At 65.5% G+C, this 54,585-nt stretch carries 57 protein-coding genes, 1 tRNA gene and 1 pseudogene (2 of these 59 only partly in view); 41 read left to right on the forward strand and 18 right to left on the reverse strand.

Annotated features, from left to right (window positions below; translation table 11 throughout):
- From mgtE to DCM80_RS25095, 4 genes are all read left to right on the forward strand, one after another.
- Positions 1-1,192, forward strand: partial view of a magnesium transporter gene (gene mgtE / locus DCM80_RS25080; protein WP_028135870.1) — the 3' portion only. The gene continues 230 nt to the left of window position 1, outside the view; only the last 1,192 of its 1,422 coding nucleotides appear in the window; the start codon falls outside the window, past its left edge; it ends in the stop codon at positions 1,190-1,192.
- A 229-nt stretch (positions 1,193-1,421) separates the two neighbouring features.
- On the forward strand, positions 1,422-1,739 hold the full coding sequence (locus DCM80_RS25085; RefSeq protein ID WP_257180675.1) for a DNA-binding transcriptional regulator: 318 nt from the start codon (positions 1,422-1,424) through the stop codon (positions 1,737-1,739).
- A gap of 162 nt (positions 1,740-1,901) precedes the next feature.
- Positions 1,902-2,720 (forward strand): aldo/keto reductase, encoded by an 819-nt coding sequence (locus tag DCM80_RS25090; protein WP_257178568.1) that lies wholly within the window; start codon positions 1,902-1,904, stop codon positions 2,718-2,720.
- 49 nt (positions 2,721-2,769) lie between these two features.
- Positions 2,770-3,657 carry a hypothetical protein gene (locus tag DCM80_RS25095; protein ID WP_257194187.1) on the forward strand — a complete coding sequence of 296 codons (888 nt, stop codon included), beginning with the start codon at positions 2,770-2,772 and terminating at the stop codon, positions 3,655-3,657.
- A gap of 529 nt (positions 3,658-4,186) precedes the next feature.
- Here DCM80_RS25095 and DCM80_RS25100 read toward each other — a convergent pair.
- The gene (locus DCM80_RS25100; RefSeq protein ID WP_257194188.1) at positions 4,187-5,200 is read right to left on the reverse strand and encodes a zinc-binding alcohol dehydrogenase family protein; all 1,014 of its coding nucleotides are present in this window, start codon (positions 5,198-5,200) and stop codon (positions 4,187-4,189) included.
- A gap of 120 nt (positions 5,201-5,320) precedes the next feature.
- Here DCM80_RS25100 and DCM80_RS25105 point away from each other — a divergent pair, with 120 nt between their 5' ends.
- Complete coding sequence (locus tag DCM80_RS25105) at positions 5,321-5,698, forward strand: helix-turn-helix domain-containing protein (RefSeq protein WP_257180530.1); 378 nt, start codon at positions 5,321-5,323, stop codon at positions 5,696-5,698.
- A 167-nt stretch (positions 5,699-5,865) separates the two neighbouring features.
- Here the strand turns inward: DCM80_RS25105 and DCM80_RS25110 are convergent, their stop codons facing one another.
- On the reverse strand, positions 5,866-7,479 hold the full coding sequence (locus DCM80_RS25110; protein WP_257194189.1) for an OprO/OprP family phosphate-selective porin: 1,614 nt from the start codon (positions 7,477-7,479) through the stop codon (positions 5,866-5,868).
- 313 nt (positions 7,480-7,792) lie between these two features.
- Here DCM80_RS25110 and DCM80_RS25115 point away from each other — a divergent pair, with 313 nt between their 5' ends.
- The 10 genes from DCM80_RS25115 to blaOXA all read left to right on the forward strand — a co-directional run bounded on the left by DCM80_RS25115 (position 7,793) and on the right by blaOXA (position 16,437).
- Entirely contained in the window at positions 7,793-9,199 is a 1,407-nt protein-coding gene (locus tag DCM80_RS25115) for a DegQ family serine endoprotease (protein WP_257194190.1), read from the forward strand.
- Positions 9,196-10,530, forward strand: coding sequence for a replication-associated recombination protein A (locus DCM80_RS25120; RefSeq protein ID WP_028137003.1), 1,335 nt, complete (start codon positions 9,196-9,198; stop codon positions 10,528-10,530). Before DCM80_RS25115 ends, DCM80_RS25120 begins: the two co-directional genes overlap by 4 nt.
- A 57-nt stretch (positions 10,531-10,587) precedes the next feature.
- Positions 10,588-10,872 (forward strand): type II toxin-antitoxin system RelE/ParE family toxin, encoded by a 285-nt coding sequence (locus tag DCM80_RS25125; protein WP_257194191.1) that lies wholly within the window; start codon positions 10,588-10,590, stop codon positions 10,870-10,872.
- 9 nt (positions 10,873-10,881) lie between these two features.
- Positions 10,882-11,199, forward strand: coding sequence for a HigA family addiction module antitoxin (locus DCM80_RS25130; protein WP_257194192.1), 318 nt, complete (start codon positions 10,882-10,884; stop codon positions 11,197-11,199).
- Positions 11,196-12,434: an RluA family pseudouridine synthase gene (locus DCM80_RS25135; RefSeq protein WP_257194193.1), complete on the forward strand. Its 1,239-nt coding sequence runs from the start codon at positions 11,196-11,198 to the stop codon at positions 12,432-12,434. The genes DCM80_RS25130 and DCM80_RS25135 overlap by 4 nt, the downstream gene beginning before the upstream one ends.
- A 31-nt stretch (positions 12,435-12,465) precedes the next feature.
- Positions 12,466-12,774: a hypothetical protein gene (locus tag DCM80_RS25140; RefSeq protein WP_257194195.1), complete on the forward strand. Its 309-nt coding sequence runs from the start codon at positions 12,466-12,468 to the stop codon at positions 12,772-12,774.
- Positions 12,775-12,847: 73 nt separating this feature from the next.
- Positions 12,848-13,642, forward strand: a complete 795-nt coding sequence (locus DCM80_RS25145) for an ATP12 family chaperone protein (protein WP_257194196.1) — start codon at positions 12,848-12,850, stop codon at positions 13,640-13,642.
- Between the two features lie 68 nt (positions 13,643-13,710).
- The gene (locus DCM80_RS25150; RefSeq protein WP_257194197.1) at positions 13,711-15,291 is read left to right on the forward strand and encodes a flagellar hook-length control protein FliK; all 1,581 of its coding nucleotides are present in this window, start codon (positions 13,711-13,713) and stop codon (positions 15,289-15,291) included.
- The gene (locus tag DCM80_RS25155; protein ID WP_028136997.1) at positions 15,288-15,551 is read left to right on the forward strand and encodes an EscU/YscU/HrcU family type III secretion system export apparatus switch protein; all 264 of its coding nucleotides are present in this window, start codon (positions 15,288-15,290) and stop codon (positions 15,549-15,551) included. The genes DCM80_RS25150 and DCM80_RS25155 overlap by 4 nt, the downstream gene beginning before the upstream one ends.
- 58 nt (positions 15,552-15,609) lie before the next feature.
- Complete coding sequence (gene blaOXA / locus DCM80_RS25160; protein ID WP_257194198.1) at positions 15,610-16,437, forward strand: class D beta-lactamase; 828 nt, start codon at positions 15,610-15,612, stop codon at positions 16,435-16,437.
- 134 nt (positions 16,438-16,571) lie between these two features.
- Here blaOXA and DCM80_RS25165 read toward each other — a convergent pair.
- Both DCM80_RS25165 and DCM80_RS25170 read right to left on the reverse strand, forming a co-directional pair.
- Positions 16,572-16,745, reverse strand: a pseudogene (locus DCM80_RS25165) (carboxymethylenebutenolidase); the annotation flags it as partial.
- Positions 16,746-16,835: 90 nt separating this feature from the next.
- Complete coding sequence (locus DCM80_RS25170; protein ID WP_257194199.1) at positions 16,836-17,429, reverse strand: hypothetical protein; 594 nt, start codon at positions 17,427-17,429, stop codon at positions 16,836-16,838.
- Between the two features lie 376 nt (positions 17,430-17,805).
- On the opposite strand from DCM80_RS25170, the gene DCM80_RS25175 reads away from it, so the two are divergent.
- From DCM80_RS25175 to DCM80_RS25185, 3 genes are all read left to right on the forward strand, one after another.
- Entirely contained in the window at positions 17,806-19,338 is a 1,533-nt protein-coding gene (locus tag DCM80_RS25175; RefSeq protein WP_257194200.1) for an acyl-CoA carboxylase subunit beta, read from the forward strand.
- 221 nt (positions 19,339-19,559) lie between these two features.
- Positions 19,560-20,321, forward strand: a complete 762-nt coding sequence (locus tag DCM80_RS25180; RefSeq protein WP_257194201.1) for a hypothetical protein — start codon at positions 19,560-19,562, stop codon at positions 20,319-20,321.
- Between the two features lie 94 nt (positions 20,322-20,415).
- A complete protein-coding gene (locus DCM80_RS25185) occupies positions 20,416-20,763 on the forward strand; it encodes a hypothetical protein (RefSeq protein WP_257194202.1) in 348 nt (115 codons plus the stop codon).
- Between the two features lie 108 nt (positions 20,764-20,871).
- Here the strand turns inward: DCM80_RS25185 and DCM80_RS25190 are convergent, their stop codons facing one another.
- Positions 20,872-21,024 (reverse strand): hypothetical protein, encoded by a 153-nt coding sequence (locus DCM80_RS25190; protein WP_257180518.1) that lies wholly within the window; start codon positions 21,022-21,024, stop codon positions 20,872-20,874.
- A 74-nt stretch (positions 21,025-21,098) separates the two neighbouring features.
- Positions 21,099-21,752: a glutathione S-transferase family protein gene (locus DCM80_RS25195; RefSeq protein WP_257194203.1), complete on the reverse strand. Its 654-nt coding sequence runs from the start codon at positions 21,750-21,752 to the stop codon at positions 21,099-21,101.
- 131 nt (positions 21,753-21,883) lie between these two features.
- Between DCM80_RS25195 and DCM80_RS25200 the strand changes: the two genes are divergently transcribed.
- Together DCM80_RS25200 and DCM80_RS25205 are read left to right on the forward strand one after the other, a co-directional pair.
- Positions 21,884-22,198, forward strand: a complete 315-nt coding sequence (locus DCM80_RS25200; protein ID WP_257194204.1) for a hypothetical protein — start codon at positions 21,884-21,886, stop codon at positions 22,196-22,198.
- A 204-nt stretch (positions 22,199-22,402) separates the two neighbouring features.
- Positions 22,403-22,690, forward strand: coding sequence for a twin-arginine translocation signal domain-containing protein (locus DCM80_RS25205; protein ID WP_257194205.1), 288 nt, complete (start codon positions 22,403-22,405; stop codon positions 22,688-22,690).
- A gap of 154 nt (positions 22,691-22,844) precedes the next feature.
- Here the strand turns inward: DCM80_RS25205 and DCM80_RS25210 are convergent, their stop codons facing one another.
- Both DCM80_RS25210 and DCM80_RS25215 read right to left on the reverse strand, forming a co-directional pair.
- The gene (locus DCM80_RS25210) at positions 22,845-23,093 is read right to left on the reverse strand and encodes a GCG_CRPN prefix-to-repeats domain-containing protein (RefSeq protein ID WP_257194206.1); all 249 of its coding nucleotides are present in this window, start codon (positions 23,091-23,093) and stop codon (positions 22,845-22,847) included.
- 470 nt (positions 23,094-23,563) lie between these two features.
- Complete coding sequence (locus tag DCM80_RS25215) at positions 23,564-24,262, reverse strand: winged helix-turn-helix domain-containing protein (protein ID WP_257194207.1); 699 nt, start codon at positions 24,260-24,262, stop codon at positions 23,564-23,566.
- 71 nt (positions 24,263-24,333) lie between these two features.
- Between DCM80_RS25215 and DCM80_RS25220 the strand changes: the two genes are divergently transcribed.
- Genes DCM80_RS25220 through DCM80_RS25230 form a run of 3 tightly spaced genes read left to right on the forward strand, consistent with a single transcriptional unit; the run spans position 24,334 to position 25,877 of the window.
- A complete protein-coding gene (locus DCM80_RS25220; protein WP_131867649.1) occupies positions 24,334-24,642 on the forward strand; it encodes an NIPSNAP family protein in 309 nt (102 codons plus the stop codon).
- 23 nt (positions 24,643-24,665) lie between these two features.
- Complete coding sequence (locus DCM80_RS25225; protein WP_028136985.1) at positions 24,666-25,016, forward strand: antibiotic biosynthesis monooxygenase; 351 nt, start codon at positions 24,666-24,668, stop codon at positions 25,014-25,016.
- Between the two features lie 51 nt (positions 25,017-25,067).
- A complete protein-coding gene (locus DCM80_RS25230; protein ID WP_257194208.1) occupies positions 25,068-25,877 on the forward strand; it encodes an oxaloacetate decarboxylase in 810 nt (269 codons plus the stop codon).
- A gap of 187 nt (positions 25,878-26,064) precedes the next feature.
- On the opposite strand, the gene DCM80_RS25235 is transcribed toward DCM80_RS25230, so the two are convergent.
- Positions 26,065-26,454 carry a hypothetical protein gene (locus DCM80_RS25235; RefSeq protein ID WP_257194209.1) on the reverse strand — a complete coding sequence of 130 codons (390 nt, stop codon included), beginning with the start codon at positions 26,452-26,454 and terminating at the stop codon, positions 26,065-26,067.
- Positions 26,455-26,619: 165 nt separating this feature from the next.
- Between DCM80_RS25235 and DCM80_RS25240 the strand changes: the two genes are divergently transcribed.
- Positions 26,620-27,264 carry a trimeric intracellular cation channel family protein gene (locus DCM80_RS25240; RefSeq protein ID WP_257194210.1) on the forward strand — a complete coding sequence of 215 codons (645 nt, stop codon included), beginning with the start codon at positions 26,620-26,622 and terminating at the stop codon, positions 27,262-27,264.
- A gap of 55 nt (positions 27,265-27,319) precedes the next feature.
- On the opposite strand, the gene DCM80_RS25245 is transcribed toward DCM80_RS25240, so the two are convergent.
- Positions 27,320-28,555 (reverse strand): cytochrome c, encoded by a 1,236-nt coding sequence (locus DCM80_RS25245; RefSeq protein ID WP_257194211.1) that lies wholly within the window; start codon positions 28,553-28,555, stop codon positions 27,320-27,322.
- 282 nt (positions 28,556-28,837) lie between these two features.
- On the opposite strand from DCM80_RS25245, the gene DCM80_RS25250 reads away from it, so the two are divergent.
- The 9 genes from DCM80_RS25250 (at position 28,838) to DCM80_RS25290 (ending at position 42,611) form a co-directional block, all read left to right on the forward strand.
- Positions 28,838-32,329: an indolepyruvate ferredoxin oxidoreductase family protein gene (locus tag DCM80_RS25250; protein WP_257194212.1), complete on the forward strand. Its 3,492-nt coding sequence runs from the start codon at positions 28,838-28,840 to the stop codon at positions 32,327-32,329.
- Positions 32,330-33,237: 908 nt separating this feature from the next.
- Positions 33,238-34,395, forward strand: coding sequence for a thiolase domain-containing protein (locus DCM80_RS25255; RefSeq protein WP_257194213.1), 1,158 nt, complete (start codon positions 33,238-33,240; stop codon positions 34,393-34,395).
- Positions 34,395-34,784, forward strand: coding sequence for a Zn-ribbon domain-containing OB-fold protein (locus tag DCM80_RS25260; protein ID WP_018322310.1), 390 nt, complete (start codon positions 34,395-34,397; stop codon positions 34,782-34,784). The genes DCM80_RS25255 and DCM80_RS25260 overlap by 1 nt, the downstream gene beginning before the upstream one ends.
- A gap of 222 nt (positions 34,785-35,006) precedes the next feature.
- Positions 35,007-35,867 carry a MaoC family dehydratase gene (locus tag DCM80_RS25265; protein ID WP_257194214.1) on the forward strand — a complete coding sequence of 287 codons (861 nt, stop codon included), beginning with the start codon at positions 35,007-35,009 and terminating at the stop codon, positions 35,865-35,867.
- 163 nt (positions 35,868-36,030) lie between these two features.
- Entirely contained in the window at positions 36,031-36,909 is an 879-nt protein-coding gene (locus DCM80_RS25270; protein WP_257194215.1) for an SDR family oxidoreductase, read from the forward strand.
- A gap of 127 nt (positions 36,910-37,036) precedes the next feature.
- Positions 37,037-37,990 (forward strand): dihydrodipicolinate synthase family protein, encoded by a 954-nt coding sequence (locus DCM80_RS25275; protein ID WP_257194216.1) that lies wholly within the window; start codon positions 37,037-37,039, stop codon positions 37,988-37,990.
- 4 nt (positions 37,991-37,994) lie between these two features.
- Positions 37,995-38,810 (forward strand): NUDIX hydrolase, encoded by an 816-nt coding sequence (locus DCM80_RS25280; RefSeq protein WP_257194217.1) that lies wholly within the window; start codon positions 37,995-37,997, stop codon positions 38,808-38,810.
- A gap of 78 nt (positions 38,811-38,888) precedes the next feature.
- Positions 38,889-39,803, forward strand: coding sequence for a DMT family transporter (locus DCM80_RS25285; RefSeq protein ID WP_257194218.1), 915 nt, complete (start codon positions 38,889-38,891; stop codon positions 39,801-39,803).
- Between the two features lie 120 nt (positions 39,804-39,923).
- Positions 39,924-42,611 (forward strand): PAS domain S-box protein, encoded by a 2,688-nt coding sequence (locus DCM80_RS25290; RefSeq protein WP_257194219.1) that lies wholly within the window; start codon positions 39,924-39,926, stop codon positions 42,609-42,611.
- Here the strand turns inward: DCM80_RS25290 and DCM80_RS25295 are convergent, their stop codons facing one another.
- Together DCM80_RS25295 and DCM80_RS25300 are read right to left on the reverse strand one after the other, a co-directional pair.
- Positions 42,612-42,965 carry a GrlR family regulatory protein gene (locus DCM80_RS25295; RefSeq protein ID WP_028136971.1) on the reverse strand — a complete coding sequence of 118 codons (354 nt, stop codon included), beginning with the start codon at positions 42,963-42,965 and terminating at the stop codon, positions 42,612-42,614.
- Positions 42,966-43,271: 306 nt separating this feature from the next.
- A complete protein-coding gene (locus DCM80_RS25300; RefSeq protein ID WP_257194220.1) occupies positions 43,272-43,655 on the reverse strand; it encodes a VOC family protein in 384 nt (127 codons plus the stop codon).
- A gap of 179 nt (positions 43,656-43,834) precedes the next feature.
- Between DCM80_RS25300 and DCM80_RS25305 the strand changes: the two genes are divergently transcribed.
- The 3 genes from DCM80_RS25305 (at position 43,835) to DCM80_RS25315 (ending at position 45,334) form a co-directional block, all read left to right on the forward strand.
- On the forward strand, positions 43,835-44,407 hold the full coding sequence (locus DCM80_RS25305) for a hypothetical protein (RefSeq protein WP_257194221.1): 573 nt from the start codon (positions 43,835-43,837) through the stop codon (positions 44,405-44,407).
- 171 nt (positions 44,408-44,578) lie between these two features.
- Complete coding sequence (locus tag DCM80_RS25310; RefSeq protein WP_257194222.1) at positions 44,579-45,109, forward strand: hypothetical protein; 531 nt, start codon at positions 44,579-44,581, stop codon at positions 45,107-45,109.
- Between the two features lie 148 nt (positions 45,110-45,257).
- Positions 45,258-45,334 (forward strand) — tRNA-Arg (locus DCM80_RS25315).
- Between the two features lie 85 nt (positions 45,335-45,419).
- Here DCM80_RS25315 and DCM80_RS25320 read toward each other — a convergent pair.
- Positions 45,420-46,379, reverse strand: coding sequence for an AraC family transcriptional regulator (locus DCM80_RS25320; RefSeq protein ID WP_257198044.1), 960 nt, complete (start codon positions 46,377-46,379; stop codon positions 45,420-45,422).
- A gap of 449 nt (positions 46,380-46,828) precedes the next feature.
- Entirely contained in the window at positions 46,829-47,125 is a 297-nt protein-coding gene (locus DCM80_RS25330; protein WP_257194223.1) for a hypothetical protein, read from the reverse strand.
- A gap of 54 nt (positions 47,126-47,179) precedes the next feature.
- On the opposite strand from DCM80_RS25330, the gene DCM80_RS25335 reads away from it, so the two are divergent.
- Positions 47,180-47,773, forward strand: coding sequence for a DUF3775 domain-containing protein (locus DCM80_RS25335; protein WP_306594557.1), 594 nt, complete (start codon positions 47,180-47,182; stop codon positions 47,771-47,773).
- A gap of 39 nt (positions 47,774-47,812) precedes the next feature.
- Positions 47,813-48,274, forward strand: coding sequence for a host attachment protein (locus tag DCM80_RS25340; protein ID WP_257194224.1), 462 nt, complete (start codon positions 47,813-47,815; stop codon positions 48,272-48,274).
- A gap of 31 nt (positions 48,275-48,305) precedes the next feature.
- Here the strand turns inward: DCM80_RS25340 and DCM80_RS25345 are convergent, their stop codons facing one another.
- The gene (locus tag DCM80_RS25345) at positions 48,306-48,569 is read right to left on the reverse strand and encodes a hypothetical protein (RefSeq protein WP_257180493.1); all 264 of its coding nucleotides are present in this window, start codon (positions 48,567-48,569) and stop codon (positions 48,306-48,308) included.
- A 291-nt stretch (positions 48,570-48,860) separates the two neighbouring features.
- Here DCM80_RS25345 and DCM80_RS25350 point away from each other — a divergent pair, with 291 nt between their 5' ends.
- Both DCM80_RS25350 and DCM80_RS25355 read left to right on the forward strand, forming a co-directional pair.
- The gene (locus DCM80_RS25350) at positions 48,861-49,307 is read left to right on the forward strand and encodes a hypothetical protein (RefSeq protein ID WP_028136960.1); all 447 of its coding nucleotides are present in this window, start codon (positions 48,861-48,863) and stop codon (positions 49,305-49,307) included.
- A gap of 97 nt (positions 49,308-49,404) precedes the next feature.
- The gene (locus DCM80_RS25355; protein ID WP_257194225.1) at positions 49,405-50,277 is read left to right on the forward strand and encodes a DMT family transporter; all 873 of its coding nucleotides are present in this window, start codon (positions 49,405-49,407) and stop codon (positions 50,275-50,277) included.
- A gap of 58 nt (positions 50,278-50,335) precedes the next feature.
- Here DCM80_RS25355 and DCM80_RS25360 read toward each other — a convergent pair whose 3' ends face one another.
- Together DCM80_RS25360 and DCM80_RS25365 are read right to left on the reverse strand one after the other, a co-directional pair.
- A complete protein-coding gene (locus DCM80_RS25360; RefSeq protein ID WP_257194226.1) occupies positions 50,336-50,632 on the reverse strand; it encodes a histone in 297 nt (98 codons plus the stop codon).
- A gap of 68 nt (positions 50,633-50,700) precedes the next feature.
- Positions 50,701-52,092, reverse strand: coding sequence for a deoxyribodipyrimidine photo-lyase (locus tag DCM80_RS25365; RefSeq protein ID WP_257198047.1), 1,392 nt, complete (start codon positions 52,090-52,092; stop codon positions 50,701-50,703).
- A gap of 168 nt (positions 52,093-52,260) precedes the next feature.
- Here DCM80_RS25365 and DCM80_RS25370 point away from each other — a divergent pair, with 168 nt between their 5' ends.
- On the forward strand, positions 52,261-53,991 hold the full coding sequence (locus DCM80_RS25370; RefSeq protein ID WP_257194227.1) for a methyl-accepting chemotaxis protein: 1,731 nt from the start codon (positions 52,261-52,263) through the stop codon (positions 53,989-53,991).
- Positions 53,992-54,086: 95 nt separating this feature from the next.
- On the opposite strand, the gene DCM80_RS25375 is transcribed toward DCM80_RS25370, so the two are convergent.
- On the reverse strand, positions 54,087-54,585 hold the 3' portion of the coding sequence (locus DCM80_RS25375; RefSeq protein WP_257194228.1) for a peroxiredoxin. 161 nt of this gene lie beyond the right edge of the window; only the last 499 of its 660 coding nucleotides appear in the window; its start codon lies beyond the right edge, outside the window; its stop codon occupies positions 54,087-54,089.

The following is a 54,585-nucleotide window of genomic DNA, read 5'->3' on the forward strand; positions in this document are numbered from 1 at the left end:
GCTCACCGGGGCCGACTTCGACTTTTCCGCGCTGAACGAGGTCGACGAGGCCGTCCGCGAGGAGATCCTCGACGAGCTGCCGCCGGAGACGGTTGCCGAGGGCGTGCGCGAGCTCGAATCCGACGACGCGGTCGAGCTGCTGGAGACCCTCGATGCGGCGGACCAGGAGGAGATCCTCGAGAAGCTGCCGTTGAAGGAGCGCGTCGCGCTCGAGCGCAGCCTGCTGTATCCGGAGAACTCCGCCGGCCGCCGCATGCAGACCGAGTTCATCGCGGTGCCCCAGGATTTCACCGTGGGCCAGGCCATCGACTACATGCGCGAGACGCCGGATCTGCCCGACCGCTTCTACGAGATCTATGTCGTCGACAAGGACCAGCATTGGCAGGGCGCAGTTCCCCTGGACGTGCTGTTGCGGGCGCGCCGGCCGATCGCGCTGACCGAGCTGACCGACGAGGATCGCCGCCGCGTCTCGGTCCTGGAGGACCAGGAAGAGGTGGCGCGCATGTTCGGCAAGTACAATCTGGTCGCAGCCCCCGTGCTCGACACCCAGGATCGCCTGGTCGGCGTCATCACCGTCGACGACGTCGTCGACGTCATCGAGGAGGAGGCCGACGAGGACCTCAAGGCGCTCGGCGGCGTCACCAGCGACGAAGAGCTGTCGGACACCTTCCTCACCATCGCGCGCGGCCGCTTCAACTGGCTGCTGGTCAATCTCGCTACCGCCTTCCTCGCGTCCTCCGTGCTCGGCCTGTTCGAGGGGCAGCTCGAGAAGATGGTGGCGCTCGCCGTGCTGGCGCCGATCGTGGCGAGCCAGGGCGGCAATGCCGCCACCCAGACCATGACGGTGGCGGTGCGCGCGCTGGCGACGCGCGAGCTCGGCGCCTCCAATGCCTGGCGCGTGGTGATGCGCGAGGCCCTCGTCGGCCTCGTCAACGGGCTCGCCTTCGCGGTGATCACGGGCATCGCCGCGGTGGCCTGGTTCAAGCTTCCGGGCCTCGGCATCGTCATCGGCCTTGCGATGGTCTGCAACCTCATCGCCGGCGCGCTCGGCGGCATCCTGATCCCGATGGCGCTCGAACGTGTCAGGGCCGATCCGGCGGTGGCCTCCGGCACCTTCGTCACCACCGTGACCGACGTCGTCGGCTTCTTCTCCTTCCTCGGCATCGCGACGCTCTGGTTCGGGTTGAGATAGGGGGCGGTTTGAGGCCCGCTCTCTCCACGTCATTGCGAGCGCAGCGAAGCAATCCAGAGTCTCCGCGGGGGCAGTCTGGATTGCTTCCTCGCAAGAGCTCCTCGCAATGACGGAGTAGGCAGCGCGGGTGCCCTCACTCTTGTGTCCCGGGCGCGCTGCGTCCGGGGCGCCCCATCATCTTTAATCCGAACTTAAGCGAGCTGCCGCATCATCGCCCGCGCTTGGGGGACTGGACATGCGGTTGCGGTTGAAGGCGGACGGACGGGTCGTCGAGTTGCGGGACGGACAGGAGTTTCCGGTCCAGCCGTCTGCGGTCGAGCCGACGACCCCAGCCGCGCCGGCCGACACCTCTTCGCTCGCGGTGCGCGATTTGCGCCGCCGCGCCTGCCTGACCCAGATGGAGTTCGCCGCCAAGCTCGGCGTTCCCGTCGAGACCATCCGCAACTGGGAGCAGGGCAAGCGGGCTCCGCGGGGGCCGGCCCGCGCGCTGCTCGCGGTGATCGCGCACGCCCCGGAAACGGTATTTCAGGCGCTTGCCAAAGCCTGACCTGACGGCCTGACGGACCGACCAGTGTTGACGCGAACCTCCCGTTAGTATTGCGCCGAATATCCCGCCGAACTGCCACGGCTTCCGTTGGCAGCGTCCAGGGCCGGGTCCATAATGCCGGCTGATGGCGTTTGGGGCTGCCGCAACGGAAGAGGAGTCCTCATGCTGTTCGTCGAGGCCAATGGCGCACGAATCCCGGCAATCGGGCTCGGGACCTGGGAGCTGAGCGGAAGGCTTGCCGCGCGCGTGGTCGAGCAGGCGTTGCGGCTCGGCTATCGCCACATCGACACCGCGCAGGTCTATGACAATGAACGGGAGATCGGCGACGGCTTGCGCGCCTCGGGCGTGCGGCGCGACGACGTCTTCCTCACCACCAAGGTCTGGACCAACCATTTCGCGCCTCACGATCTCGAGCGCTCGGTCAAGGAGAGCCTGGCGCGGTTGCGGCTTCCCTCCGTCGACCTGTTGCTGCTGCACTGGCCCAATTCGCACGTGCCGCTGGCGGAGACGCTCGGCGCGCTGTCGCATGCGAAGACGATGGGCCTGACCCGCCACATCGGCGTCTCCAATTTCACGGTGGCGCTGATCGAACAGGCGGTGGCGGCCTCGCCCGAGCCGCTCGTCTGCAACCAGGTCGAATTCCACCCTTATCTCGACCAGGCGAAGGTAAGGGCGGCCTGCGACCAGCATGGCCTTGCCCTCGTCGCCTACAGCCCGATCGCCAAGGGGCGCATCAAGACCGACCAGACGCTGGCCGAGATCGGGCGCGCCCACCACAAGACGCCGGCGCAGGTCTGCCTGCGTTGGCTGGTGCAACAGAATGTCGCTGCGATCCCGCGCACCTCGCGCATCGAGCGTCTCTCCGAAAACATCGAGATCTTCGATTTCGAGCTGTCGGACGACGAGATGAGCCAGATCGCCGCACTCGCCAGCCCGAAGGGCCGCCTGACCGACTTCGGCTTCGCCCCGAAATGGGATTGAGGGGAGACCGCGGTATGCTAACAGCAGGGCGGCAATCCAAGATCTGGCGATGGAACTGCGGACAATCATACGGACGGACATTGCTGCGTCGGCGATCGCCCATCTGACGCTGGTGGCGCTGATCATTCTGATCAGCGAAGTCCATCCGTTCCGCGCGACGCCGCCCGAAACCGTCACGGTGGACATCGTCACGCCCGAGGAGGTGAAGCAGGAGGAGGCCAAAGCGGACGAGAACGTCAAGGAAGAGGTCAAGCAGAAGACCCCGGAGCCGCCTTCCGATCTGAAGCTGCCGAAGCTGGATGTCACCGACAAGGCTCCCGAGGCGTCGAAGCCTGCGCCCCCGCAGCCGGCCGCATCGCCGACGCCCGAACCGCAGCGGCCAGCGCAGCAGCAACCGCAGCAACAGCCTCCGCCGAAGCCGCGCGAGGCCAACGCGCAGCCGCAGGCCCAGCCAATGCCGCCGCCGCGGCCACAGCCACAGGCCGCGCCGCCGCCGGCCTATCAGACGCCGCAGCCTGACGTCACCATCAAGTACGGCGTCATGCTGGGGCTGCCGCCTGAATTGCCGCTGCCGCTGTCGAAAGACGGCCCCAAGGACGATGGCGGCGGCGCCACGGACTCGATCGCCGCGAAGCTTCCGGCCGAGGTCATTGCCGCGCTTCGCAGTCATTTGCGCAGCTGTGCCAAATTGCCGGCCGAGCTTGCGCCGACCGACAACGTTCACATCAAGCTGCGCACGGTGTTCGCGACCGACGGCACGCTGGCGCGCGAGCCGATCCTGCTCGAAGCCCCGCCCTCCGCAAAAGGGGTCGCCCTCGTGAAGTCCGCAACGAGCGCGCTTCAGAACTGTCAACCTTACAAGATGCTGCCCGCCAACCTGTACGAGGAATGGAAGGTGCTCGACCTGCCGTTCAGCCCGCGGGATCTGGGCGGGTAGCTCGTGTAGCCCAGATGGAGCGAAAGCGTAATCCGGGGCGGCCCGCCCGGCATCTCGCACCGTCCCGGATTGCGCTTGCGCTCCATCCGGGCTACGGCACCGTGCTGTGTCGGCCTCTGTCAATCCATCCGCGCGAGAATATTCCACTTTACCGAAATTCGGAAATGGCGTATGTGTCGGCCATCCCGGCTCAATCAGGAGGGGCGATCTCGAGGTCGTCTTGATCGCGAGCCGGGCTTGCGGTGGACGCGGCAGCGTCGGCACGAGACGGGACGGGCAGGGCGGGTAGTCCCTGTGAGCCCGACACCGGGGCGCGGTTCCTACGTCGGTGCTCAAGGCACAGGTGGGCAAGGCTGCTCCCGGCGGATCGGCCCGCACGGCCAGTCTACTCCAAAAGGCCGTCTCGAACCTCTCAAGGGTACAGGGTGGGCAAAGCGACAGCGTGCCCACGCACTTCCTGCGGCCGAGCGAGCTGGTGGGCACGGCGCAAGTGCGCCTTTGCCCACCCTACGCACCGACGTTGTAGCCTCTACCACCCCTCCAGCACGATCTTGCCGCGGGATTTGCCGCTCTCGAGCAGCGCATGCGCGCGCTTGAGGTTGGCGGCGTTGATCGTGCCGAAAGTCTGGTCGAGCGTGGTGCGCAGCACGCCCTTGTCGATGAGGTCGGCGACGTCGTTGAGCAGATGATGCTGCGCGATCATGTCCGCCGTCTGGAACGAGGAGCGCGTGAACATCGATTCCCAGTGCACCGAGATCGCCTTGCCCTTGAACGTGCTCATGGTGAATTCCGGGGGATCGTCGATCAGGCCGAACCTGCCCTGCGGCGCCATGAAGTCCGCGATCGCCTTGTAGTGCTGATCGGTGAAGGTGAGGCTCGCCACCAGCGCGACCGGCGGCAGCTTGAGCTTCTCGATCTGCTCCTTCATCGGCTTGCCGTGGTCGATCACGGCATGCGCGCCGAGATCGAGGCACCATGTCCGCGATTCCGGCCGCGTCGCGGTGGCGAGCACCGTGAGGCCGGTGAGGCGGCGGGCAAGCTGGATCAGGATCGAGCCGACGCCGCCGGCGCCGCCGGTGATCAGCAGCGTGCGCGGATCGACGCTCTTGCCGGGCACCGCGCCGAGCCGGTCGAACAGCAATTCCCAGGCGGTGATGGAGGTGAGGGGAAGGGCGGCTGCTTGCGCGAAGGACAGGCTCTTCGGCTTGTTGCCGACGATGCGTTCGTCGACCAGGTGGAATTCGGAATTGGTGCCCTGGCGCAGGATCGAGCCGGCGTAAAACACCTCGTCGCCCGGCTTGAACAACGTCACCTCGGGCCCGACGGCATCGACCACGCCGGCTGCGTCATAGCCCAGGATCTTGGTCTCGCCCTCGGGCGGGGCTGCGCGCTTGCGCACCTTGTAATCGACCGGATTGGCCGAGATCGCCTTTACGGCGACGCGGATGTCGCGCCCCTTGGGCTCCGGTTTTGCGGTCTCGAAATCGAACAGCGAATCCGCGTCCTCGATCGGAAGCGATTTCTTGTAGCCGACGGCCTTCATGGCTTGTCTCCATCAGATGGCATGCTCGCCTGCCGTCCTAACTGTCGCTCTGGCTCCGATTTGGCAAGTACTGTAAATTCGGGGATATAGTCCCTGTTTGGATACTATTGGGAAAGACGCATGAAACGGCGCAATTTTGCCCGTCGCCCCGGCTGCGCGGTCGAGGCGACCCTGGACCTGATCGACGGTAAGTGGAAGGGCGTGATCCTCTATCACCTGCAGAGCGGCACGCAGCGCTTCGGCGAATTGCGCCGCCGGATGCCCGGCATCACCCAGCGCATGCTGACAAAGCAGCTGCGCGCCCTGGAGGAGGACAAGCTCGTCATCCGCAGGGTCTATGCCGAGGTGCCGCCGCGGGTGGAGTACTGCCTCTCCGAGCTCGGCGAGAGCCTCAAGCCGGTCATCGACACTCTGAAGACCTGGGGCGAAAGCCATCAGGAGCGGCTGTCCTGCGCGCCTGAGCCGGTGGTGGTGAGGAAGCCGAAGCGCGCGGCGTAGTGAGTTGGGCGTCTGCCGCCAAGCTCTGGATGTCGTCCCCGCGGGGGCCCATAACCCCAGGGAGCAATTGTGGTGCGAGCCCGCAACTCCAAGTTTGCCAGATCACGTCCGCCTGTGGTGATGCGTCCCGGGTTCGCGCTGTCGCGCGCCCCGGGACGACACCGAGTTCAGAACGCAAACTGCGTGCGCATCGCGACCGCGTCGAACTTCGAGCCGGCATCGGCGGTCGAGACCGGCGAAGCCTGTCGCGACACGGTGCCGTGCAGATAGTCCAGCATGAAGCGGACATTGCCGTTGACGTACCAGTTGAGCGCCAGCGTGTAGACGGTCTGCCGGCCGCCGGCGACGCCGGTGGCGGTTGCGAGCTGATCGTTGAGGTCGATCGTCGAGAACCGTCCCGCGATTTCCCACGCGCCCCAGCCGCCGCCGTCGAGCGAGAACGGATGCGCCGGCTTGACGCCATGATAGGCGGCGTTCGCCGCATTGTAGGTCCGGCCTTCGCCCGTCAGCACATAGCCGGCCTGCGCATAGCCGCCCTGGAATTTCAGGCTCGGTGCTCCCACCAGCGGCGCGCTGGTGTTGGCGGTGCGGTCGACATTGTACCAGAAGTACTCGCCCTGGACGATGAGGGGTCCGTAGGTCGCCGCCGCCTCCACGCTGTAGACCTGCGCGCCAGAGGCATTGGCGATGGCGCCGGTGGAGATCAACGTGGTCGGGTCGAGGCGCAATTCCGGACGATCGCTGAGCGTGACGGTCTGGGTGTTGGCGATCAGATTGCGCGGCGGCTGAATCAGCCATTGCGCATTGGCGCCGATATGCACGGAGTAATCCTTTGCGCTGATGGGATTACCGGCCACGCGGGCGACCGCGCCATATTGCTCGCTCGTGCCAGGAGGCGAGACACTCGAGGCGGAGTGGATCGCGCCGGTCGAGGGTCCCGTGATATAGCCGCCGATCCAGAGCTGATCGTTGTACCAGCGCGCACCCGCTGCGGAACGGAAGTCGCCGGCAGCGATGTTGGTCGCGATCACGCCGGGGGAGGCACGCTCCATGAACATGATGTCGTTGGAGCTGGTGGCCTCGTCCATGGTGTAGGGCAGGTCCATGATGCCGGCCTCGATCGCCATCCGCCCGCCGAACGGTTTCAGGCCGGTATAGCTGAGATAGGCGTTCTCGACGCCGGAGAGGCCGCCGCCCGGCAGCGAGCCTGGCGCGGCGCCGCCAAATCCGTCGGAGGAGCCGCCGAAATCGTAGACCAGCGCGAAGTTCCAGTCGTTGAAGAACTTGCCGGTGACGCCGATGCGCGCGCGGCGGACGTTCTGGCCGCTGTCGAGCTTCTGCGGCGCGGTCGCCGCCGTGTTGGGCCGATAGTCGTAGCCGCCGACATCCCAGTGCAGGCGGCTGATGATGCCGACGCAATTGGCCTGGTCGGCGGTGCAGATCGTCGGGCGGTTGTTCGGCATCGTCACGACGACGCCGGTTGCCGGGGCCGGCCCCTTGACGGGAAGCGCCGCATTGGCGTTGGCAACGACCGCCTTTGCCTCCGAGCGCGCCTCGGCTTTTGCTTCGGCCTTTGCTTCGGTCCTGGCCTTCGCCGCGGCCGCAACGTTCGCCGCGGTTTGGCTCTGAAGCTTGTCGAGCTTCTGCTCCAGCAGCTTCAACTGCTGCTTCAGCAGCGCGATCTCCTGCTCGCTGCTGCTTGCCGATTGGGCCTGGGCTTGCGAGGCGGCCAGCGCGCCGGCGAGACCAATCGCCGTGGCCGCAATTCTTGTCCTGCTCACGTCATCACTCCATCGGTTGGACCAACTTCCCCAAGTCGTAGGCGCGGAGCCTAAGAGCGCTCGATGACTGCCCCGCGACGGCAAGCCTCGGTTGCGCTGGTTCCCGCTGATGTAAATTCGTCGCAACCGAATCCGCCGAGAGCGAGCATGCAAGATGATGCGTGTCATGCCAATCGGCCCTGCCGGCAAGTTGTCGTTTCGCACGCCCGGCTCGGGCGCGAGCCGTCGGAATGAGGCCGAATATTGCCGCCCCGCGCCCTTCTATTGAGGGGCGAACGCGCCTATATTCCGGCGTCTTTTCCAAGAGGTAGGAATGTTTCGATCGATCTGGACCGCCGCCGTCACGGCCTTGTGCATAACCTTTTCCGCCCAGTTCAATCTGGCCTCAGCGCAGGACCGTCGCGTCCCGTCCTCGCAGGCCGAGCTGCGGCTGTCCTATGCGCCGATCGTGCAGCGCGTTCAGCCGGCCGTCGTCAACGTCTATGCCGCCAAGGTGGTGCAGAACCGCAATCCGCTGCTGGACGATCCGATCTTCCGCCGCTTCTTCGGCGTGCCGGGCCAGCAGCCCGAGCAGGTGCAGCGCTCGCTCGGCTCCGGTGTCATCGTCGATACGTCCGGGCTCGTCGTCACCAACGTCCATGTCATCGAAGGCGCCGACCAGGTGAAGGTGTCGCTGTCGGACAAGCGCGAATTCGAGGCCGAGATCGTGCTGAAGGATTCCCGCACCGATCTTGCGGTGCTGCGCCTGAAGGATTCGAAGGAGAAGTTTCCGGCGCTCGAATTCACCAATTCGGATGAGCTGCTGGTCGGCGACGTCGTGCTGGCGATCGGCAATCCCTTCGGCGTCGGCCAGACAGTGACCCACGGCATCATCTCGGCGCTTGCGCGCACGCAGGTCGGCATCACCGACTATCAGTTCTTCATCCAGACCGATGCGGCGATCAATCCGGGCAATTCCGGCGGTGCGCTGGTCGACATGAACGGCCGGCTCGCCGGCATCAACACCGCGATCTACTCGCGCTCCGGCGGCTCGCAAGGTATCGGCTTTGCAATTCCCGCCAACATGGTGCGCGTCGTCGTCGCCTCCGCCAAGAGCGGCGGCAAGGCGGTGAAGCGGCCATGGTTGGGCGCAAAGTTGCAGGCGGTGACGCCCGAGATCGCCGAGAGTCTCGGCCTGCGCTCGCCGACCGGTGCGCTGGTCGCGAGCGTGGTGTCGGGTGGCCCTGCGGCAAAGGCCGGCCTGAAATCGTCCGATCTCATCACCGGCATCGACGGCCAGACGGTGGACGATCCCAATGCCTTCGATTATCGCTTCGCCACCCGTCTGCTCGGCGGCACCGCGCAGATCGACGTGCAGCGCGGCGGCAAGCCGCTGAAGCTGACGGTGACGCTGGAGACTGCGCCCGACACGGGACGCAATGAGCTCGTCGTCACCGCGCGTTCGCCGTTCCAGGGCGCGAAGGTTTCGACCATCACGCCGGCAGTCGCCGACGAGCTGCGTCTGGACGCCGACACCGAAGGCGTCGTGATCACCGAGCTCGCCGGCGACAGCGCGGCAGCGAATGTCGGATTCCAGAAGGGCGACATCATCCTGGCCGTCAACAACCAGAAGATCAGCAAGACCGGAGACCTCGAGAAAGCCGCAGCCGAGCGGGCGCGGATCTGGCGCATTACGCTGGTGCGTGGCGGCCAGCAGATCAACGTCACGCTGGGCGGATGAGTCCGAAGCGACCACAAGAGACGCCAACGCTCTTTGCCGCGGCGGGGCTCGACCACGATGCGCCGCATCCGCTGCCGGATCGCTTGCGCCCGCGCCTGTTGTCGGAGGTCGTCGGCCAGGACCATATCCTCGGCCCCGACGGCGCGCTGACGCGCATGCTGGAGACGCGCACGCTGGGCTCGCTGATATTCTGGGGACCGCCCGGCACCGGCAAAACCACGGTGGCGCGGCTGCTGGCGGATGCCACGGACCTGCATTTCGAGCAGATCTCCGCGGTGTTCTCCGGCGTCGCCGACCTCAAGAAAGCCTTCGACGCCGCGCGCGCACGCCGCGAGATGGGCAAGGGCACGCTGTTGTTCGTCGACGAGGTCCACAGATTCAACCGTGCCCAGCAGGATTCGTTTCTGCCGGTGATGGAGGACGGCACCGTGGTGATGGTGGGCGCCACCACCGAGAACCCGTCCTTCGAGCTCAACGCGGCGCTTCTTTCGCGCGCGCGCGTCCTGGTGTTCCGCTCGCTCGATGCGGCCGCGATCGAAAAGCTGTTCGCGCACGCCGAGGCGGTCGAGGGCAGGAAGCTGCCGCTCGACGCGGAAGCGCGCGCCGTGCTGGTGCGCATGGCCGACGGAGATGGGCGGGCCTCGTTGACGCTCGCCGAAGAGGTCTGGCGTTCGGCGCGGGCGGACGAGATTTTCAATGCCGCGCAATTGCAGGAGATCCTGCAACGCCGCGCGCCGATCTACGACAAGTCGGCTGACGGCCATTACAACCTGATCTCGGCGCTGCATAAGTCGGTGCGCGGCTCCGATCCCGATGCCGCGCTATATTATCTCGCGCGGATGCTGGACGCCGGCGAGGATCCGCTGTTCCTGGCCCGCCGCGTCGTGCGCATGGCGGTGGAGGACATCGGGCTGGCCGATCCGCAAGGCCTCGTCATCGCCAACGCGGCCAAGGACGCCTTCGACTTTCTCGGCCATCCCGAGGGCGAGCTCGCCATCGCGCAGGCCGTGGTCTATCTCGCCACCGCACCGAAATCGAATGCGGTCTACACCGCCTTCGGCACGGCGATGCAGGTCGCCAAGCAGGCCGGCTCGCTGCTGCCGCCAAAGCACATCCTCAATTCCCCGACCAAGCTGATGAAGTCGGAAGGCTACGGCGCAGCTTACGAATACGACCACGACACCCCCGAGGCCTTCTCCGGCCAGGACTATTTTCCGGAAGCCCTGGGCCGCCAGACCTTCTACGACCCGCCCGAGCGCGGCTTCGAGCGCGAGATCCGGAAGCGGCTGGATTACTGGGCCAAGCTGCGCAAGGAGCGGGGCGGGAAGTAGATATTCCTGGCGGCTTTACTATTTACGTAACCCGTAAATCCCGCTAACGTGATACGCATGATCGTCAGCTACCGCGACAAGCGCACTGAGCGATTTGCCGCTGGCCAGCACGTCAGGGAATTCTCGGGATTTGCCCGCCAAGCAGAAACGCGCCTTGATCGATTAGACGCGGCAACGAGTTTGGCTGACTTGGCGGCCTTCCCCGGCAATCGACTGGAAGCTTTGAAGGGCGATCGTGCAGGACAATTCTCGATCCGGATCAACGATCAATGGCGGATCTGCTTCAGTTGGTTGGAGGGAGCGCTTGGTCCAACTGACGTAGCGATCGTCGACTATCACTGAAGGAAGTCTATGCCCCGCACGCCCATTCATCCCGGTGAGCATCTCGCCGAAGAACTGCGCGAACTCGACATCACAGCCGCAGAGCTGTCGCGCCAGATCGACGTGCCGGTCAATCGCATCACAGGGATCATCAACGGGCAGCGTGGCATCAGCGCTGACACGGCGCTGCGCCTGGGTCACTGGTTCGGCACCAGCCCGCAATTCTGGATGAACCTGCAGCAGCAATATGAGCTGCGGATGGCGGAAAAGGAGGTCGGCGCGCAGGTTGCGTCGCTGCCTCGCCGCGCCAATGCGCCATCGACACGAAAGCTTGGAAAGACCGCATGAGCCGCCGCATCAAGAGAATGAACCCGAAGCCGCGCTCGCGTGACGAGCGTGATGAGTCACGTCCGCATCAGGCGCGGGGCGCGAAGAAGGCCGGGCCGCGTCCGGGCGGCAAGCCTGGCGGTAAGCCGCCGCGCTTTGCCGGTGAGCGTGCCGACCGGCGTGCGCCCGAACGGGTCGAGCGGCGCCCGCCTAAAGCCGCCCTGGAAAGGCCTGTTCCCGAAAAACCCGTCGAAGTCTTGCTGCCGACCAAGGTCCAGACCGTCAAGGTGACGGCGGACGAGAACAACATGCGTGTCGACCGCTTCCTCGAGGCGCGCTTCCCCGGCCTGTCGTTCTCCCATATCCAGCGCGTCGTCCGCAAAGGCGAACTCCGCGTCGACGGCAAGCGCGTCGACAGCAAGGACCGCCTCGAGGAGGGGCAGAGCGTCCGCATCCCGCCGCTGAAGCTCGATGCGCCGAAGGTCGTCGGCGAGCTCTCGGACGCGGCGCAGAAGACGCTCAAGGCGCTGAAGGAGATGACGATCTACGAAGACGACGACGTCCTCGTCCTCAACAAGCCGGCCGGCCTTGCCGTGCAGGGCGGCTCGGGCATGACGCGGCACATCGACCAGATGCTCGAGGTGATGCGCGATGCCAAGGGCCAGAAGCCGCGCCTCGTGCACCGCATCGATCGCGAGACCTCGGGCTGCCTCCTGGTCGCCAAGACGCGCTTTGCGGCTTCGCATCTCACCGGCGCGTTCCGCTCGCGGTCGGCGCGAAAAGTCTATTGGGCGCTGGTGCCGGGCCTGCCGAAGCCGAAGCAGGGCCGCATCTCGACTTTCCTCGCGAAGGAGGAGAGCGAGGACGATACCATCATGCGCATCGCCCAGCACGGCGACGAGGGCGCCAGCCACGCGGTGACCTATTACGCGGTGGTCGAGACCGCCGGCAACAAGCTGACCTGGGTGTCGCTGAAGCCGGTGACTGGCCGCACCCACCAGCTGCGCGCCCACATGGCCCATATCGGCCATCCCATCGTCGGCGATCCCAAATATTTCAACATCGAGAATTGGCAATTGCCGGGCGGTCTGCAGAACCGGCTGCATCTCTTGGCACGCCGCATCGTCATTCCGCATCCGCGCGGCGGCGTGATCGACGCCACCGCGCCGCTGCCGCCGCACATGCAGCAGTCATGGAACCTGCTCGGGCTCGATGCCAGCCGGTTTGATCCGATCGAGAACGCGCCGGAGGAATAGCCGGGTTGAATGAGGGCGGTGGAGGCACGACATGTCCCCCATGACACGGCTCTCGATCTGTCTTGTGGTGTTGGCCGCGCTAGGGGCGTGGCTGCCTGCCCACGCGCAATATGTGCTGCCGGGCGCCTCACGGCTCGCTCCACCGCTGCCGACGCCACCACCGCCGCCGAAGATCGAGGTGCCCAAGGTTCCGCAGTTCGACGCGCCGCCGCGCTACAACTTCCAACCGCTGCCGCGCAATTCGTTCAGCGACCGCGTCACAAAATGCCTCGACGACGCCGCTGCCGCGGGGCTGGGCCCGGCCGATCGCGGCACGTATGCGCGAAGCTGCGCGAACTAGCAGCACTGATGGACGTCCTGGCGAAGCCATTACGACACAGGTAACGTGACGAACGACAAGGATCGAAAGACCGATGCGCGAATTGTTCGAAGAAGCCGCAAGCCAGCCCCCGCCGGACCCGCGGGAATCGGCGCGCGCCTCCGCGCGCACGCCGCTGCGCAAGCGCTTCTACAAGGAGGCCGGCGTCACTGACGCCGATGGCGGTTTTGCCGTCACGCTCGATGGCAGGCCGATCCGCACGCCGTCCGGCCGCCAGGTGGTGATCCCGGCGCGGACACTCGCCGATGCCGTGGCCGCGGAATGGGCGGCCCAGGGCGAGAGCATCGATCCGGTGAGCATGCCGCTGACGCGGATCGCCAACAGCGTGGTGGAAGGCGTCGTCGACCGCGTCGGGCTGGTCAGCGATGATCTCGCCAAATACTTCGAGTCCGACCTGCTGTTCTATCGCGCCGGCCACCCCGAAGGGCTGGTCGCCCGCGAGGCGGCGCATTGGGACCCCGTGCTGTTCTGGGCGGCGGAGGCGCTGGGGGCGCATTTCATCCTGTCCGAGGGCGTCATGCACGTGAAGCAGCCGGACGAGGCACTCCGGATCGCACGTGCCGCGCTGCCCGAGGACGCCTGGTCGGTCGCCGCGCTCCATGTGGTGACGACCCTGACCGGTTCGGCACTGCTGGCCTTGGCACTGGCCCATGGCGTGCGCGATGCCGGCCAGGTCTGGGCCGCCGCCCATGTCGATGAGGACTGGAACGCCGAGCAATGGGGCGTGGACGAGGAGGCCGCCGCCCGCCGGGCCACGCGGCTGCGGGATTTCGAGGCCGCCGTTACGGTCTTGGCGGCGGCCAAGGCGCCCGCGGCCGGAGGTCCTTAACGAGAGGTTTACGCCGCAGGCGTTAGGGTGGCTGGTGTTCCTTCCCGTGCTCCCTTGGGCTCCCTGAGATGCCGACGCCGGTCACTCCCATCCCTCGCGTCAGTGCCGCCAGCCCTGTAGCTGATGCGACGACGCCTGACCTCGCGCTCCAGGCCGGCAGCGTCGTGAACGCACGGGTCGTCAGCGTGATGGCCGACAATCTGGTGCGGATCGCGATCGCCAACCTCTCGATGGACGTGATGTCGGAAGTGGCGCTGACACCGGGGCAGAATCTGCAGCTCGCGGTGTCGAAGAGCGACGGCACCATCCGCCTTGCGATCATGAGCGGTGCAGGCGAGGCGACGCCCGATCAGGTCACGCTGACGCCTCGCGCTGCCTCGCTGGTGGAAAGCCCGCCGCTCGCGCCGTCCGCGACGCGCAATACGCTCACGCCGTTGGAGCAGGTCGCCGTCAGTGCAGCCTCGGCCGAGGCTGCGGCCAAGCAGGGCAGCCAAGCGCCGCTGTTCGCCAATCTGGCGGCCGTCGTCACCGGCAGCGATTTGCCGGCGGGCCTGAAGCAGGCGGTGCTGAACGTGCTGGCACAGCAGACGCCGCTCGACCCCGCGCTCGATGGCGGCGGCATCGAATCCGCCTTCCAGAAGTCAGGGCTGTTCCTCGAGGCTTCACTGGCCGCAGGCACGGCGCCGTCCGGGGCCGTTCCGGACTTGAAGGCGGCGCTGCTGGTGTTGCGCCAGACCTTGGCCACGATTGGGACGGCCGCGCCGCAGAGCCAGGGCGCCGCGATCCCGGCGGGCTCCGCGGCGACACCGCAGGCCGCCGCCGCGCCGGCTCAGCCGGCCGTATCGCCGTCGATCGCTCCCGCAACTGCGCAACAGTCGCGCAACGCCAATCTCGCAGCGGCGGTGCTGGGCGACTTGGCAGCCGACGCGCCGCAACTGGCGATGCCGCGCATGTCCGCCGGCCTTGCCGCGAGCCTGCTGCAGGAGGTCACGCAAAACCTGCCGCGCCTGACCGGCAATGTGCCCGGCTCCAATAAAGCGGTGCCCGACGGCGAGATCTTCGAGGCGGCGGCGCGTGCGACACCGCCGCCGTTCCGTGGCGCGCTGCCCTCGGCGCAATCCATCGCTTCGCCATCGCTCGCGCCGGATACGCCGCTCGCTGCGACCGTGCATCGCCTGCTCGACGAGACCGACGCCGCGATCGCGCGGCAGACCCTGCTTCAGGTCGCATCGCTCCCCGATCGGGCCGACGCCGGCGGTCACCGCGTTGATCCGAATGTGCCGCAGTGGAATTTCGAGATTCCGTTCGCGACGCCGCAAGGCACCGCGATGGCGCAGTTCGAGATCTCGCGCGATGGCACCGGCGAATCCGCCGATGCCGCCAGGCAAGCCTGGCGCGCGCGCTTCACGCTCGATGTCGAGCCGGCGGGCCCCGTCCACGCGCTGATCACGCTGAGCGGCGACAAGACCTTCGTGCGGATGTGGGCGGAGCGGCCGACAACCGCGCAGCAGCTCCGCGCCGGCATCGGTGAGCTCAACCAGGCTCTGGTGCGGGCCGAGCTCAAGCCCGGCGACATCCTGGTTCGCGACGGCACACCACCGCAACCGGCGCCGGCCCGCGCCGGCCATTTCCTGGATCGCGCCACATGAGCGACCCGTCCAAGCTCGCGATCGCGCTGCATTACGAGAGGGGCTCCGGCGCGCCGGTCGTCGTCGCCAAGGGCAAGGGCACCATCGGCGAAAAGATCGTCGAGATCGCCAAGGCCCACGACATCCCGATCGAGGAAAACGAGGTCCTGGCCGGCGCGCTGTCCAAGGTCGAGCTCGGCGAGGAGATCCCGCCCGACCTCTACAAGGCCGTCGCCGAGGTGCTGGTGTTCGTGCTGCGGCTGTCGGGCCGAGGGCGGTAGCCCGTCATCGTTTCACCACGTGGCGCCGCCATGTTGCCGACGTGTTGCTCAATTCAGGATGCCTCGCTTGCTGACCCGCCGCTCCACTCTCGGCCTTCTCGCCGCATCTGCCGTCCTGCCGCGACGCGCGCTCGCTCATGTCGCGCCGCCGCGCAACGAGATCCGTGACAGTCTCGCAAAGCGATTCACCGACCTCGGCACATCGGGCACTTTCGTCGGCTACAAGGTGGAGGATTATCTGGTCGTCGCCAGCGACAAGGATCGCTCGGGCGAGGGCAAGCTGCCGGCTTCGACCTTCAAGATCCCGAACTCGCTGATCGCGCTCGAGACCGGCGTCGTCGCCGACCCCGACAAGGACGTCTTCCCCTGGGACGGCGTGAAGCGTCCGATCGAAGCCTGGAACAAGGATCACACGCTGCACAGTGCGATCGCCGTCAGCGCGGTGCCGGTCTATCAGGAGATCGCGCGCCGGATCGGCCAGGAGCGCATGCAGAAATATCTCGACGAACTCGACTACGGCAATCGCGACATCGGCGGCGGCATCGACCAGTTCTGGCTCACGGGGGCCTTGCGCATCGATCCGGTCGAGCAGATCGATTTCGTCGACCGGCTGCGCCGCCGCGCGCTGCCAATCTCGAAGCGAAGCCAGGACCTCGTCGCCGACATCCTGCCGGTGACCAAGGTGGGCGACAGCGTCATCCGCGCCAAGTCCGGCCTGCTCGGTGCAGAGCGCGGCGAGCCGTCGCTCGGCTGGATGGTCGGCTGGGCCGAGAAGGGCGAGGCCCACACCGTGTTCGCGCTCAACATGGATTGCAAAGAGCCGCGCCTCGTCGCCGAGCGCATGTCGCTGACGCAAGCCTGCCTTGCCGAGATCGGTGCGATCTAGCTCTGTCTTGAGCAGCCCTCGTAGGGTGGGCAAAGGCGCGTAGCGCCGTGCCCACGAGCTCTTTTCATCATTCGCAATTCGTGGGCACGCTACGCTTTGCCCACCCTACGGCACTGCGTGCGGAGCAGGCGCATTCAACCCGGCTTGAACAACGCCTGCAAGAACTCCTGCACCGCCTTGCGCGCCTCGGCGGCCGTCTTCGGATTGCCGCCGACATGCGGGTTCAGCTCGACACAGGCGTCCTTGTAGGTGAAGGGCGCGTTGGTACCGCCGTTCATGAGCACGCCGCCGTCACCTTCCTTGATCTTGCCGTCGGCATCGGATCCTCCCCAATGATTTTGGATAACTAGACCAACGCGCCGGCACGCTGTCAATTTGACGCGGGCCACCTGAATGCCTCAGGCGGTGTCCGTCTTCTTCGCGGTCAGCGCCTGGTCGATTGCAAAGCCGCCGATCTCGCTCATCGCCTGCGAGATCACGTCGCCCTTGCGGGCAAAGCCGCTGGAGAGATAATCGAACTGCGTCCGCGCCAGCCGCAGCACCTCGATCGGCACCGAGACCGCGGTCTCGTTGAAGCTGTCGACCGAAGCGCGCAAGCTGTCCAGCTCGGTCGCGAGCTTGACGATATGGCCTTCCGCATCCTGCATCAGGCCGATCAGCCTGCCGCGCTCGGCATCGAAGGCGGCATGCTCTGCTGCGGCTGCCGCGGTGACCGCGGCCAGCTGCGCCCGCAGCACCTCGATCTGGCCGACCATGGCGTCGGAGGCGAGCTCGGCGGCCTCGCGCAGCTCGGCGTTGCGCGTGCTCTCGATCTGCTGCTCGTGATACAGCCGCTCGGCCGACATCGCCCGCTGGCCGAGTTGCTCGATCAGGCTCGCGGCGCGCAGCAGCATCTCGCCATTCCGCCTCGACACCATGCCGGCCAAGCGCCGCAGGAAGCCGACGGTCTCTGACGATGAGCTTGGCGGCAGGGGAACGACCGTCGCGGACATGAGTGATGCCTGGGGCAGGGCGTGGTGACCGCCGCCGTACCAACTGGGCTCACGCAACATTCGGCGCCTGATCGCAAGCGCGAAGCAAGCCTGAATCGGCAGCCCCGGTCAACCGGGCCAGGGCACCAATTTCGCGGGCAGCGGCTCGGATCAGGCGCTCGTCTGCGCGCCGTCCAGGCCGAGATGGCGAAGCTCGACCGCGGCACGTCCGGTCATTCCCGCCTCCAGCCTCGGCTACCCGGCAAAACTCTGGAATTCCTTGCGCTTTCCCGCTGCCTCAGGGCAGACCTGCGACGCGGAAAGGCGCTTTCCGGCTTGCAAAATGCCGTGTTAGAACCCCCGGCATCGCTTAAGGCTTAAGAACTGGCGGGAGCAAATGAAACACATCCTGGACGCCCTTGAAGATCGTCGCGCCGGTGCCAAGCTCGGCGGCGGGGAGAAGCGCATCGAGGCGCAGCACGCTCGCGGCAAGCTGACCGCGCGCGAGCGCATCGAGCTCCTGCTCGACAAGGGATCGTTCGAGGAATTCGACATGTTCGTCGAGCACCGCTCCACCGAGTTCGGCATGGAGAAGAACAAGATCCCCGGCGATGGTGTCGTCACCGGCTGGGGCACCGTCAACGGCCGCAAGACCTTCGTGTTCGCCAAGGACTTCACCGTCTTCGGCGGCTCGCTGTCCGAGACCCACGCGCTGAAAATTACAAAACTCCAGGACATGGCGATGAAGGCGAGGGCGCCCATCATCGGCCTCTATGACGCGGGCGGTGCCCGCATCCAGGAAGGCGTCGCCGCGCTCGCCGGCTATTCCTACGTGTTCCGCCGCAACGTGCTCGCCTCCGGCGTGATCCCGCAGATCTCCGTCATCATGGGCCCCTGCGCCGGCGGCGATGTCTATTCGCCTGCCATGACCGACTTCATCTTCATGGTGAAGAACACCAGCTACATGTTCGTCACCGGCCCTGACGTGGTGAAGACCGTCACCAACGAGGTCGTCACGGCGGAAGAGCTCGGCGGCGCCTCGGTGCACGCCACGCGCTCCTCGATCGCGGACGGCGCCTTCGAGAACGACGTCGAGACGCTGTTGCAGATGCGCCGCCTGATCGACTTCCTGCCGTCGAACAACACCGACGGCGTGCCGGAATGGCCGAGCTTCGACGACATCGGCCGGGTCGACATGTCGCTCGACACGCTGATCCCCGACAATCCGAACAAGCCCTACGACATGAAGGAGCTGATCCTGAAGGTCGTGGACGAGGGCGACTTCTTCGAGATCGCGGAAGCCTTCGCCAAGAACATCGTCACCGGCTTCGGCCGCATCGCGGGCCGCACCGTCGGCTTCGTCGCCAACCAGCCGATGGTGCTGGCCGGCGTGCTCGACTCTGACGCCTCGCGCAAGGCCGCGCGCTTCGTCCGCTTCTGCGACGCCTTCAACATCCCGATCGTCACCTTCGTCGACGTCCCGGGCTTCCTGCCCGGCACCGCGCAGGAATATGGCGGTCTGATCAAGCACGGCGCCAAGCTCTTGTTCGCCTATTCGCAGTGCACCGTGCCGCTCGTCACCGTAATCACCCGCAAGGCCTATGGCGGCGCCTTCGACGTCATGGCCTCCAAGGAGATCGGCGCCGACATGAACTACGCCTGGCCGACTGCCCAGATCGCGGTGATGGGCGCCAAGGGCGCGGTCGAGATCATCTTCCGCTCCGACATCGGCGATCCCGACAAGATCGCCGCGCGCACCAAGGAATACGAAGACCGCTTCCTGTCCCCCTTCATCGCCGCCGAGCGCGGCTACATCGACGATGTCATCATGCCGCACTCGACAAGGAAGCGCATCGCGCGGGCGCTGGCGATGCTGAAGGACAAGAAGGTGGAAGCGCCGGCGAAGAAGCACGACAATCTGCCGTTGTAGGGAAGAGCGTCAATCGCAGCATGGTGGCCGAACCAGACGATGCTCCAGTTGATCACTTTCCCAGAAAACCGTCTGAGGTCAGGGAAGCTCTCCGAGCGATTTGGTGTCGTCACTCGGTAATAAAAGACGGGGAGCCCTCGCCTGGAGAGGGAGTGCCCCACTTGGTTCCTTGGGCACTTTCTAAATCAAGGAAAATGCCAAAAAAGCTTCGGCTCTGGCTCATGATCTATGACGAGAGCGTCGCTTGGATGTGCTATTTGCACTTCAGCTGCGAGCTAAGCTTATCTCGTAGATCACAGTTCAAACATCGCGAGCTTGTTCTTGCGATCTATCGGCTCTCTGGCCGCATTGCGTCGGATCTTTACGCCGTTCGCAACTTAGTTTGCTGCGGTCTTGAACCGGCGGCTAGGGTTGTTCTTCGGTCCGCAATGGAGCACGTGGATACAGCTTCCTTGCTTCTATTAACGCCCGATCGCGCATCCGATTTCATGTCGACCAACGATCCGTTAGCAGGGAATGCATTCTGGCATCGCCATTTATCCAAGGAGAAGCTCCGAAACACAATCCGACACTATTTTAACTCTCTGGACGAAGACATGGCCGCTGAACTTCTAGCGCACCGTGAACATCGAAATTTCTTGTACGGAGTCGCGGTGCATCCGTCGGTCTACACATGCGATATGTCATTGTTCTCTCCGGAGGCAATGAAGCGCGCTACCAAGCACATTGGCATTGGGTATCCAACGGATATTTCGTGCAATACTTTGCATGACGCAATTTGGTCGGTCTTCGAATTTGGCATTATTCTGAAGAAGCAAGTTGTGGATCCCATTGCGGCGCGAGAAGCTTTCTTTCGAAGAGGTGTCGATCCGTTTTTTCGTAACGTGGTTCGAGAAGGACCTTCGGTATTTTTCGCCATTCTGCGGACGGTCAATCATCCGTCTATGGAAACGACCTATCATGACCTCATCGGGCCGAGTTAGAGATGGATGATCACTCGCAGTTCGCCTCGATAGTGATGAGCTATAGTCGCGCTCACCTCGCTAACTGGACTTGTCTATCGCGCAAGTGAATTTGATGACCGACGCCGACCCGACCGACGAAATCTCCGACATCGAGGATCGCATCGAGCGGCTGGCCGAGATTGCCGAGCGCTGCCGGAAGTACATCCTGGCGTCGAAGATCGCGATCGGTGGCGGGGGCACGCTGCTGGTGGTGACGATCCTCGGCCTGTTCGGCTTCGGTCAGACCGCAGCGCTCGGCTCGATCGCCCTGGTGCTGGGCGGGATCGTCTCGCTCGGCTCGAACGTGAGCACGCTGCGGCAGACGGAGGAGGCGATCAGTGCTGCGGAGGCGCGGCGCGCAGCTTTGATCGGGCGCATCGACCTGCGCGTCGTCGCCGATGCGCCGCTGAAGCTGGTGTAACGGGTAGGGTGGATTAGCGACAGCGTAATCCACCGAGGTATGTGTCACCAGATGGAGAAGTGGCGGATTACGCTTCGCTAATCCGCCCTACGTATCTCCCCGCACGCCTCACGCGGCCTGCTTGACTGTCAGCTCCGACAATTCCGTGCGGCATTCGGCGGCGAAGGCTTGCAGCCGCTCGGCGGTCTGGCGGTCGAGGATGGCCTTGGCCAGGCGCTCGGCGCGGGCGATCTGTCGCTTGAGATATTCGATGCGGACCATGGGTCACCTTTCGATTGCTTCCGTCCGGTGCTGGCGACTATAGGCCGGGTGCTGGATCGATTATGTGAGGCGGATCACGTTCCGCGGGCCTTATCCGCCGCAGCGAAATGCGCCAGCTGGTCGGCGTGCGCCTTGAGGAAAGCCGGACGGCCGATGGCGCGCGCGACGTAGGCGCGGCAGGCGGGGCTGTCCGCGAGGCCGCCGAAACCATCGACGACCCGCAGCACGTCCGCCATCAGGATGTCGGCGACGGAGAACGAGCCGGCCAGCCATTCGCGCCCCGCAAGCACCGGCTCGAGATGCTTCAGCCGCAGCTTGAGGAAGTCGTCGACGAATTTCCACGCCGCCGTGTCGGTCGGATGTCCCATGAATTTCGACATTGCCCAGGGCAGGCTCGCCATCTCCACCGAATTGAGCGCCGCGAACACCCATTCCGTCGTCTCGATGCGGCCGCGCGGACCTGCCGGCATCAGCTTGTCGCTGAGGCCGCCGAGGTGCAGCAGGATCGCGCCGCTCTCGAAGATCGAGAGGTCGCCGTCGGTCAGCCATGGCACCTGGCCGAACGGCTGGTGCGCGAAGTGCGCGGGCCCCCGATCGTCGAACGGCGCGCTGGCGACGCGATAGGGCAGGGCGGCCTCTTCGAGCGCCCAGCGCACGCGGAGGTCGCGCACGAAGCCGCGCGGCGGTTCGGGAACCCAAGCGAAGGTGGTCAGGGTGAGGTCGGCCATGTGCTGTCTCCGTGTCCAGGTTCGAAGCAGAGGACGGGCGAAGGGCGCCCATTCCGACACCTGTGCCAACTCTTTTTGTCGCGGGCGCCGCAAGCGGCTAGTCTCGGTTCAAACAACCAGGAGGAAACCCGATGCCCGCTGCCATTTTTGTCGTCCGCGCCGTCGTCCCTGACGCCGAAAAGCGCGCCGCTTTCGACCGATGGTACGAGACGGAACATCTGCCCGACGCGGTGAAGGCGTTCGGCGTCAGCAAGGCGTGGCGGTTCTGGAGCCTCGATGATCCCTCGCTGCACCAGGCGATGTATCAGTTCGATGACGAGGCCAAGCTCGCGGCGATGCTGAAAGGCGACGCGCTGCAAAAGCTGGTCGCTGATTTCAACCGCGACTGGCCCGACGTGAAGCGCTCGCGCGAGACATTGGTGCTGGCGCAGGCGTTCGCGACTTAGCGACGTCCTGTAGCCCGGATGGAGCGCAAGCGTAATCCCGGTCTTGTATGACGCACGAACCTGGATTGCGCTGCGCTCCATCCAGGCTACGAAATCTTCATCTTGGTGGCTGCGAACCTGAACGCACTTTTCAGCTTCGGTTCATGCCGTCACGGCGACACTCCTTCTGCATCACAAGCACGATGATCCAAGAAGGAAGAAGCCATGGAGCGCCGGAATTTTCTGAAACTTGCATTGGGACTGACGGCCGGAGCGGCGGCCTTCGCCGCGACCGCTGCGCAGGCTGCGCCGTTGTCACCGCAGCCGGTCGGCGATCCCAAGCGCATGCCGGAGGGCAATCCCGACGCTCATCCTGCCGTCACCACCAGCGAGGAAGCCGGCGAGCTGAGTCCCGAGCAGGTGCACTGGCGTGGCCATCACCGCCACTGGGGCTGGCGCCGCCGTCATTGGCGCCGGCATCACCGGCGCTCGCACCGTCGCCATTACTGGTGAGCTTACGGCACAAAGTGAATTGGGCGGGGATCGCAGCCGGCGGTCCCCGCCTCATTTTGAGGCGCTTCAGTATCGCTGCGAATCGACGGCACTACCCCGAAAACGACAATGGCCGCGCAGGCTTTCGCCGCGCGGCCATCTTGCGAGGAAGTGATCAGTAGGGGCGGCAGCGGCCGGCGTGCCAGTGGAGGCCATAGGGGCACACGCGGGCGCGGGGCACGACGACGACCGGCGGGGCGACATACACGGGGGCCGGGCGCACCACGACCGCGCCGCGCATCGGGCGGCAATTGCCATAGGGACCGCGATAGAACCCTCGGCCGCAGCCCTCGGCGGCGCTGGCCGTCTCGCCGAAACCGACGACCGCGCTGGCCAGTATGGCGGCGGCGAACAGATATTTCATTTGATCTTCCTTCTCGTTTCTGGGGCAAGTCTTTGGGGGCGGCTAGCGGCGCACAAAGAATCAGCAGACGCGATTCGACATGTCGAATCTTGCAACACATCGGCACGACGCGATCCAAACCTGCCAATCATGACCTGAATGCGGCATGAACGTTTCCCGCATGCGGCTTGAGGCGACAGGGATGGCGCCGGCAGCCGGGAAGGCCGGCGCCAGATCCCCGCTTGCAGGAGGCGCAATCGCATCTGGCGCTTTGCGCGAGCTGAGCGCGCGCCCGTCCTTCGAGACGGCCGCGTCGCGGCCTCCTCAGGACGAGGCTAAGCAGCATTGGTGCTCGTTGAAACTCGCGCCGCGCGCCCGGTCCTCATCCTGAGGGCCCGCCAACGGCGGGCGTCTCGAAGGTTGGCCACAGGCGAGATCGCTCGCATATGCGATTCTCCCGCCGCGCTGTGGGAAGCAATGGAGCGCGCAGGTCAGTCCTTGCCGTTGCCGAACAGCGCGGCAAACTGCTTCTCGCCGGTGCGGGTGAAATTCACGACGCGGCTGCCGGGCGTCGTGTCGCGTGCCGCCCATTTCAGCTCGGCGAAGCGCTGCATCATGGCGGCCCCCAGCGTGCCGGCGAGGTGATGCCGCCGCTCGCTCCAGTCGAGGCAGGCCTTGCACACCGGGCGCCGCGGGTGGGCGAGCATGTCGGGCGAGATCTGCAGATGCTTGGCCAGGAAGCGCTCGCCCTCGGCGGTCAGCTCGATGTCCTGCTTCTTCTGCCTGACCAGATTCCGCTCGCGCAAGGAATCGAGCATCTGCACGCCGAGATCGCCGGCGAGATGGTCGTAGCAGATCCGCGCGCGCCGCAGCGCCGGATCCTTTGGCCCGGTGCGCACCCGCATATGGCCGGTCCGCGCCGCAAGTCCGGCGAGGCCTTCGAGCACGCCGGCGACGTCGTCGTCGGTGAGGCGATAGTAGCGGTGGCGGCCCTGCTTCTCCGGCTCGATGAGACCGCCGGCCTCGAGCTTGGCCAGATGCGAGCTCGCGGTCTGCGGCGTGATGCCGGCCTCCTGCGCCAGCTCGCTCGCGGTCAGGGCGCGGCCATTCATCAATGCGGTGAGCATGTTGGCGCGGGCGGGGTCGCCGACAAGGGAGGCGACCATCGCGATGTCGGGGCCTGATTTCATGCTTCGATGGTAGCCGAAGCATCGCGGCCGGGCAAGCGCATAGCGTGTTGCTTCAAGCACAGGAACCCATCATGCCCGTCACCGTCTTCATCCGCTACCAGCTCGATCCGTTCAAGCGCGCGCAGTTCGAGGAATATTCGAAGCGCTGGCTCACCATCATCCCGAGATGTGGCGGCGAGTTGATCGGCTACTTCATGCCGCACGAGGGCACCAACAATATCGCGTTCGCCCTGATTTCGTTCGAGAGCCTTGCAGCGTACGAATCCTATCGCAAACGGCTGCGCGCCGATCTCGACGGCACCGCAAATTTCAACTTCGCGGAGGCGGAGAAATTCATCCTCGCGGAAGAGCGCACCTTCCTGCGCAAGGTGGTATTGTAGCCTGCCAACAGCAGGAGATGCCCATGATTGCCGTGATCTTCGAGGTCTGGCCCAAGCCGGAACACCGCCAGGATTATTTCGACCTCGCAGCCGACCTGAAGCCGCTGCTGCAAACCATCGACGGCTTCATCTCGGTCGAGCGTTTCGAGAGCCTGACCGAGAAGGGCAAGATCCTGTCGGTGTCGTTCTGGCGCGACGAGGCGGCCGTCGCCGCATGGCGCAACACGATGGAGCACCGCCGCACCCAGGCCAAGGGCCGCGCAAAAATCTTCGCCGACTATCATCTGCGCATCGCCAGCGTGATCCGGGACTACAGCATGAGCGACCGCGAGCAGGCGCCGAAGGATAGTCGCGCCGTGCACGACGCGCACTAGCGCCGGCGTGAATGCGCGCTTATGTCATCGCGGCAAACAGGGGAGAGAAACATGCATGTGACAACTGCTGACAAGCGCGCGACCTTCAAGAAGATGCACGAGAGCGGCTGCTTCATCCTGCCCAATCCGGTCGACGTCGGTAGCGCCAAGGCGTTGCAGCATCTCGGCTTCAAGGCGATCGCCTCGTCGAGCGCGGGCTTTGCCTGGACCATCGGCAAGGCCGACAACCACGTCACGGTCGAGGACGTCTGTCAGCATCTGGCAGCATTGAGCTCGGCCGTCGACATTCCCGTCAACGCCGATTTCGAGGGCGGATTTGCGGTCGAGCCGGACAGGGTCGCGGACAACGTCGAGCGCTGCGTGCGGACCGGCGTTGCCGGCCTGTCGATCGAGGATTCCACCGGCGACAAAGCCAAGCCGCTCTATGATCGCACGCTCGCGGTCGAGCGCATCAAGGCCACGCGCAAGGCGATCGGCGACAGCGGCACGTTGCTGGTCGGCCGCTGCGAAGCCTATTTGTGGGGCGTGACCGATCTCAAGCTGGTCATCGACAGGATGACCGCCTATGCCGACGCCGGCGCTGATTGCCTTTATGCGCCGGGTCTGAAGACTCGCGAGGACATCAGCGCCGTGGTGAAGGCTGTCGCACCAAAGCCGTTCAATCTCCTGATCGGCGCGTCCGGCCTGTCGCTGAAGGAAGCCGAGGATCTCGGCGTGCGCCGGATCAGCGTCGGCGGCTCGCTGGCCCGCGCCGCCTGGGGCGGCTTCATGCGCGCGGCAAAGGAGATGGCAGAGAAGGGGACGTTTACCGAGCTCGGCAGCGGCTATCCCGGCGGCGAGCTCAACAAGATGTTCAGCTGAGCAAACGAAAGCCGCCCGAAACGAAGAGCGGCGAGACATGAGTCCCGCCGCTCTCTCATCCTCTTGGTGTCATGCCCCGCGGAGGCGGGGCATCCAGTACGCCGCGGCCTTTCGATTCAACCACGACTGTCTCGGAGTACTGGATCGCCCGGTCAAGCCGGGCGATGACAGTTGTGCGTGAAGCCCGTTACTTCGCGCCCTCAGCCGGCGGCGTCTGCGCATCCGGGGCCGGCCTGGTCGGCGCGGCGCCCGTGGTCACGCCCGGCGCGGTGTTGGTGCGCGGCGTCACGTCGCGCATGCCGGGAGGCGCGGCCGGATTGGCCGGCTGCGTCTGCGCCGTCTGCGAGGCCGGCGGGTTGCTGGCCTGATTGGTCGTGCTGGTATTGTTCAAGCCGTAGAACACGGCGCCAAGCACCAGTGCGATCGCCACGGCGAACAAGGCCACCTTGCCGCTGGAGGCGGGGCCTTCGCCGAGCTGGGGATCGGCCTGAAGGTCGGCATCCCGGCGCGCCGTGCGAAGATCATCGTCGGCGAGGTTCGGGCGGTACGGATCGTTGGGAAAACGGTCGTCAGCCATCGATTGGGTCTCCTCGGTTATGACGCCCGGACAACCCGTGGATGCGAGATTCTGTTCCGCGCCGCCTTGTGCTTTCGTCGCATGTTGCTCGGCCACCGGGAATCGGGAACCTGTTGCTGCGGGGAACTGAAGCCGAGTTCCCGGGCGCCCGAGGAGGAACAAGCGATGTGGAGCCTGCCGCCGACCGATAGCGTGCTGCATTTCCTGTCGCTGGTCGCGATAGCCGCGCAGGGCATGACGGCTGCGCTGGCCGCCGGACGCCGCAGCATGGACTGGCTGGGAGTCTGCTTCCTTGGTTGCATCACCGCGCTCGGCGGCGGCACGCTGCGCGATCTCTTCCTGGGACATTATCCGCTGGCCTGGGTGCAGAACCCGATCTATCTCGCGCTGGCCGGCGGCGCGGCGTTCGTCACCATCCTGTTCGCGCACCTGGTGCACCGGCTGAAGGTCGCCTTCATCGTGCTCGACGCCATCGGGCTCGTCGTCTTCACCATGGCCGGCTGCGACGTCGCCTGGCAGATGGACGCCTCGCTGCCGATCGTCATCGTCTCGGGCATGGTGACGGGCTGCGCCGGCGGCGTGTTGCGCGACGTGCTCTGCAACGACGTGCCGCTGCTGTTTCGCTCCGAGCTTTACGCCAGCGTGTCGCTGGTGACCGGCCTGTTCTATGCCACCGCATTTGGCCTCGAGCTCAACGCCGAGCTCTCGACCATCCTGGCCTTCGTGCTCGGCATCAGCTTCCGCCTGCTGGCGGTGCGCTACACATGGGAGATGCCGAAGTTCGTGTTCACCGAGGATGAGGAGAAGTAGGCGCGATCGCGCGCGAATAGCAAATGGCGAATGGATCTCGGCAACTCGCTATTCGCTACTCCCCATTCGCCCCCCGCTGCCTCGCCTTCGCGACCCGCGCGGGCGTCACCAGCAACCCCGCATTGCCCCAGGAATTGCGGATGTAGTTCGTCACCGCCGCGATCTCCTCGTTGGACAATTGCTCGGCATAGCCCGGCATCTCGCCGCTGTTCGGCGCGCGCGGCGTGGTCAGGGTGCGGGCACCGTCGAGGATGATGCGCAAGGTGGAGGAGGGGTTGTTGGATTGCAGCAGCGCATTGCCCGGCAGCGGCGGATAGATCCGCGGGGCGCCCATGCCGTCGGCTTCGTGGCAGGCGACGCAGAGCTTGGCGTAGACCGCTTGGCCGGCCTTCATCTCGGCTTCGTCCGGTGGCGTCACGATGGTCTCGCGCCGTGCCGGCGGCAGGCTCTTCAGATACAGCGCGATCGCGCGCACATCGGCATCGCTCATCTTCGAGGTCGAGTTGACGACGATGTCCGCCATCGGTCCGCCGGCATGGCTCCTGGCGTTGCGCCCACTCTGCAGATACTCCGCGATGTCAGCCTCGCTCCACGATTTCAATCCGGTGCGCGCTGCGCCATCGAGCCGGGGAGCGAACCAGCCCGCGACCTCGTTGCCGGCCAGCGCCTGCGCGTCCCTGTCCGCACCGAAATAATTCTTCGGCGTATGGCAGGCGCCGCAATGGCCGAGCCCGGTGACGAGATAGCCGCCCCGGTTCCACGCCGCGCTCTTGCTCTGGTCCGGCTCGAACAGGCCGGGCTTGAAATACATGGCGCTCCAGATCCGCATCAGGCCGCGATAGCCGAATGGCCAGCGCAGTTCCGGCGGCTTGTTGCGGCTCACGGCAGGCGCGAGCGTGCCGAGATAGGCGCGGATCGCCAGCGTGTCGTCCTTCGTCATCTTCGTGAAATAAGGATAGGGAAAGGCCGGGTAATAGTTCGAGCCGTCAGGGGCGATGCCATAGCGCAGGGCGCGGGTGAAATCGGCATCTTGCCAGGCGCCAATCCCGGTGTCGCGGTCAGGGGTCAGGTTCGGCGCATAGATTGCGCCGAAGGGGGTGTCGATGCGCTTGCCGCCCGCGAACGGTCTTGCGGGATCGGCCGTGTGGCAGCCCGCGCAGCCGCCGGCCTCGACCAGCGTCTTGCCGTAGGCGACCAGCTCCGGCGACGGCTCGGCGGCGCGGGCTGCGCTTCCAACTGCACTGCACAACACCAGGCCGACCACAACCGAGCCAGTCAGAATCGTCCGCATCGAAGCCACTCCTGCGACCAAACGCCCGCATCCGGCACGAGGGAGCGTCCATTCGTTTCACGACGCCGGGGGTATGGTGACACAAATTGAAAACGGCACGCATGTTTCAGGCCACGAAATTACGATTTTTACCCGGCGCTCGCTTTGGTCCAGATTTGTGGTGCGGATCGTGAAATATCCGACATAGAGTGGCGGAATTGGTCGGCGCGCCCTAGCTAAAAATAACGGGAAGGCAACGGCTTAAGTGAGCAAGACCTGAACAGGGCGGCAAAAGAGGACAGCATGGGCATCAACCAGGGTCCGATCAGTCTCGATCAAAAATATACCCAGGAGACCGGGCACGTCTTCACCACGGGGATCCAGGCCCTGGTGCGCTTACCGATGGCGCAGATCCGGCGCGACCGCGCCAACGGTCTCAATACCGCGGGCTTCATCTCCGGCTATCGCGGCTCGCCGCTCGGCGGCTACGACCAGCAGCTCTTCGCCGCGCGCAAGCATCTCGAACAATACAACATCAAGTTCCAGCCTGGCGTGAACGAGGATCTGGCGGCCACCGCCGTCTGGGGCTCGCAGCAGCTCAACCTCTCGCCCGGCGCCAAGTACGACGGTGTCGTCGGCATCTGGTACGGCAAGGGCCCCGGCGTCGACCGCTGCGGCGACGTGTTCCGCCACGGCAATGCCGCCGGCTCGGCCAAGAACGGCGGGGTGCTGTGCCTTGCCGGTGACGACCACGGCGCAAAATCGTCCACCGTCCCGCATCAGTCCGACCATGCCTTCATGTCCGCGCTGATGCCGTATCTGTATCCCTCGAGCATCCACGAGATGATCGAGATGGGCCTGCTCGGTATCGCGATGTCGCGCTATTCGGGCTGCTGGGTCGGCATGAAGGTGATCACGGAGACGGTGGAGACCACCGCCGAGATCGACCTCACCGACGAGATGAAGCCATTCATCATCCCCAGCGATTTCGAGCTGCCGCCCGGCGGCCTCAACCTGCGCTGGCCCGACGACCGCTTCGAGCAGGATCGCCGCCTGCAGGACTACAAGGGCTTTGCCGCCATTGCCTTTGCACGGGCCAACAAGGTCAACCGCGTCACCATGGATTCGCCGAATGCCCGCTTCGGCATCATGGCCTCGGGCAAGAGCTATGAAGACGTCCGCCAGGCACTGCGCGAGCTCGGGATCACCGAGGAGGTCGCTGCAAAAATAGGTCTCCGTCTCTACAAGATCGGCATGCCCTGGCCGCTGGAGCCGGAAGGCGTGCATGAATTCGCCGTCGGCCTCGAGGAGATCTTCATCGTCGAGGAGCGGCGCGAGATCGTCGAGAACCAGGTCAAGCAGGTGCTGTTCAACTGGCGCGACGACGTGCGCCCGCGCATCGTCGGCAAGATGGACGAGCACGACAAGCGCTTCCTGACCTTCGCCGCCGAGCTCAGCGTCGCCTCGCTTGCGACCTCGCTCACCGAGCGGCTGCTCCGACTTAACCTCAATCCGGAAATTGCGGAGATGCTCCGCGTCAAGGCCGACTGGTTCAACGGTCGTCAGGCGACCCAGATGCAGGCGGTCGCGCCTGTCTCCCGCACGCCTTACTTCTGCTCCGGCTGCCCCCACAACACCTCGACGAAAGTCCCCGAAGGCAGCCGCGCGCTGGCCGGTATCGGCTGTCACTTCATGGCGCTGTGGATGGACCGCTCGACCGAGACGTTCACGCATATGGGCGGCGAGGGCGTGCCCTGGGTCGGCATCGCGCCGTTCACCAACGAGAACCACATCTTCGCCAATCTCGGCGACGGCACCTACTTCCACTCCGGCATTCTGGCGATCCGCCAGGCGGTCGCCTCCAAGGCCAACATCACCTACAAGATCCTTTACAACGACGCCGTCGCCATGACCGGCGGCCAGCGCCATGACGGCGATCTCTCGCCGCAGCAGATCACCCACCAGCTCCACGCCGAAGGCATCCGCGAGATCTATCTGGTCTCGGAGGCGCCCGATTCCTATCCGGCCGACACCATCGCGCCCGGCGTGAAGAAATATCACCGCGACGAGCTCGACAGCGTCATGAAGATGTGCCGCGAGTTCAAAGGCACCTCGGCCATCGTGTTCGTGCAGACTTGCGCGGCCGAGAAACGGCGCCGCCGCAAGCGCGGCCTGATGGAGGATCCGGCGCGCCGCGTGATGATCAATCCGGCCGTCTGCGAAGGCTGCGGCGACTGCTCGGTGCAGTCGAACTGCATCTCGGTCGAGCCGCTGGAGACCGAGTTCGGCCGCAAGCGCGCCATCAACCAGTCGTCCTGCAACAAGGATTATTCCTGCCTGAAGGGGTTCTGCCCGTCCTTCGTTACCGTGGACGGCGGCAAGCCGCGCCACCGCGCACCGGCGGAGCTGGCGGACATCGGCGAATTGCCCGAGCCGGCCTCGCGCCCGACGCTCGATAGGCCCTACAACATCGCGGTCGGCGGCGTCGGCGGCACCGGCGTGCTCACCATCGGCGCGCTGCTCGGCATGGCCGCCCATATTGAGGGCAAGGCTTCGATGATCCTCGACATGTCGGGCCTGGCGCAGAAGGGTGGGGCGGTGCTCAGCCATGTGCGCCTGTCGGATCATCCGGCGGAGGTGACCTGCTCGCGCATCGTCACCGGCACGGCCGATCTGGTGCTTGCGGCGGATGAAGTGGTCGCGGTCGCCAAGGACACCATCTCGCTCTGCGACTCCAGCCGCACCCGCGGCATCATCAACAGTCACGTCATTCCCACCGCCGATTTCGTCCTCAACCGCGACTTCAACTTCCAGACCCGCAAGCTCAACGCGGTGCTGGAGACGGCGCTGCACAAGGACTCCGTGTTCTTCGACTTCACCAAGCCGGCCGAGCAGCTGCTCGGCGATGCCATCGCCACCAACATGATGATGATGGGCTATGCCTATCAGAAGGGCCTGTTCCCGCTGTCGGCGGAAGCGATCGAGCAGGCGATCGAGGTCAACGGCGTCTCGATCAAGATGAACAAGGAAGCCTTCCGCCTCGGCCGGCTCGCGGTCGCCGATCCTCAGCGCCTGGCCGACATGCTGAAGGGCACGGATGAGGTCGTCGCGCCCAAAACGCTGGACGCGATGACGCTCGACGAGGTCATCGAGCATCGCGTCGAGCATCTGACCGCCTACCAGAATGGCCGGCTGGCAAGACGTTATCGCAAGCTGGTCGACCAGGTCCGCGATGCCGCCAAGCAAGGTGGCTACGGCGATGCGCTGCCGCGCGCGGTCGCGGTGAACTATGCCAAGCTGCTCGCCTACAAGGACGAGTACGAGGTCGCGCGCCTCTACACCGACGGCGCTTTCGAGCAACAGCTCCGCGATCAGTTCGAGGGCGATTTCAAGTTCAACTTCAACCTCGCGCCGCCGATCTTGGCGAGCGGCGTCGATGCGCTCGGTCGCCCGAAGAAGCGCGCCTTCGGCCCGTGGATGCTGAACGTCTTCCGCGTGCTGGCGAAGTTCAAATTCCTGCGCGGCACCCCGTTCGACATCTTCGGCCGCAGCGCCGACCGCAAGCTCGAGCGCGACCTGATCGCGGGCTACGAGAAGGACGTCGCCACCGTGCTCGGCCTGTTGTCGCCGGTGACGATCGACACCGCCGTGGAATTGCTGTCGCTGCCCGACCGCATCCGCGGCTACGGCCCGGTCAAGGAGAAGGCGGTGGTTGACGCCAAGGCGCGCTATGCGCAACTTGCAGCGGATCTCGCCAACCCGCCGCCCGCGCCAAGGCAGATCGCGGCGGAGTAGGGAGGTCTCGTAGGGTGGGCAAAGGCGCAAAGCGCCGTGCCCACCACCTCGCCGTAGTTGCGCAAAAGACGTGGGCACGCTTCGCTTTGCCCACCCTACGACACCATCTGTTGTGCTGTCCGTCGGGCAAAACACCCAAGAGACGGGTCAATCCAGCGGCACAAAGGCATTCCACTTTACCGAAATTCGGAATTGTCGTATCTGTCCGCCACCTCATCCCACTCAGAGGGGCGTATCGCGATCGTCACGAAACGCGGGGTGAGCGGCGGTGGACGCGGGCTGCGTCGCGCGAGGCATTGTCTCGTGCACGACGGGCGCGGTCTCGCGTACGGCAAAATCGTGTGGTCCTGACGCCCGCAGGCTGGCGTCAAGTCTTGCGAACAATCGCAAGGCGACGGGGGCAATAGTGCAACGCTCCCCGGGGAGAGCGCGACATAAGCCGTAAAGCCACTGTGCAGGGAAGGCCGGATGTTTGGCCGCACCTGTATGCCGCTGTGCAACTGTTCTTCGCGCAATTCGCACACAGCGGACCGTGGGTGCCAAGCCGGCACCCGGTCTTCCCTGCGCCCTCTGATTTCGGAGGGGCCAGACGGATGCAAAGCTCGGGCGGAACGCGCCGCGAGAGCGCGAAAGCATGTCCGCAAGATCAGGTCTCGTGCCCCGCGCAGCGCGGAGCGGTGCGCTGCAGAGCCGGGGCCCAGAACCTTTCAGCGCTGAAGACGCAGCCGCATGGGTCCCGGCTCTGCGCAGCAACGCTGAAGCGTTGCAGCGCGTCCGGGACACGTGAGCATCTGCCAGTTGCGCTCACCCGCTACCCTCTCGCAGGGCGGAATATTTCCGCGCTTGCCAATCCGCCCCTCGCGGTTCAGAAAAACGGGGCAAGAAGAAACGCGAGCGGAGACCTGAGTTTGACCATCAAGGGCAAGGCCTACATTGCCGGGATCTACGAACACCCGACCCGGCATGCGCCGGATAAATCCACCGCCCAGCTCCACGCCGAGGTCGCCAAGGGGGCGATCGAGGATGCGGGGATCAGCAAGGACGACATCGACGGCTATTTCTGCGCGGGCGATGCGCCCGGCGGCGCCTGGCCGATGGTCGATTATCTCGGACTGAACACTAGGAAGCTCCGCCATATCGACTCCACCGAGACCGGCGGCTGCTCCTACATCATCCATCTCGGCCATGCCGCCGAGGCGATCGCCGCGGGCAAGTGCTCGATCGCGCTTGTGACGTTGGCCGGCAAGCCGCGCACCGGTGCGATGCCGCCGCGCGCCGCCGGCGCCGAGGTCGATTTCGAATCCGCTTACGGTGCCACCACCCACAATGCCTATGGCATGTGTGCCATGCGTCATATGCACGACTATGGCACCACCTCGGAGCAACTCGCCTGGATCAAGGTCGCGGCCTCGCACCACGCGCAGTACAATCCGCATGCGATGCTCAAGGACGTCGTCACCGTAGAGGACGTCCTGAACTCGCCGATGATCTCCGATCCCCTGCATCGCATGGATTGCTGCGTCGTCTCCGACGGCGGCGGCGCGATGATCGTGACGACGCCCGAGATCGCCAAGAGCCTGAAGAAGCCGCTGGTGCGCCTGATCGGCCATGGCGAAGCGATGAAAGGCCCGCGCGGCGGCAAGGACCTCGACCTCACGTATTCGGCCGGCATCTGGTCCGGCCCGCGTGCGTTCGAGGAAGCCGGCATCACGCCGAAGGACATCAAATACGCCTCGATCTACGACAGCTTTACCATCACGGTGCTGATGCAGCTCGAAGATCTCGGTTTCTGCAAGAAGGGCGAGGGCGGCAAGTTCGTCGCCGACGGCAACCTGATCTCGGGCGTCGGCAAGCTGCCGTTCAACACCGACGGCGGCGGCCTCTGCAGCAACCATCCCGTCAACCGCGGCGGAATGACCAAGATCCTCGAGGCCGTGCGCCAGCTGCGCGGCGAGGCGCATCCGAAGGTGCAGGTCAAGAATTGCGATCTCGCCATCGCCCACGGCACCGGCGGTCTCCTGGGCGTCCGCCACGCCGCCTCGACGGCCATTCTGGAGCGCGTGTGATGAGCGAGACGAAGAAATATCCGGCACCGGTGACCAACCCCGAGACTGCTGCGTTCTGGGACGCGGCCAAGCAGGGCAAGTTCATGATCAAACGCTGCACCGCGTGCGGCGAGGCGCACTACTTCCCGCGCTCGATCTGTCCGTTCTGCTACTCCGACAAGACGGTGTGGGAGGAGGCGTCGGGCGAGGGCACGATCTACACCTGGAGCCTGATGCGGAAGTCGCCGACCGGTCCCTACGCCATCGGCTACGTCACGCTGAAGGAGGGCCCGTCGGTGCAGACCAATTTCGTCGATTGCGATCTGGAAAAGCTCAAGATCGGCCAGAAGGTGAAGGTGGTGTTCAAGCCCACCGACGGCGCGCCGCTGCCGTTCTTCACGCCTGCTTGATGCGAAGCGCGATGTAACCCTCTCCCCTTGTGGGAGAGGGCGGCAGCCGAAGGCTGCCGGGTGAGGGGTCTCTCTCCACACGAGAAGTGTCACTGCGGAGCTAACCCCTCACCCCAGTGAGTTTGTTGCAAGGGCGGTGCAGCCCTCTCCCACAAGGGGAGAGGGCACATTAACGAGCGCCGGCGCTTGCTGAGAAATTTGCCGGAGAGGAAACCAGAAAAAATGTCCGCCAGATACGACGAGCTCAAATCCCTCAAGAACCTCGGCCAGAAATACGCCTACACCGACCGCGAAGTGATGCTCTATGCCTACGGCATCGGCCTCGGCGCCGATCCCATGGACGAAAACGAGCTCGCCTTCGTCAACGAGGGCACGTTCACGCCGCGGCCGCTCAAGGTGGTGCCGACCTTTGCTTCGGTGGCGGCGTGGGGCTCGGGGCCGGGCGAGATGAACCTCAACCGCGTCATGGTGGTGGACGGCGAGCGCGACATCACCTTCCACCAGCCGCTGCCGGTGGCTGCGAACATCACCGCCGATTCCTCCGTGATCGAGATCTACGACAAGGGCAAGGACAAGGGCGTCGTCATCGTTCACCAGACCGTGCTGAAGAACGAGAAGGGCGACAAGCTGGCGACGCTGGTCGCCTCGCGCTTCGCCCGCGGCGATGGCGGCTTTGGTGGACCGAACCTGACGCAGCCCGATCCGCACAAAATCCCATCGCGCAGCCCCGACAAGACCATCGACATCACCACGCGCCCCGATCAGGCGCTGGTCTATCGTCTCTGCGGCGATCGCAACCCGCTGCACTCGGATCCCGAATTCGCCAAGAAGGCCGGCTTCCCCCGCCCGATCCTGCACGGCATGTGCACCTATGGCATCACCTGCCGCGGCGTGCTGCAGACCTATGCCGACTACGACGCCAGCGCCTTCCGCCAGCACGTCGCGCGGTTCTCCTCGCCGGTCTATCCCGGCGAGACCGTGACCATGGACCTCTGGAAGGACGGCAACGTCGTCTCGTTCGAAGCCAAGGTGAAGTCGCGCGGCGTCACCGTGATCAAGAACGGCAAGACGGTGCTGGGTTAGGTCGGTCCCGGGCCCCGGACGCAGCGCAGCACGTCAGTGATGCGCTGCTGAGCCGGGGCCCAGGGTGCCTGACAAAGAGCTGGGTCCCGGCTCTGCGACGCAGCGTTTCACGCTGCATCGCGTCCGGGACACGCAAGGAAAAAACAAACAGGGAGAAGCCACCATGGGACTGCTCGACGGCAAGGTTGCGCTGATCACCGGCGCGGGCGGGGGGCTTGGCGAGGCCTACGCAAGACTGTTCGCGCGGGAAGGGGCCTCGGTCGTCGTCAACGATCTCGGCGGGCCTCGCGACGGCTCCGGCGCCGACACATCCATGGCGCAGCAGGTGGTGGACGCGATCAAGGCCGAGGGCGGCAAGGCGGTCGCCAACGGCGCCGACATCTCCACCATGGAGGGCGGCCAGTCGGTGTTCGACGACGCCATCAAGCATTTCGGCCGCGCCGACATCCTGGTCAACAATGCCGGCATTTTGCGCGACCAGACCTTCGCCAAGGCCTCCGAGGCCGACTGGGACAAGGTCATCAAGGTGCACCTGAAGGGCACCTTTTGTTGCACCCTGCCGGTGTTTCGCTGGATGCGGGAAAACGGCGGTGGCGTCATCGTCAACACCTCCTCGACATCCGGGCTGATCGGCAATTTCGGCCAAAGCAACTACGGTGCGGCCAAGGGCGGCATCTGGGGCCTGTCCAACGTGCTGGCGATCGAGGGCCGGAAATACAACATCCGGATCTGGACCCTCGCGCCGGGCGCCCTGACCCGCATGACCGCAGACCTGCCCCGCTATAAGGAGAACCCCGGCGCGGCGCTGGGGCCGGACGGCATCGCGCCGGCCGTGCTATACATGGTCAGCGATTTGTCGGGCGACCAGACCGGCAAGGTGCTGGGCGTGTCCGGGCCCCGCGGCGTGCGCGAGATGCGGATGATGGAGATGGAAGGCTGGAAACCGCCGCATTCGGGCTGGAACGCCCAGGACATCGTCGATCACGCCAAGGAGATCTTCTTCTCCGAGGAGCAGATCAAGATGGGGGCGCGGCGGTTTTAGCCACACTGTCGTTCCGGGGCGCGACAAAGTCGCGAGCCCGGAATCCATAACCCCGACTTGCGGTTATGGATTCCGGGCCTGTCCCTTCGGGCCATTCCGGAATGACGAACAGAGAAAGACGAGACTGATGAAACTCACCGCCGACGCCAAGGGCACTTTCGCAATCGCGCCGACGCCGTTCCACGACGACGGCCGCATCGACGAGCGCTCGATCGACCGCTTGACCGACTTCTACGAGGAGGTCGGCTGCGACGGCGTCACGGTGCTGGGCATCCTCGGCGAGGCCCCGAAGCTCGATGCCGCCGAGGCCGAGCAGGTGGCGGTGCGCTACGTCAAGCGCGCCAAGAAGATGCAGGTGATCGTCGGCGTCTCCGCACCGGGCTTTGCCACCATGCGCTCGCTGGCCAAGGCCTCGATGGACGCAGGCGCCGCCGGCGTGATGATCGCGCCGCCTCCGAGCTTGCGCACCGATGACCAGATCATCGGTTACTTCAAGCAGGCGGCCGAGGCGATCGGCCCCGACGTGCCCTGGGTGCTCCAAGATTATCCGCTCACCTTGCAGGTGGTGTTCACACCGTCCGTGATCCGCAAGATCGTCATGGACAATCCGAACTGCGTGATGCTCAAGCACGAGGATTGGCCGGGCCTGGAGAAGATCTCGACGCTGCGCGGCTTCCAGAAGGACGGCTCGCTCCGGCCGCTGTCGATCCTGTGCGGCAATGGCGGCACCTTCCTGGACTTCGAGATGGAGCGCGGCGCCGACGGCGCCATGACCGGCTACGCCTTCCCGGAGCTCCTGATCGACGTCGTCAACCTCTCCAAGGCCGGCAAGCGCGATGCCGCGCATGACATCTTCAACGCCCATCTGCCGCTGATCCGCTACGAGCAACAGCCTGGCGTCGGCCTGACCGTGCGCAAATACGTGCTGCAGAAGCGCGGCATCATCGCCTCCAGCGCACAGCGCAAGCCCGGCGCGACCATGACGGCGACGGCGAAGGCCGAGGTTGATTACCTGCTGTCGCGCGTGGCCCGCTTCGACAAGCGCGCCAATCTCGGCCCGCAATCCAGCGCCGCGGGTTAGTTGCATGGCCGAGACATCAGCATCACGCCCGGCCTCGACGATTCTTCTGCTCCGTGATGGAGTTAAGGCCGACGGCCAGGGCCGCGGCGAAGTCGAGATCTTCATGATGGTCCGCCATCATCAGATCGAGTTCAACTCGGGCGCGCTGGTGTTTCCCGGCGGAAGCGTCGATGCCGGCGACAAGGAGATCGTGGCCTGCACCGATCTGTATTCGGGCGGCGAAGGTCTCAGCGAAATCGACCGGGGCTTCCGGATCGCCGCGATCCGCGAGACCTTCGAGGAGAGCGGCATTCTGCTGGCGCGGTCGAGGGACACGGGCGCCCCGATCGACGCCGGGCGTGCCGGCGAGATCGCCGACAAGCATCGCGTTGCGCTCAACGAGCACAAGGTCAGCTTCCTGAACATCCTAGCCGATAACAACCTCCAGCTCGCGCTCGACACGCTGGTGCCTTACGCGCATTGGATCACGCCGGAGGGCATGCCCAAGCGCTTCGACACCTGGTTCTTCCTCGCGGCCGCTCCACCGGACCAGCTCGGCGCCCATGACGGCCGGGAATCGACGGATTCGATCTGGGTCTCGCCGCGCGAGGCGGTGGAGGGCGGCGAGAACGGCCGCTTCAAGCTGCCGTTCCCGACCACGCGCAATCTGATCCGGCTGGCGAAGCAGCCGACGGTGCAGGCCGCGATGGAGCACGCCCGCGACTTGTCGATCGTCACGGTGATGCCGGTCATGACCAAGACCGACACCGGCCGCCAGCTCCGCATTCCCCGCGAGGCCGGCTATGACGGCGAGGTGTTCGAGGTCGGGGCGCAGGGTTAAGATACTTCGACGCCTGACGAAGTATTGAGGGCCGCGGTCGCGCTAGGTTCCGTTCATCATGACGGACGGAGCCAGGCGATGAATATCAGGCAGGACACCAACATCGCCGCTGAGCTGGTGCTGCTGGCCGCGCTGGCAACGCTGTGGGGCGGCTCCTACACGTTCATCAAGCTGGGCGTTGCCACCATTCCGCCGATCACGCTGATCGCGGCGCGAACCGCGATCGCCGGCCTCCTGCTGCTCGGCGTCATGGCGGCACGTGGCATCAGGATGCCCTGCGACGCCGCGACCTGGCGGCGCTTCGCCTTCCAGGCCGTGCTCAACAGCGTCGTCCCCTGGACGCTGATCGCCTGGGGCGAGCGCCATGTCGATGCCGCCCTCGCCACCATCCTCAACTCGGCTGGGCCGATCTTCACCTTCCTGCTCACGGCCGTCGTCACCCGCCACGAGGCGACGCCTCCGCGGAAACTGTTCGGCGTGGTGGCGGGGATGGCCGGCATCCTGCTGATCGTCGGCGTCGATGCCTTCCACGACGTCGGCGGCGGCCTCCTCGCAGAGGCCGCCATCGTCGCCGCCACCATCTGCTACGCTTGCGCCGCGATCTTCGGCCGCAGCTTTGGGCGCCTCGATCCGATGGCGCCGGCTGCCGGCTCGCTGCTGGCCGGGGCCGCCGTCCTGATCCCGGCCTCGCTCGTGGTCGAGCAGCCCTGGACGCTGTCGCCGTCGCTGAGCTCAGTGCTGGCGTTGCTTGCGCTCGCCGTGTTCTCGACGGCCGCGGCGTTTGCGATCTACTTCCGCCTGATCCAGACCCTGGGCTCCGTCGGCACCACCGCGCAGGCCTATCTCCGTGTGCCCATTGGCGTTGCCATCAGTGTCGCCTTCCTCGGCGAGAGCCTGAGCCGGACCGCCTGGGTTGGGCTGGCCTGCGTCGTCCTCGGCGTCGCCGCCATGACGATCCCGGCCCGGCGGCTTGCGCGCATCAAACCGTCATAGGGCGGCAAGGGGCTCCGGGACCGCGATATTAAGCATAATCGGCCTCCGGAGGCATGTTCCCCCCGGGCGGCAATACGTCGTATATTGGGCCTCCAATAGCTCGGTCCTCTCATCACCCCCATGTCCGCCGAATTGACGCCGATCCCTGAGAAAAAGCGAACCTTCTCGCTCTCCATCGGCCAGCTCACCTTCGGCAGCTTTCTGTTGGTGCTGGCGGTGATCATCGTCACCTCGACCGCGAGCGTGATCGCGATCCGGCACATCGACACGACCTTCGCCGAGCTGCAGCGGCTCCAGAGCGTCGGCGACCTTGCCGAGGACATCGACCGCCGCATGAACGAGCTGCGGCTCGCCGCGCGCGACTTCGTCACCGATCCCGGCGCCGGCATCCAGTTCCAGCAGGTGGGCGAGGCGGCCTCGACGCTCAGCGACATCCTGAAAAAGACCCGTATCGAGCTCGCGCCCGAGCAGCAGGACATGATCGACGGGGTCACCGAGCGCCTCGCGACCTATCGGACCGGCCTCGAGCGGATATCGACCCTGATCGACCGCCGCGCCCAGCTGCTCGCCGGCCTGCCGCCGTTGCGCGAACGGTTCGACGCGGCCGTCTCCGGCACCGCCGACCGGGAGCTGGCCTCGCGCCTGTCGGAGACCCAGAGCCGCATCGCGCTCGGGCTGCTGGCGCGCAACCCGTCCGCCGCGGAGCAGGCCGCCCAGAACATGCGGGCACTGGACATCGGCGACGCCAGGCTGAAGGACGCGGTGAACGACTATGCCGAGGCCATCATGGCCGTGGCCGTCCGCGAGCGGCAGATCGCCGATATCGACCGCGAGGTGCTGGGAACCGAGGGGCGGCTGATCGGCCGCGTCACCGAATTGCTGCGCGAAGTCAGCGACCGGCGTGGCCATGTGCTGTCGCGCGACTTTGCCCGCACGCTGACGGAGGCGCGATGGCAGAGCATCGTGCTCGGCAGCATCGGCGTTCTGATCGGCATTCTCGCGGCCGGCTTCGTGGTACGCCGGACGGTTCGTCCGCTCGCTCAGATCGCACGCTCCATCCGCGCGCTTGCCGCGGGCCGGAAAGACACCTCGATCCCGTCGGCCGACCTCGACAACGAGATCGGCGACATCGCGCGGGCCGCCGAAGTCTTCCGCCGCGCGCTGGAGGAGGCCGACACGGCACGTGAGGCGGCGGTGCACGCGCTCACCGAGCAGCGCCTCGCCGAAGAGAGCTACCGGAAGCTGTTCGAGGGCTCGATCGACGGCATCTACGTGACGACGCCGGCCGGCGAGCTCCTCAACGCCAATCCGGCGCTGGCGCGGATGATGGGCTACGACAGCCCGCAGCATCTCATCGCCAGCATCAACGACATCGCCCACACGATCTACGTCCATCCCGAGGCACGCGCCGAATACCAGCGGCTGATGGCGCGTGACGGCATGGTGCGCGAATTCGAGTATCAGGTGCGCCAGCGCAGCGGCGACATCCTGTGGCTTTCCGACAGCGCCACCGGCGTGCGGGACGAGGCGGGCAACATCGTCCGCTACGAGGGCACACTGCGCGACATCACCGACCAGAAGCGGGCGGAAGACGCCATTGCCGAAGGCCGGCGCCTGCTCCAGCAGGTCATCGACACCGTTCCGGCGGTGATCAATGTCAAGGACCGCGACCTGCGCTATGTGCTGATGAACCGCTACATGGCCGGCATCTTCGGCATCGAGCCCGGCGACGCGCTCGGCCGCACCACGGCGGACCTGATGTCGCGCTATGGCGCAGCCAAGACCGACGAGAACGACAAGCGCGTGCTGGCGCTGCGGAAGGGACTCGGCTTCTACGAGGAGGAGTACAAGGACGTCTCCGGCAACATGCGGCAATGGCTCGTCAACAAGCTGCCGCTGCTCGATGCCGAGGGCGAGATCGAGCGCATCGTCACGGTCGCGCTCGACATCGGCGAGCGCAAGCGCGGCGAGCAGGAGATGCGCAAGGCCAAGGAAGCCGCCGAGACGGCGCTGCGCAATCTGCGCGAGACGCAGGCCTCGCTGATCGAGGCCGAGAAGCTCGCCGCGCTCGGGCGCCTCGTTGCCGGCGTCGCCCACGAGGTCAACAATCCCGTCGGCATCAGTCTCACCGTCGCCTCCGCGCTGGAGCGTAAGACCGCGATGTTCACCGCCGAGGTCGAGCGCGGCGAGCTCCGCCGCTCCACGCTCAACGATTTCCTCAGCACCAGCCGCGACGCGTCCTCGCAGCTCGTCTCCAATCTCAACCGCGCCGCCGAGCTGATCCAGTCGTTCAAGCAGGTCGCCGCCGACCGCAACTATTCGGACCAGCGCACGTTCGATCTCGGCGACCTCACCGAGCAGGTGGTGATGAGCCTGCGACCAGGCCTGCGCAAGCACAATCTGACGCTCAATGTCGAGTGCCAGCCCGATCTCGCCATGAACAGCTATCCGGGCCCCTATGGCCAGGTGCTGACCAATCTGTTCCTCAACTCGGTGGCGCACGCCTTCCCGGACGGCCGGCCGGGAACGATCGACATCCAGGTGCGGGAGTCCGGCAAGGACAATGTCGAGATCATCTTCTCCGACAATGGCTGCGGCATGTCGCTCGACGTTCGCCGCCGCGCCTTCGATCCGTTCTTCACGACGCGGCGCGACCAGGGCGGCACCGGCCTCGGATTGCACATCGTCTACAGCATCGTCACTAACCGGCTCGGCGGGCGGCTCGATCTCGATTCCGAGCCGGGCGGCGGCACGCGCATCCAGATGATCTTGCCGCGGGTGGCGCCGCTGGAGCAGGCGGCCGAATAGCTAATCGACGTCGGCGAGCTTGTGCAGGGTGGCGCCGAAAATCAGGCTGGCCTTGCCGACCAGCGCCGTGCCCGTCATCTCCGCGCGCGTGTCGGTGTAGGTACCGCTGACACCGATGCCGACCGGGGCTGGGCCGCCGAACAGCGGATTGTCGTCACCCCGCGGCGAGGTGTGCCGCTGCACCAGCACCTCGCCTTTGAAGGTGGTGTCGTCCTTCACCACGTAGCTGCCGGTGTAATAGAGGTAGGCATCGCCGCCAAGAATCTTGCCGTCGCGAAAAAGGATCACGCCGCTACCCTTGCCGGCTCGACCATCGAGCAGGGTGACGTGAATCGAATAAAGGCCGTTCTTCATAACGTCCCACGGGCCGGCCGCCATCGCCCAATGGCGTAACCGGTCCGGCATTTATGCCAAAGCGTCTCGCCCCGCGCAACGCGGCAGTTTGCCGGCCGGCCGCGGAAGGTTGCCGCCGTGAGCCGCGATCGTGCCGACGCGTGCGTGACGCCGTCATGACGGCCTGATGATGCGGCGGGGCCGGTCGTTGCGAATCAGAGTTGGCCCGCAAGATCTATTCGGAAAACCGCTGCGCAATTATCCCGATCATGCTTTTAGCCGCGTTGGCTGCATGTTGCCCGGTGAGTCGACGCGGCAGGCGCGGTGTCAGGCATATTTTGTGTCCCGCTCGAGCAGCTCGATGGAGATGCCTTCAGGGCCGCGGATGAAGCAAACGCGCACCCCGGGCCGGATCGTGGTCGGCTCGCGCGTGAAGGTGACGCCCTTGGCCTTGATCTCGGCCGCGACGGCATCGATGTCCTTCACCGTCAGCCCGAAATGGTCGAGGCCCTGATGCGGGTGCGGAGGCGGCGGGTTGACCGCACCGTCGCCCTCGAGCGGCGCGATGAAGATCCTGGCGCCGCCAAGGTTCACGTCGATCCGTCCCGGCGCGTGGACGATCTCGCCACCGAGGATGTCCCGCAGCCAGGCTGCGGTCGCCTCCGGATCGGAGCTGCGCAGGTGGACGTGATCCCAAGTGACGACTGGCATTTCGATGTCTCCCGATGCTGCTTCGCGATGTTGCAGTGCATGTTAGCGGCCGTGGTCGGCGATCGCCACCGTCCTTGCCGGATTCGCAAGCGGGCGGGAACCTTAAGTCGTCTTCCGGATTAAGGTAAGCAGTGGCCCATTCCGTCGTCCGACGGCTTCGGCTGCGATCGGTGAAGCAAATGAACGCCAGGCTCGACCGGATCGGATTGGGGCGCTTTGCCGGGACCGGCGAGCGACTGGCGCGGGCCGTCACGATCACGAGCGTCTCATTCGGCCGCAGCCTTCTGTGGATGCTGGCCGCCATCATCGTCGGCTGCGGCGTCTGGATGCTGCTGCCGTTGTCCAAAGGCAATAGCGCCGAGCAGGTCAAGTCGGAGGTGGCAGCCGTCGAGACGGCTCCGTCGGGCGATCCGGCCGCGTCGGCGTCGCTGGCTTCCGAAGCTCAGGTCCCGGCCATGGCGGACCTTGGTCGTCTCAGGATTTCCTCGCAGACCTGGCGTCGCGGCGGCCTCGGCTCGAAAGCCCTGGTGACGTTCACGCTGCGAAACGACAATGACTATGCCGTAAAGGATGTCGAGATCGTCTGCGCCTTCGCGCGGCGTGATGGCAGCCATCTCACCGATCGCAGTCGCGTGCTGGCCGACCCTGTCGGCATGAAGAGCCGCAAGACCTTCGCGCGGATTGCCGTCGGCTTCGTCAACGTGAATGCCGATCAGGCGAAGTGCTCGTTGGTTGCGGCACGCCGCGCATAAAGGTCGCATGTTCCGGTAGCGGAAAAGTTACCCTCCGCGGCATTCCGCGACCCCTTGGCCAAAAAACCTCGCGTCGCCATTTGAACCGAACGGCTGGGCCAGGAACCAATTGAGAGATCGCCTGTTGAGGCGGAGAGCCCACGCGGGGATGCGGGGGGCGGAGCGCGGCCAATGCCAATCTTTCGATATTTCGTCTTCGTCGGTGGAGCTTTGCTCGCACTGCTGCTCGCAGTGGACTTCGTTCTGCCATCGCAGCCGGTCGCGCAGGCCGTCGCCACCACCGTAAGCAATGACCAGCCGCTGATCCGGATTCGCTCCAACCGCCACCTGCCCGAGCGTGTCGTGCTCGACACCACCCAGCCCACGATCGTGCCGCCTGCGGTGAAAACCGCCGCTGTCGTTGCGCCTCAGCCGCCGGTGCAGGACGGCACGTCGGCCGCGCTTGCCGAGATGTCGGCCAAGGCGCGGGTGCGCGAGACGTTCGCCCAGTTCACGCCGGGAGCACCGAAGGCGGGCTCCGCCGCAGCGACCAAGGCGGATGCCAAGCCGCAGGTTCAAGCGCAAGCCCAGCCTGCTCAGGCGCCTCAGGCGCAGCCGCCGAAGCGCAAGACCGCCAGGGCGTATTCGGCGCCGCAACAGCAAGACCGGCCGATGATGGTCGCGCAGCGCCCGCAATTCGGCTTCTTCGGCAACACCTGGTAAGAACGCTACGCCCCGCTTCGAAACGAGGCGGGGAGGGCTTTTTATTGGTCAGTCTCTCTGCTAATTCCAATCCATCCGAACGCCCATCGGAGCGCTGGCTCGCCAGCCGCGGTGCGGTGTTCCCCGGTTCTGGCCCGATCGGGCCCAGGCGCTCGTAGCTCAGCTGGATAGAGCATCGGATTTCGATTCCGAGGGTCGGAGGTTCGAATCCTTCCGAGCGCGCCAGGCCTCATTGGCGTTCCAGATTTGTCCCTAATCGGAGCTGAGGGGCCGCGCACCGTCGCAAGGGCTCGCTGGGTCTCAGTCAGCCCTAGCGGACACCGCTTTGCCGTCCACGCGCCAGCGTGTCGGAGGGCATCTCATGGAAGATCGCGCGGTAGGCCGCGGCAAATTCACCCAGATGATGGAAGCCCTGGGCGCGCGCACACGTGGCGACCGTGGCGCCGCCGCCCCTGAGGAGGCGGGCGCGGGTCGCCCACAGCCTCTTGAGCCGGATGTACTGGTGCAGGCTCATGCCCCGCACCCTGCTCACCGCCCCGCCGAGCGTCCGGATCGAGACGCCGAACTCGCCGGCGAGATCGGCGGTATAGATCGGCGCGGTGGGACGGGCCGCGACGTACTCGTCGATCCGCTGCACGAGCTTGGTCGCCCGCGCGGCCTGCACCGAGGCGCTCAGGTCCGACATCGAATCAATCTGAAACAGATCGTCGAGCGCGAGCAACAGGCCCTCCTGGAGATGGAGCGCAACCTCAGTGGTTTCGAACAGGAGCGGCTGCACTGAGGCGGTCCGCAGGATGTCGAGCAGGAGCTGCCGCGTGTGGAGCAGGGCGGGCCGGTTCGCGACACGGGCCCGCAGATCGTCGGCGCGATCGAGCCAGCCCCGGTCTTCCAACTCGGGGGAGAAGATGATCATGGCATAATGATTGGTCTGCGGCTCGACGAAATGGCATTCATCGCTGCCGCGGAGCGCAATGAAGAAGCGCGCATCGAGATCCAGGCCCTTGAAGTTGGCCTGAAGGTCGTCGGTCATCGGCAGGATCACCATCCCGCCCGGCATCCGATAGGCCGTGTCCAGGATGCGCGCGAACGATCTCATCATGATGATGCGGCAGGCCGGAAGGGAGACGACGGCACGGACCGCGGCGAAGCTCGGGATGTCGAGCGGAATGCTTCGGGCATCCTCCATCGACTCGATCGGTCGAAACGCGTCGACGTCGGCAAAGCCGATCAGCTGAAGCGCGGAGGACGGAGTGAGAGCGTCGAACAACATGGGTCTGGCCGCCGCCGAAAGGTGACAATCAAATGACGTCGATGCATCGCCATCAATGGCGAAACATCGCGTTCCAGTAAATCGAATTTCAGGCCGTAGTATTGCGGACATCATGCCATAATGTCCATCGGATCAATGTCACGGTCCACGCTCCTGGCCCATCGGCCGTCCGGTAGCGAGGTCGACGAAGTGCAGCCGCGGGCAGACGGGGCAGGCAAAGGATGCAAAGCTTCGCCCCTCCGTTCTCTCCTGCTTCTCTAGATGCGTCTGCACGTTCATGCCCGTCTCAGGGCATCGAAAGACGATCAACTCGGCCATCGCCATAGAATGACGGTGTGGGCAATTTCATCTTTGATCTGGATCAGTCTTGCTATCGCCCCGGGCTGGCGACAACGGCGCAAGATGTGATCTCGCAAAAGCGAGGGGGCCCCGGAGGGCCCCTTCACATGTTACCAGCGGCGATAACCGTAATAGCGCGGGCCGTAATAGCGTGGCCCGTAATAGCGCGGCGGCCCATAATATCGAGGGCGGTAATACGGCCGTGGCCCGTAATAGCCATAGTAGTTCGGGCGCCACCAGCAGCGCCCCCAGACGTCGCAGACCATACGCACCTGCTCGACGCCCGCGACGTCAGGTGTTGCAGGCTTGGGTGCGATAGGCATGGCGGACGCCGTCGGCGATGTCGCCAGGGCACCGAGTATGGCACCGAACAGGCTTGCGGCGACCAGGCCAATCTTGCGAGTCATGATGTCTTCCTCCGCTTACGAACAACAGGATATCGAAGGGGTTCGGATCAAATTGTGGCGGAGCCGAAATGTAATGCTGATGAACAGACCTTCAGCAAATCCGCCCGGCCGGGCTGGCCCTGGCCGCATGGCCAATGCCGTGCCGACCTTGATCCTGCGCAATTCGCAAGCCTGCCTCGGCTCATAGTGTTGCTGGGTGGCAGCGGCATGGGGCTACTGCCGGGCAAGGTGAAGTGGATGCGAGTCATTCCAAATCTGTCGATCTCGCCGGAGAAAGTCTTCTTCGTCATCTCGAAATCGCGCCGGTCCGACAGCGAGGCGGCCGGAGGTGGCGTCATCCTGGACTCGGGCGACGATGACATGAGCTACGGCCGCAATGGGCGCGGCGGGACCACAGACCGTGCGGAGCTCGCGGGCTTTATCCGCGATCTCAATGTCGACGAGCAGATCGATCTGGTGGCGCTGACCTGGCTTGGTCGCGGCGACGGCGATCTCTCCAATTGGCGCGAATTGCATGCCCAGGCCGCGCTGGCGCACAACGAGCGCACGGCGTCCTACCTGATCGGCACGCCGATGCTGGCCGACTATCTGGAGGAGGCGATGGCGCAATTCGGCAAGTCGTTCGAGGAATTCGAAGAACATCTCTGATGCCGGATACGGCGTCGGCAAGTTTCAAGGAGAGCTGCAATGGATAAAATGAGAATCGACAAGGGCGACTGGCTGGTAGTGTGCGACGGGCGCAAGGCTCTGATTCTGGAGAACCTCGGCGACGGGATGTTTCCCAACCTTCACACCAAGGAGGTGCACGAGCAGCCGAACCCGTCGACCAGCGCACAAGGCAGCGACGCACCGGGACGATTGCATGCCGCTGCGGGCGGCGCCCGTAGCTCGGTCGAGCAGACCGATTGGCACGACGAGGCCGAGCGCGCCTTCCTGCGAAGCCTGGCCGGCCGGCTCGACGCCGCCGTCAGCTCCGGCGAGACCACGGCCCTGACCATGGTCGCCTCACCGCGTGCGCTTGGCATGATCCGCGCCGACTATTCGGACCTTGTGCGCAAGGCGCTTCAGGGCGAGGTCGGCAAGGATCTCGTCAAGCTGCCGGTCTACGAAATCGAGAAGCAATTGCTGCTGTCGGGCACGCCCAAATAGGCGCGCCCGGAAACAGGCCGCGCCGGTGCCCTCAGTAGCAGGGGTGCCGGCGGCGGTCCTGGCCGAGATAGGCGGCCGCGCTCTGGTAGCAGTGGTTGGTCGAGGGGCCGTCGTAATAGGCGAAGGTGCCGGGGGTGATGCCGGGCCCGTAATTGTGCAGATAGCTGATCGGGTAGGGCAGCGGGTTGGCATAGGCGCGGTGGTGCCGGTGACGACCCCCTGCCTCCGCCAGGCCAGGGGCTAGGATTGCGGCCGACAGGGCCGCAACCGCGGCGACTAGCGTCAACTTGCTCATCTCGATTCTCCGGGACCCGCGCGAATAGGTCAGCCATCTATAGCCATTTCGGACCGCCGGGGCACCCGTCCGGCGCCTGGAAATCCCGGATAAACCCGCGGATTCCCGGGTGGGTGTGACAGAATTGCCGAGATGGCGGCCAGGCCTGCCCATTTTTGGCCTTCTCAGGATGCTTAACGAATTCCCCACACAAGTATGACCAAAACTATTCGGTTAAGAATCCTGTCGCCGGCCTTTTGGGGGCTCCTTCGAGGCCGGTGCATTCCTGAAGGCCATCGCCGTCACCTCGCCATGCGCATCACGCTCCTGAGCCTGCTGTTGCTCTGTCTCGCCGCCGCCACGCCGGCGCGGGCCGAGCTGCATATCACCCGCGACCACGGCGGCTATGTCGAGGAATACAAGGCCAAGTACAAGCGGGTCCGCGAGAAGGGCGAGCGGGTCATCATCGACGGCATCTGCAATTCGGCCTGCACGCTGGTGCTCGGCATCGTGCCGATGAACAAGATCTGCGTGACGCCCCGCGCAAGCCTTGGTTTCCACCAGGCCTATTACGACAAGGCCTTCACCTTCGGCATCAAGGTCACCAGCTCCGAGGGGACCTCTGACCTGATGTCCTACTATCCCAATACTGTGAAGGACTGGATTCGCCGCAACGGCGGGCTCACGACGGACATGAAGAAGATCAAGAACGGCGTCGAGCTCTGGAAGATCGTCGACCCCTGTCCGGAAGAATGGTGAACGGCTGCGCTGAGCCGCACGTTTTCGTCGCAACGCAGCATCGTCCGAACGAAATTCGCATTGCCGCATAGCCCCCGCTGGGGCAATGAGGGCGGCAATGAACCATAATCAAGAAGCCCTGACCGCCCGCGCCGCGCCGATCCTGTTCGTCCTGCTCTGGAGCACCGGATTCATCGGCACCAAATACGTCGTCGACAACGCCGATCCCCTGACCTATCTCGCCATCCGCATGGCCATCGTGGTCGGCCTGATGGCGATCATCGCCGGCCTCGCGCGGCCGAAATGGCCTGACAGCACCGGCATCGCGCATAGCGCGGTCGCCGGCATTCTCGTCCATGGTTTTTATCTTGGCGGCACCGCGATCGCGATCGCGCATTCGATTCCCGCCGGGCTCTCCGCGCTGATCCCTGGCCTTCAGCCGATCCTGACCTCGACCATCGCCAACCGCTGGCTCGGCGAGAAGGTGACGCCGGTGCAATGGGCCGGGCTGGTGCTCGGCCTCGGCGGCGTGGTGATGATCCTGCACAACCGTCCCATGACCGGGGACGCCGGGCTGGGCTGGCTCGCCTCGGTGGTCTCGCTGATCAGCATCACGCTCGGCACGCTCTATCAGCGCCGCTATTGCAACCAGATCGACTGGCGCGCCGGCAATCTCGTGCAATATGTCGCGGTCACCATCTTCTTCGCAATCGGCGCCTTCCTGTTCGAGGACCGGGTGGTGCACTGGACGCGGGAGTTCATGCTCGCGCTGGCCTGGCTCGCTGTGGCGCTCTCGATCGGATCGATCGGGCTGCTCTACTGGCTGATCCGCCACGCCGCGGCGACCTCGGTCGCGAGCCTGTTCTATCTGGTGCCGGCCGTGACTGCGCTGATGGCCTACCTGCTGTTCGGCGAGAAGCTCGATGCGCTGGCGATCGCCGGCATGGCGATGTGCGCCGCTGCGGTGTTCGTGGTCAACCGCCGCTTCTAGCGGAGAGAGGAAAGAGTCTCCGGAGGCGCTCGCATCCGGAGACCCCGCTGAGCGCCGATCAGCGTTTCGCCTTCTTGGCCTTCTTCTTCGTCTTTGCAGTTTTCTTGGCGGTCTTCTTCACGGTCTTCTTGGCCGCTTTCTTCGCGGATTTCTTGCCGGCCTTCTTGCCGGCCTTCTTCGAACTCTTCTTCGCGGCCTTCTTCTTGGAAGCCTTCTTCGGCGCTACTTTCTTCGCGACCTTCTTGGCGGCTTTCCTGACCTTCTTGACGGCGGTGACTGCCGCGTCCTTGGTCGCCTCCACGGCATTGGTGATCGTCTCCATCGCCTGTTCGGTGATCGGCTTGTCGTCGTCCATATCGTGTCCCCCACGGTTTGTATGGCGCGACGACGATAGCGCGTTTCATAATTGTGTCAAAGCAGCGCTCAACCTTTGCGGATCTTCGCGTAGGCTGCGAGCGCGCGTTCGCGTCCACTGGCATGATCGACGATCGGGTGCGGATAGGTCTTGCCGAGCGTGATGCCTGCGCCCGCAAGCTCGATCGGCGTTGCCTGCCAGGGGCGGTGGATCAGCTTGGCCGGCATCTGTTTCAGCTCCGGCACCCAGTGCCGGACATAGGTTCCATCCGGATCGAACTTCTCGCCCTGCAGCTGCGGATTGAACACGCGGAAATACGGCGCGGCGTCGGCGCCGCAGCCGGCGACCCATTGCCAATTGGCGGGATTGCTGCCGGCGTCCGCATCGACCAGCGTGTCCCAGAACCAGGCCTCGCCCTCGCGCCAGTCGATCAAGAGGTGCTTGACCAGGAAGGAGGCCACCACCATCCGCACCCGGTTGTGCATCACGCCGGTGCGCCAGAGCTGGCGCAGGCCGGCATCGACGATCGGGTAGCCGGTGCGGCCGCGCTGCCAGGCGGCGAGCGCCTTGATGTCGCGCTTCCAGGGAAAGCCGTCGAAATTCGCTTGCAGGTTTTCGGTGGCGAGGTCGGGGTGATCGTGGAGCAGGTGACGGCAGAACTCGCGCCAGCCGAGTTCGCTCAGGAATTTTTCGATGCCGGGCCGGAGTGCCGAATCCTGGTCCGCCGCGAACCGTGCCGCATGCCAGATCTGGCGCGGGCTGAGTTCGCCGAACCTCAAATGCGGCGAGAGCCGTGAGGTCCCGTCCCGGTCCGGACGGTCGCGATCGCCGACATAGGCACGCGTGGCGTGCTCGAGGAAGTCGCGCAGGCGCGTCCGGGCCGAGGCCTCGCCCGGGGTCCATGTTTCGCGCAGGCCGCTCGCCCAGTCCGGCTTGCTTGGTTCCAGTGCCCAGCTCTCCAGCACATCGCCGGCGATCATCGGCGCGGGGCGCAGCTGTTTCGGAGCAGGCAGCGGCTTTGCCGGAACGCCGAGCGACAGCACGCGCCGCCAGAACGGCGTGAACACGCGCAAGCCGCGGCCCTCCTTGGTGCGGATGGCCGAGGGCGGGGCGAGGAGATCGCCGGGAAAGCTTTGCGAATCGACACCGAGCTTTGCCAGCGCCGCCGCGAGCCGGCTCTCGACGGCCTGATGCGGCGCCTGCGCAATTCCATTCCAGTAGACGGCGCGGGCACCGCTTTCGCGCGCCACGTCCGGAATGATCCGGGCCGCCGGTCCCTTGCGCAGGACGAGCGATCCGCCGCGCGCAGCGATTGCGGCGCCGAGCGCCCGCAGCGACTGCGCCAGCCACCAGCGTGTCGCGGCGCCGGGCGGTCGGGCGAGGCCGTCGTCGAGCACGTAAAGGCAGACCACCGGCGCACCGGTCTTCGCAGCGGCGTGCAGAGCAGGATGGTCGGACAGGCGAAGGTCGTCGCGAAACCAGACGACGATGGGCGGCACGCTCGGCTCGGTCAGGGGAATCCTCGTTTACGATTTGGAAAGCATGCCGGGGGCGGCGGTATAATCATCATTAAGGGGACTGTAATACCACTGCACGATTATGCAGGGATTACGGGGGTAGTTCCATTCATGTCCAAGATTTCGACTGGGAAGTTCCTGCCGCAGTTCAAGCTCGGCACCAAGGCGGTTCTGTGCGCCGTGTTGCTGATCGCCGTGAACACGGCACTCGTGGTCGGCGCCGGCTATTGGTCGCTGACCTCCGCCTTCAATGACCGCGCGTTGCGCGACATCGAGGTCAACCTGCGCACGCTGGCGCTGGCCTTCACCGAGATTGTCCCGGCCGCAAAGATCACGATGCGGGACGGCACGGTGGTGCGCGCCGAAATTCCGGCGATGCCCGAGATCAAGGATCACGCCATCGTCGACCGCGCGGTGTCTTATGTCGGCGGCAATGCGACCCTGTTCGTGTTCGACGATGCGAGCGGGCAGTTCGTCCGCCGCTCCACCAACGTGAAAAAGGAAAACGGCGACCGCGCCGTCGGCACCCAGCTTGCTGCCGACCATCCGGGGCAGGCGCCGTTGCGCCGTGGCGAGGCCTATAAGGGGCCGGCCACGCTGTTCGGCAAGACCTTCATGACCGCCTATTTCCCCATCGCGAACGCGGCCGGCAAGGTCGTCGGCATTCTCTATGTCGGCATCCCCATGGTCCAGTACGAGAGCATGCTGGCCCGCGCGATCGAGAGCATGGCTGCGGCCGCCGGACTTGCCGCGCTTCTGGTGCTGGGCCTGACCCTGCTGGTCGTCCGCCGCGTCACCCGACCGCTCACCTCCGTCACGCACTCGCTCACCGCACTTGCCAACGGCCAGAGCGACGTCACGATCGAATGCGAGGACCGTGCCGACGAGATCGGCGAGATCGCCCGCACGGTCGCCGTGTTCAAGAGCAATTCGCTGGAGCGGGCGCGCATGCGCAGCGAGCAGGCGGCGGCCGCGGCGGCGGCGGCCGAGCAGCGCAAGTCCGACCTGCGCAACTTCGTCGAGGAGTTCCGCGGCAGCGTCGGCGGCATCCTCGACAAGGTGCTGACATCGTCGGGCGAGTTCGAGCGCGTGGCGCGACAACTGACCGACGTCGCACGCTCCACCGCCGATCTGTCGGCGCAGTCCGCGGGCGCGTCCGACAATGCCTCCGAGCACGTGCGTTCGGCGGCCTCGGCCTCCGACGAGCTGTCTCAGTCGATCACCGAGATCACCCGGCGCGTGCAGGAATCGAACGAGATTTCCGCCGAGGCCGTGCGGCAGGCCGAGGCCACCGACCAGCGCATCGCGCAGCTCTCGGAAGCCGGTGCGCGCATTGGCGACGTCGTCAAGCTGATCACCTCGATCGCCGAGCAGACCAACCTCCTGGCGTTGAACGCCACCATCGAGGCCGCGCGCGCCGGCGATGCCGGCCGCGGCTTTGCAGTGGTGGCTCAGGAGGTCAAGACGCTGGCCGGTCAGACCGCGAAGGCGACCGACGAGATCTCGAACCAGATCGAGAGCATGCAGCTTGCGACCGAGGAATCGGTTGCCGCCATCAAGGCGATCAGCCAGACCATCGAGCGCATCAGCGGGATCGCCGGCTCGATCTCGGCTGCGGTCGAGCAACAGAAGGGCGCGACCCAGAACATCGTGTCGAGCGTCCGCGCGGCGGTCTCTGGCACGGCCGAGGTCGCCGTCAACGTCCGGCACGCCGCCAAGGGCGCCAGCGAGACCGGCGAGACCTCGAGCCGGATGTTTGCCTCGGCCCAGGCGCTGTCCGGCGAGAGCCTGCATCTGAAGGCAGAGGTCGACGGTTTCCTCGACCGCGTGCGGACGGCCTGATCCAGCGTTGTCATCCCGGGGCGGTGCGAAGCACCGAACCCGGGATCTCGAGATTCCGGGCTCGGTCCTTCGAACCGCTCCGGAATGACTGTCGACTATTTCGGCTGCGGCACGATGCGCAGGTAGGGCTTCGGCTCTTTCCAGCCCTGCGGGTAGATCGTCTTGGCCTCGTCGTTGGAGACCGAGCCTGCGATGATGACGTCGTCGCCCTGGGTCCAGTCGGCAGGGGTCGCGACGCGATGCTTGGCGGTGAGCTGCAGCGAGTCGATGACGCGCAGGATCTCCTGGAAGTTCCGGCCCGTGGTCATCGGATAGACCAGCACCAGCTTGATCTTCTTGTCGGGCCCGATGATGAAGACGTTGCGGACGGTCTGGTTGTCGGCGGCGGTGCGCTTGAGGGGATCGCCCGAGACCGCGGCCGGCAGCATGCCGTAGAGCTTCGAGACGTTGTAATCGGTGTCGCCGATCATCGGGTAGTTCGGCGCTGCGCCTTGCGTCTCCTTGATGTCCTCTGACCAGCGCGCATGGTTGTCGACCGGGTCGACCGAGAGGCCCATCAGCTTGACGCCGCGCTTGTCGAATTCCGGCTTCAAC

Source organism: Bradyrhizobium sp. WBOS08, assembly GCF_024585125.1.
Classification (GTDB): Bacteria; Pseudomonadota; Alphaproteobacteria; order Rhizobiales; family Xanthobacteraceae; genus Bradyrhizobium; species Bradyrhizobium japonicum_B.

Bases quoted from the DNA above. Each gene is read 5' to 3' on its own strand.
- DCM80_RS25105 (WP_257180530.1), top strand. From the start codon at position 5,321: ATGAAACGGCGCAATTTTGCCCGTCGCCCCGGCTGCGCGGTCGAGGCG.
- DCM80_RS25290 (WP_257194219.1), top strand. From the start codon at position 39,924: ATGTCCGCCGAATTGACGCCGATCCCTGAGAAAAAGCGAACCTTCTCG.
- DCM80_RS25140 (WP_257194195.1), top strand. From the start codon at position 12,466: ATGTCCCCCATGACACGGCTCTCGATCTGTCTTGTGGTGTTGGCCGCG.
- DCM80_RS25355 (WP_257194225.1), top strand. From the start codon at position 49,405: ATGAACCATAATCAAGAAGCCCTGACCGCCCGCGCCGCGCCGATCCTG.
- DCM80_RS25230 (WP_257194208.1), top strand. From the start codon at position 25,068: ATGCATGTGACAACTGCTGACAAGCGCGCGACCTTCAAGAAGATGCAC.
- DCM80_RS25155 (WP_028136997.1), top strand. From the start codon at position 15,288: ATGAGCGACCCGTCCAAGCTCGCGATCGCGCTGCATTACGAGAGGGGC.
- DCM80_RS25280 (WP_257194217.1), top strand. From the start codon at position 37,995: ATGGCCGAGACATCAGCATCACGCCCGGCCTCGACGATTCTTCTGCTC.
- DCM80_RS25285 (WP_257194218.1), top strand. From the start codon at position 38,889: ATGAATATCAGGCAGGACACCAACATCGCCGCTGAGCTGGTGCTGCTG.
- DCM80_RS25180 (WP_257194201.1), top strand. From the start codon at position 19,560: ATGATCTATGACGAGAGCGTCGCTTGGATGTGCTATTTGCACTTCAGC.
- DCM80_RS25130 (WP_257194192.1), top strand. From the start codon at position 10,882: ATGCCCCGCACGCCCATTCATCCCGGTGAGCATCTCGCCGAAGAACTG.
- blaOXA (WP_257194198.1), top strand. From the start codon at position 15,610: ATGCCTCGCTTGCTGACCCGCCGCTCCACTCTCGGCCTTCTCGCCGCA.
- DCM80_RS25300 (WP_257194220.1), bottom strand. From the start codon at position 43,655: ATGCCAGTCGTCACTTGGGATCACGTCCACCTGCGCAGCTCCGATCCG.
- DCM80_RS25250 (WP_257194212.1), top strand. From the start codon at position 28,838: ATGGGCATCAACCAGGGTCCGATCAGTCTCGATCAAAAATATACCCAG.
- DCM80_RS25200 (WP_257194204.1), top strand. From the start codon at position 21,884: ATGCCCGCTGCCATTTTTGTCGTCCGCGCCGTCGTCCCTGACGCCGAA.
- DCM80_RS25090 (WP_257178568.1), top strand. From the start codon at position 1,902: ATGCTGTTCGTCGAGGCCAATGGCGCACGAATCCCGGCAATCGGGCTC.
- DCM80_RS25345 (WP_257180493.1), bottom strand. From the start codon at position 48,569: ATGAGCAAGTTGACGCTAGTCGCCGCGGTTGCGGCCCTGTCGGCCGCA.
- DCM80_RS25270 (WP_257194215.1), top strand. From the start codon at position 36,031: ATGGGACTGCTCGACGGCAAGGTTGCGCTGATCACCGGCGCGGGCGGG.
- DCM80_RS25135 (WP_257194193.1), top strand. From the start codon at position 11,196: ATGAGCCGCCGCATCAAGAGAATGAACCCGAAGCCGCGCTCGCGTGAC.
- DCM80_RS25145 (WP_257194196.1), top strand. From the start codon at position 12,848: ATGCGCGAATTGTTCGAAGAAGCCGCAAGCCAGCCCCCGCCGGACCCG.
- DCM80_RS25125 (WP_257194191.1), top strand. From the start codon at position 10,588: ATGATCGTCAGCTACCGCGACAAGCGCACTGAGCGATTTGCCGCTGGC.
- DCM80_RS25245 (WP_257194211.1), bottom strand. From the start codon at position 28,555: ATGCGGACGATTCTGACTGGCTCGGTTGTGGTCGGCCTGGTGTTGTGC.
- DCM80_RS25320 (WP_257198044.1), bottom strand. From the start codon at position 46,379: ATGTTGTTCGACGCTCTCACTCCGTCCTCCGCGCTTCAGCTGATCGGC.
- DCM80_RS25305 (WP_257194221.1), top strand. From the start codon at position 43,835: ATGAACGCCAGGCTCGACCGGATCGGATTGGGGCGCTTTGCCGGGACC.
- DCM80_RS25190 (WP_257180518.1), bottom strand. From the start codon at position 21,024: ATGGTCCGCATCGAATATCTCAAGCGACAGATCGCCCGCGCCGAGCGC.
- DCM80_RS25240 (WP_257194210.1), top strand. From the start codon at position 26,620: ATGTGGAGCCTGCCGCCGACCGATAGCGTGCTGCATTTCCTGTCGCTG.
- DCM80_RS25220 (WP_131867649.1), top strand. From the start codon at position 24,334: ATGCCCGTCACCGTCTTCATCCGCTACCAGCTCGATCCGTTCAAGCGC.
- DCM80_RS25235 (WP_257194209.1), bottom strand. From the start codon at position 26,454: ATGGCTGACGACCGTTTTCCCAACGATCCGTACCGCCCGAACCTCGCC.
- DCM80_RS25370 (WP_257194227.1), top strand. From the start codon at position 52,261: ATGTCCAAGATTTCGACTGGGAAGTTCCTGCCGCAGTTCAAGCTCGGC.
- DCM80_RS25185 (WP_257194202.1), top strand. From the start codon at position 20,416: ATGACCGACGCCGACCCGACCGACGAAATCTCCGACATCGAGGATCGC.
- DCM80_RS25215 (WP_257194207.1), bottom strand. From the start codon at position 24,262: ATGAAATCAGGCCCCGACATCGCGATGGTCGCCTCCCTTGTCGGCGAC.
- DCM80_RS25210 (WP_257194206.1), bottom strand. From the start codon at position 23,093: ATGAAATATCTGTTCGCCGCCGCCATACTGGCCAGCGCGGTCGTCGGT.
- DCM80_RS25260 (WP_018322310.1), top strand. From the start codon at position 34,395: ATGAGCGAGACGAAGAAATATCCGGCACCGGTGACCAACCCCGAGACT.
- DCM80_RS25115 (WP_257194190.1), top strand. From the start codon at position 7,793: ATGTTTCGATCGATCTGGACCGCCGCCGTCACGGCCTTGTGCATAACC.
- DCM80_RS25170 (WP_257194199.1), bottom strand. From the start codon at position 17,429: ATGTCCGCGACGGTCGTTCCCCTGCCGCCAAGCTCATCGTCAGAGACC.
- DCM80_RS25175 (WP_257194200.1), top strand. From the start codon at position 17,806: ATGAAACACATCCTGGACGCCCTTGAAGATCGTCGCGCCGGTGCCAAG.
- DCM80_RS25295 (WP_028136971.1), bottom strand. From the start codon at position 42,965: ATGAAGAACGGCCTTTATTCGATTCACGTCACCCTGCTCGATGGTCGA.
- DCM80_RS25350 (WP_028136960.1), top strand. From the start codon at position 48,861: ATGCGCATCACGCTCCTGAGCCTGCTGTTGCTCTGTCTCGCCGCCGCC.
- DCM80_RS25095 (WP_257194187.1), top strand. From the start codon at position 2,770: ATGGAACTGCGGACAATCATACGGACGGACATTGCTGCGTCGGCGATC.
- DCM80_RS25120 (WP_028137003.1), top strand. From the start codon at position 9,196: ATGAGTCCGAAGCGACCACAAGAGACGCCAACGCTCTTTGCCGCGGCG.
- DCM80_RS25310 (WP_257194222.1), top strand. From the start codon at position 44,579: ATGCCAATCTTTCGATATTTCGTCTTCGTCGGTGGAGCTTTGCTCGCA.
- DCM80_RS25330 (WP_257194223.1), bottom strand. From the start codon at position 47,125: ATGACTCGCAAGATTGGCCTGGTCGCCGCAAGCCTGTTCGGTGCCATA.
- DCM80_RS25100 (WP_257194188.1), bottom strand. From the start codon at position 5,200: ATGAAGGCCGTCGGCTACAAGAAATCGCTTCCGATCGAGGACGCGGAT.
- DCM80_RS25205 (WP_257194205.1), top strand. From the start codon at position 22,403: ATGGAGCGCCGGAATTTTCTGAAACTTGCATTGGGACTGACGGCCGGA.
- DCM80_RS25275 (WP_257194216.1), top strand. From the start codon at position 37,037: ATGAAACTCACCGCCGACGCCAAGGGCACTTTCGCAATCGCGCCGACG.
- DCM80_RS25340 (WP_257194224.1), top strand. From the start codon at position 47,813: ATGGATAAAATGAGAATCGACAAGGGCGACTGGCTGGTAGTGTGCGAC.
- DCM80_RS25360 (WP_257194226.1), bottom strand. From the start codon at position 50,632: ATGGACGACGACAAGCCGATCACCGAACAGGCGATGGAGACGATCACC.
- DCM80_RS25150 (WP_257194197.1), top strand. From the start codon at position 13,711: ATGCCGACGCCGGTCACTCCCATCCCTCGCGTCAGTGCCGCCAGCCCT.
- DCM80_RS25265 (WP_257194214.1), top strand. From the start codon at position 35,007: ATGTCCGCCAGATACGACGAGCTCAAATCCCTCAAGAACCTCGGCCAG.
- DCM80_RS25195 (WP_257194203.1), bottom strand. From the start codon at position 21,752: ATGGCCGACCTCACCCTGACCACCTTCGCTTGGGTTCCCGAACCGCCG.
- DCM80_RS25225 (WP_028136985.1), top strand. From the start codon at position 24,666: ATGATTGCCGTGATCTTCGAGGTCTGGCCCAAGCCGGAACACCGCCAG.